This is a genomic window from Rugamonas sp. FW305-51, from assembly GCF_058786935.1.
This window is the reverse complement of record NZ_JBYSZG010000043.1, coordinates 1-52,222: the sequence shown is the minus strand read 5'-3', so window position 1 is coordinate 52,222 and position 52,222 is coordinate 1. Positions and strand designations below refer to the sequence as shown.

At 59.7% G+C, this 52,222-nt stretch carries 37 protein-coding genes and 1 pseudogene; 24 read left to right on the top strand and 14 right to left on the bottom strand.

Features of this window, described 5'->3' with window-relative positions:
• The first annotated feature begins 34 nt into the window (after positions 1 to 34).
• The 6 genes from AC3WOS_RS23015 (at position 35) to AC3WOS_RS22990 (ending at position 5,245) form a co-directional block, all read left to right on the top strand.
• Positions 35 to 658 carry an ABC-type transport auxiliary lipoprotein family protein gene (locus tag AC3WOS_RS23015; protein ID WP_492718891.1) on the top strand — a complete coding sequence of 208 codons (624 nt, stop codon included), beginning with the start codon at positions 35 to 37 and terminating at the stop codon, positions 656 to 658.
• On the top strand, positions 655 to 1,860 hold the full coding sequence (locus AC3WOS_RS23010) for a VanZ family protein (RefSeq protein ID WP_492718889.1): 1,206 nt from the start codon (positions 655 to 657) through the stop codon (positions 1,858 to 1,860). Before AC3WOS_RS23015 ends, AC3WOS_RS23010 begins: the two co-directional genes overlap by 4 nt.
• A 64-nt stretch (positions 1,861 to 1,924) precedes the next feature.
• Entirely contained in the window at positions 1,925 to 2,242 is a 318-nt protein-coding gene (locus AC3WOS_RS23005; protein WP_492718888.1) for a (2Fe-2S) ferredoxin domain-containing protein, read from the top strand.
• Between the two features lie 14 nt (positions 2,243 to 2,256).
• Positions 2,257 to 2,910 (top strand): alpha/beta hydrolase, encoded by a 654-nt coding sequence (locus AC3WOS_RS23000; protein ID WP_492718886.1) that lies wholly within the window; start codon positions 2,257 to 2,259, stop codon positions 2,908 to 2,910.
• A 75-nt stretch (positions 2,911 to 2,985) separates the two neighbouring features.
• Complete coding sequence (locus AC3WOS_RS22995; RefSeq protein ID WP_492718885.1) at positions 2,986 to 4,131, top strand: D-alanyl-D-alanine carboxypeptidase family protein; 1,146 nt, start codon at positions 2,986 to 2,988, stop codon at positions 4,129 to 4,131.
• A 187-nt stretch (positions 4,132 to 4,318) separates the two neighbouring features.
• On the top strand, positions 4,319 to 5,245 hold the full coding sequence (locus AC3WOS_RS22990) for an aldo/keto reductase (protein ID WP_492718883.1): 927 nt from the start codon (positions 4,319 to 4,321) through the stop codon (positions 5,243 to 5,245).
• Between the two features lie 57 nt (positions 5,246 to 5,302).
• Here the strand turns inward: AC3WOS_RS22990 and pssA are convergent, their stop codons facing one another.
• Entirely contained in the window at positions 5,303 to 6,058 is a 756-nt protein-coding gene (pssA, locus tag AC3WOS_RS22985; RefSeq protein WP_492718893.1) for a CDP-diacylglycerol--serine O-phosphatidyltransferase, read from the bottom strand.
• Between the two features lie 230 nt (positions 6,059 to 6,288).
• Between pssA and AC3WOS_RS22980 the strand changes: the two genes are divergently transcribed.
• Both AC3WOS_RS22980 and AC3WOS_RS22975 read left to right on the top strand, forming a co-directional pair.
• Complete coding sequence (locus AC3WOS_RS22980) at positions 6,289 to 7,236, top strand: CAP domain-containing protein (protein WP_492718881.1); 948 nt, start codon at positions 6,289 to 6,291, stop codon at positions 7,234 to 7,236.
• A gap of 57 nt (positions 7,237 to 7,293) precedes the next feature.
• Positions 7,294 to 7,902, top strand: a complete 609-nt coding sequence (locus AC3WOS_RS22975) for an Hpt domain-containing protein (RefSeq protein ID WP_492718880.1) — start codon at positions 7,294 to 7,296, stop codon at positions 7,900 to 7,902.
• 67 nt (positions 7,903 to 7,969) lie between these two features.
• On the opposite strand, the gene AC3WOS_RS22970 is transcribed toward AC3WOS_RS22975, so the two are convergent.
• From AC3WOS_RS22970 to AC3WOS_RS22960, 3 genes are all read right to left on the bottom strand, one after another.
• Positions 7,970 to 8,170, bottom strand: coding sequence for a hypothetical protein (locus AC3WOS_RS22970; RefSeq protein ID WP_492718878.1), 201 nt, complete (start codon positions 8,168 to 8,170; stop codon positions 7,970 to 7,972).
• A gap of 254 nt (positions 8,171 to 8,424) precedes the next feature.
• A complete protein-coding gene (locus tag AC3WOS_RS22965; protein WP_492718876.1) occupies positions 8,425 to 10,152 on the bottom strand; it encodes a sensor domain-containing diguanylate cyclase in 1,728 nt (575 codons plus the stop codon).
• Between the two features lie 21 nt (positions 10,153 to 10,173).
• Complete coding sequence (locus AC3WOS_RS22960; RefSeq protein ID WP_492718875.1) at positions 10,174 to 11,496, bottom strand: ABC transporter substrate-binding protein; 1,323 nt, start codon at positions 11,494 to 11,496, stop codon at positions 10,174 to 10,176.
• A 396-nt stretch (positions 11,497 to 11,892) separates the two neighbouring features.
• Here AC3WOS_RS22960 and AC3WOS_RS22955 point away from each other — a divergent pair, with 396 nt between their 5' ends.
• Positions 11,893 to 12,312 (top strand): hypothetical protein, encoded by a 420-nt coding sequence (locus AC3WOS_RS22955; protein ID WP_492718873.1) that lies wholly within the window; start codon positions 11,893 to 11,895, stop codon positions 12,310 to 12,312.
• Positions 12,312 to 12,542, top strand: a complete 231-nt coding sequence (locus tag AC3WOS_RS22950; RefSeq protein ID WP_492718871.1) for a hypothetical protein — start codon at positions 12,312 to 12,314, stop codon at positions 12,540 to 12,542. Before AC3WOS_RS22955 ends, AC3WOS_RS22950 begins: the two co-directional genes overlap by 1 nt.
• A gap of 36 nt (positions 12,543 to 12,578) precedes the next feature.
• Here AC3WOS_RS22950 and mnmE read toward each other — a convergent pair whose 3' ends face one another.
• The 5 genes and pseudogenes from mnmE to rpmH form a co-directional block, all read right to left on the bottom strand.
• Complete coding sequence (gene mnmE, locus AC3WOS_RS22945; RefSeq protein ID WP_492718869.1) at positions 12,579 to 13,958, bottom strand: tRNA uridine-5-carboxymethylaminomethyl(34) synthesis GTPase MnmE; 1,380 nt, start codon at positions 13,956 to 13,958, stop codon at positions 12,579 to 12,581.
• Between the two features lie 227 nt (positions 13,959 to 14,185).
• A complete protein-coding gene (yidC, locus tag AC3WOS_RS22940; protein WP_492718867.1) occupies positions 14,186 to 15,874 on the bottom strand; it encodes a membrane protein insertase YidC in 1,689 nt (562 codons plus the stop codon).
• 11 nt (positions 15,875 to 15,885) lie between these two features.
• Positions 15,886 to 16,152, bottom strand: a complete 267-nt coding sequence (gene yidD / locus AC3WOS_RS22935; protein ID WP_492718865.1) for a membrane protein insertion efficiency factor YidD — start codon at positions 16,150 to 16,152, stop codon at positions 15,886 to 15,888.
• A 140-nt stretch (positions 16,153 to 16,292) separates the two neighbouring features.
• Positions 16,293 to 16,670: pseudogene (gene rnpA / locus AC3WOS_RS22930) on the bottom strand (ribonuclease P protein component); the annotation flags it as partial.
• Between the two features lie 35 nt (positions 16,671 to 16,705).
• Positions 16,706 to 16,840: a 50S ribosomal protein L34 gene (gene rpmH / locus AC3WOS_RS22925; RefSeq protein ID WP_010401996.1), complete on the bottom strand. Its 135-nt coding sequence runs from the start codon at positions 16,838 to 16,840 to the stop codon at positions 16,706 to 16,708.
• A 423-nt stretch (positions 16,841 to 17,263) separates the two neighbouring features.
• Between rpmH and dnaA the strand changes: the two genes are divergently transcribed.
• From dnaA to avs1c, 6 genes are all read left to right on the top strand, one after another.
• Positions 17,264 to 18,661, top strand: a complete 1,398-nt coding sequence (gene dnaA, locus AC3WOS_RS22920) for a chromosomal replication initiator protein DnaA (protein WP_182151885.1) — start codon at positions 17,264 to 17,266, stop codon at positions 18,659 to 18,661.
• 138 nt (positions 18,662 to 18,799) lie between these two features.
• Positions 18,800 to 19,906 carry a DNA polymerase III subunit beta gene (dnaN, locus tag AC3WOS_RS22915; RefSeq protein ID WP_492718863.1) on the top strand — a complete coding sequence of 369 codons (1,107 nt, stop codon included), beginning with the start codon at positions 18,800 to 18,802 and terminating at the stop codon, positions 19,904 to 19,906.
• Positions 19,907 to 19,993: 87 nt separating this feature from the next.
• Positions 19,994 to 22,492 (top strand): DNA topoisomerase (ATP-hydrolyzing) subunit B, encoded by a 2,499-nt coding sequence (gene gyrB, locus AC3WOS_RS22910; protein ID WP_492718861.1) that lies wholly within the window; start codon positions 19,994 to 19,996, stop codon positions 22,490 to 22,492.
• A gap of 86 nt (positions 22,493 to 22,578) precedes the next feature.
• On the top strand, positions 22,579 to 23,874 hold the full coding sequence (gene avs1a / locus AC3WOS_RS22905; protein ID WP_492718860.1) for an AVAST type 1 anti-phage system MBL fold metallo-hydrolase Avs1a: 1,296 nt from the start codon (positions 22,579 to 22,581) through the stop codon (positions 23,872 to 23,874).
• Positions 23,867 to 29,698: an AVAST type 1 anti-phage system protease Avs1b gene (gene avs1b, locus AC3WOS_RS22900; RefSeq protein ID WP_492718859.1), complete on the top strand. Its 5,832-nt coding sequence runs from the start codon at positions 23,867 to 23,869 to the stop codon at positions 29,696 to 29,698. Before avs1a ends, avs1b begins: the two co-directional genes overlap by 8 nt.
• Positions 29,699 to 29,712: 14 nt before the next feature.
• On the top strand, positions 29,713 to 29,976 hold the full coding sequence (avs1c, locus tag AC3WOS_RS22895; RefSeq protein ID WP_492718857.1) for an AVAST type 1 anti-phage system protein Avs1c: 264 nt from the start codon (positions 29,713 to 29,715) through the stop codon (positions 29,974 to 29,976).
• A gap of 156 nt (positions 29,977 to 30,132) precedes the next feature.
• Here the strand turns inward: avs1c and AC3WOS_RS22890 are convergent, their stop codons facing one another.
• From AC3WOS_RS22890 to AC3WOS_RS22880, 3 genes are all read right to left on the bottom strand, one after another.
• Positions 30,133 to 32,454 (bottom strand): AAA family ATPase, encoded by a 2,322-nt coding sequence (locus AC3WOS_RS22890; RefSeq protein WP_492718855.1) that lies wholly within the window; start codon positions 32,452 to 32,454, stop codon positions 30,133 to 30,135.
• Between the two features lie 147 nt (positions 32,455 to 32,601).
• A complete protein-coding gene (gene proA, locus AC3WOS_RS22885) occupies positions 32,602 to 38,532 on the bottom strand; it encodes an anti-phage protein ProA (protein WP_492718853.1) in 5,931 nt (1,976 codons plus the stop codon).
• A 478-nt stretch (positions 38,533 to 39,010) separates the two neighbouring features.
• Positions 39,011 to 39,268: a DUF6471 domain-containing protein gene (locus AC3WOS_RS22880; protein ID WP_492718852.1), complete on the bottom strand. Its 258-nt coding sequence runs from the start codon at positions 39,266 to 39,268 to the stop codon at positions 39,011 to 39,013.
• A gap of 197 nt (positions 39,269 to 39,465) precedes the next feature.
• On the opposite strand from AC3WOS_RS22880, the gene AC3WOS_RS22875 reads away from it, so the two are divergent.
• From AC3WOS_RS22875 to AC3WOS_RS22855, 5 genes are all read left to right on the top strand, one after another.
• A complete protein-coding gene (locus AC3WOS_RS22875; RefSeq protein WP_492718850.1) occupies positions 39,466 to 40,236 on the top strand; it encodes a hypothetical protein in 771 nt (256 codons plus the stop codon).
• Positions 40,233 to 42,263 carry a TnsB C-terminal domain-containing protein gene (locus tag AC3WOS_RS22870; protein ID WP_492718849.1) on the top strand — a complete coding sequence of 677 codons (2,031 nt, stop codon included), beginning with the start codon at positions 40,233 to 40,235 and terminating at the stop codon, positions 42,261 to 42,263. The genes AC3WOS_RS22875 and AC3WOS_RS22870 overlap by 4 nt, the downstream gene beginning before the upstream one ends.
• Positions 42,260 to 43,246 (top strand): TniB family NTP-binding protein, encoded by a 987-nt coding sequence (locus tag AC3WOS_RS22865; protein WP_492718847.1) that lies wholly within the window; start codon positions 42,260 to 42,262, stop codon positions 43,244 to 43,246. The genes AC3WOS_RS22870 and AC3WOS_RS22865 overlap by 4 nt, the downstream gene beginning before the upstream one ends.
• Entirely contained in the window at positions 43,243 to 45,084 is a 1,842-nt protein-coding gene (locus tag AC3WOS_RS22860) for a TniQ family protein (RefSeq protein WP_492718846.1), read from the top strand. The genes AC3WOS_RS22865 and AC3WOS_RS22860 overlap by 4 nt, the downstream gene beginning before the upstream one ends.
• A gap of 205 nt (positions 45,085 to 45,289) precedes the next feature.
• Positions 45,290 to 45,622 carry a hypothetical protein gene (locus AC3WOS_RS22855; RefSeq protein WP_492718845.1) on the top strand — a complete coding sequence of 111 codons (333 nt, stop codon included), beginning with the start codon at positions 45,290 to 45,292 and terminating at the stop codon, positions 45,620 to 45,622.
• A 538-nt stretch (positions 45,623 to 46,160) separates the two neighbouring features.
• Here AC3WOS_RS22855 and AC3WOS_RS22850 read toward each other — a convergent pair.
• On the bottom strand, positions 46,161 to 47,015 hold the full coding sequence (locus AC3WOS_RS22850) for a GIY-YIG nuclease family protein (RefSeq protein ID WP_492718843.1): 855 nt from the start codon (positions 47,013 to 47,015) through the stop codon (positions 46,161 to 46,163).
• Positions 47,016 to 47,477: 462 nt separating this feature from the next.
• Between AC3WOS_RS22850 and AC3WOS_RS22845 the strand changes: the two genes are divergently transcribed.
• Complete coding sequence (locus AC3WOS_RS22845; protein ID WP_492718841.1) at positions 47,478 to 47,741, top strand: helix-turn-helix domain-containing protein; 264 nt, start codon at positions 47,478 to 47,480, stop codon at positions 47,739 to 47,741.
• Positions 47,742 to 47,946: 205 nt separating this feature from the next.
• Here AC3WOS_RS22845 and AC3WOS_RS22840 read toward each other — a convergent pair whose 3' ends face one another.
• A complete protein-coding gene (locus AC3WOS_RS22840) occupies positions 47,947 to 48,375 on the bottom strand; it encodes a hypothetical protein (RefSeq protein WP_492718840.1) in 429 nt (142 codons plus the stop codon).
• 264 nt (positions 48,376 to 48,639) lie between these two features.
• Between AC3WOS_RS22840 and AC3WOS_RS22835 the strand changes: the two genes are divergently transcribed.
• Together AC3WOS_RS22835 and AC3WOS_RS22830 are read left to right on the top strand one after the other, a co-directional pair.
• Positions 48,640 to 48,936 (top strand): helix-turn-helix domain-containing protein, encoded by a 297-nt coding sequence (locus AC3WOS_RS22835; RefSeq protein ID WP_492718838.1) that lies wholly within the window; start codon positions 48,640 to 48,642, stop codon positions 48,934 to 48,936.
• 330 nt (positions 48,937 to 49,266) lie between these two features.
• On the top strand, positions 49,267 to 52,222 hold a 2,956-nt coding region (locus AC3WOS_RS22830; protein WP_492718837.1), incomplete at its 3' end, for a DEAD/DEAH box helicase family protein.

Here is a 52,222-nt window from a genome sequence, read left to right as displayed (position 1 = left end):
GCTTTGCCGCACCGGCCAAATGAGGAGCCCCGCGATGACCCACCTACCCCGCCTGGCCGCCCTGGCGGCCGCCCTGCTGCTGAGCGCGTGCGCCGGCAGCGGCAGCCGCAACACCACCGCCCTGTACGATTTCGGCCCCTTGCTACAGATGCAGATGCCGGCGCCGCCCGCCAGCGCCGGCGCCGCAGCGCCGCTGCCGGCCCTGATCGTGGCCGACGTCGACGGTCCGCCGGCGCTCGACTCGGAGCGCATGCAATACCGCCTGCTGTACGCGGACGCGCGCCAGGCCCGCCCCTACGCCTACAACCAGTGGACCAGCACCCCGCCCCAGCTGCTGACCCAGCGCATCAAGGCGCGGCTGGCGCAGGCCGGCGTCAAGGTGCTGACGTCGACCGACGTGGGCAGCGGCGCGCCCATGCTGCGCCTCGAACTCGATGACTTTGCCCAGAACTTCAGCAGCGCCACGCTCAGCAGCGGCGACCTCGCCGTGCGCGCCTCGCTGTTCCGCAACCACCGGCTGGTGGACCAGCGCACCTTCCGCCGCAGCAGCCCTGCGCCCAGCGCCGACGCGGCCGGCGGCGCCCGCGCCCTGGCCGACGCCAGCGATGCCCTGGCCGCCGACCTGCTGGCCTGGCTGGCCACGCTGCCGCCGCAATGACGGACCCGGACACCCCGCCGGCAGGCGATCCGGCGCAGCCGCCCGCGCCAGCGCCCTTGCATGAGCCTGCGCGTGAGCATGCCCCCGCGCACGCGCACGGCCGCGGCTCGCCGCTGGCGCGCGCCGCGCTGCTGGCCTACGTGCTGCTGATCGTGTACGCCAGCTGGTATCCGTTCTCGGGCTGGCAGAACCATGGACTGTCGCCGCTGATCTTCCTGGAACAGGTCGAGCTGCCGCGCTACTGGACCAAGTTCGACGCCGTCACCAACGTGGTGGGCTATGTCCCGCTGGGCACGCTGATCGTGTACGCGCTCTACCCGCGCGTGACGCGGCTGGCCGCCTGGCTGCTGGCCAGCGCCGGCGGCGTGCTGCTGTCGGGCCTGATGGAAGCCGTGCAGACCTACCTGCCCAGCCGGGTGTCGTCCAACCTGGACTTCTACACCAACGCGGCCGGCTGCTGCCTGGGCGCCCTGATCGGCGTGCTGACGGTGCGCCGCCTGCTCGACCAGAGCCAGTTGTACCAGCTGCGCCGGCGCTGGTTCGCGCCCCAGGCCAGCCAGGGCCTGGTGCTGCTGGCCCTGTGGCCGCTGGCGCAGATCTACCCGCAAAGCTTTTTGTTCGGCCACGGCCAGCTGCTGCCCATCCTGTCCGAATGGCTGTCCGAGCTGCTGGACGCGGAGATCGACCTGGGCGCCTGGGTGCGTCCGGTGGCCACGCTGACGGTGGAACAGTACTGGCTGTCGGAAACCATCATCACGGCCTGCGGCATGGTGGGTGCGGCCCTCACGCTGCTGTGCCTGCTGCGCCGGCCGGCGCCGCGCGCCGCGCTGGTGGTGGCCCTGGTGGGCGCGGCCATCGTCGTCAAGGCGCTGGCCACGGCCCTGCTGTTTTCGCCCGAGAACGCCTTCGTCTGGGTCACGCCCGGCGCCGAAGGGGGCTTTTTGATCGGCGCCATCATGCTGGCCGGCCTGGCCTTTGCGCCGCACGCGGCCCAGCGCCGGCTGGCGGCCCTGACCTTGCTGCTGAGCCTGCTCATCGTCAACACCACGCCGGCCAACCCGTATTTCGTGGCCACGCTGCAGACCTGGGTCCAGGGCAAGTTCCTCAACTTCAACGGCGCGGCCCAGTTCCTGTCGCTGCTGTGGCCTTTCTTCACCGTCTGGTACCTGTGGCTGCCCGCCCATGGCCAGCAGCGGACATAACGGGCCGGCGCATGGGGCCGGGATCGCGGGTATCATAGCGGCTGTCAACCAACTCGAGACTGCCATGAGCGACACCCTCTATTACAAGCACCACGTTTTCTTTTGCGTGAACCAGCGCGACGATGGCCGCCCCTGCTGCAGCGACCACAACGCCGTGGCGGCCCAAAAGCACGCTAAGAAACGCTGCAAGGAACTGGACATCAACGGCCAGGGCCAGGTCCGCATCAACCAGGCCGGCTGCCTGGACCGCTGCGACGAAGGCCCCGTGCTGGTGGTCTATCCCGAAGGCACCTGGTACACCTACGTCGACACCAGCGACATCGATGAAATCGTCGACAGCCACCTGGTGGGCGGCAAAGTGGTGGAACGCCTGAAAATCTGAACTCCCTGATCCGTATGAACAAGAACTCTGAACAATTCACACTGCAAGGCGGCGCTGGCCAGATGGAAGGCTTGCTCGACTTTCCCAAGCAAGCCCCGCGCGGCATCGCCCTGGTGGCCCATCCGCACCCGCTGTACGGCGGCACCATGGACAACAAGGTGGCCCAGACCCTGGCCCGCACCTTCGTCGGTCTCGGTTACGTGGCGGCCCGCATCAACTTCCGCGGCGTGGGCGCCTCGGAAGGCGAACACGACCATGGCCTGGGCGAGACGGACGACATGGCCGCGCTGCTGGCCTACATGCAGCAGCGCTATCCCGGCCTGCCGGTGGCCCTGTCCGGCTTTTCCTTCGGCACCTTCGTGCAGGCCCGGCTGGCGCAGCGGCTGGCGGCGGCCGGCACCCCGGCCGAGCGCCTGGTGCTGATCGGCACGGCGGCCGGCAAATGGCAGGTGGAACAGGTGCCGGCCGACAGCATCGTCATCCACGGCGAGCTGGACGAAACCATTCCCCTGAAGGACGTGTTCGACTGGGCCCGGCCCCAGGACCTGCCCGTGATCGTCATTCCCGGCGCCGACCATTTCTTCCACCGCAAGCTGCAGCACATCAAGGGCTGGGTCAGCCAGCTGTGGCGCACACAGCAGGAACAGGACCGCGCAACGGCGGCCTGAAGCCCTATAATGGGCACTGTTTTTTCCGGGCGGCCACGCCGCCCGCCCCCAACTTTAAACACCGAATACGCATCCATGAAAAAACTTATCGCGGCACTGGCTACCAGTGTGTTGATGATGTCGGCCGCCGTCGCGCAGACGCTGCCGCCACCCACCATCGCAGCCAAGTCCTGGCTGCTGCTGGACGCCACCAGCGGCCAGATCATCGCCTCGCAAGACCCCAACGCCCGCATCGAGCCGGCCTCGCTGACCAAGATCATGACGGCCTACCTGACCTTCGCCGCCATCAAGGACAAGAAGCTGGACCTGAACCAGATGATCAACGTCTCCACCCACGCGTGGAAGGTCGATTCGAGCAGCTCGAAAATGTTCATCGACCCGGCCACCCCGGTCAAGGTCAACGACCTGCTGTATGGCTTGATGGTGCAGTCCGGCAACGACGCGGCCGTGGCCCTGGCCGAAGCCGTGGCCGGCGACGAGTCCGCCTTCGTGGTGCTGATGAACCGCGAAGCGCAGCGCATGGGCCTGACCTCGACCCACTTCGCCAATCCCCATGGCCTGCCCAGCCCGGACAACTACTCGACGGCGCAGGACTTGTCGGTGCTGGCCAAGCGCGTGATCCTGGACTACCCCGAGTTCTACAAGATCGATTCCGTCAAGAGCTTTACCTACAACAAGATCACCCAGCCCAACCGCAACCGCCTGCTGTGGCTGGACCCGACCGTGGACGGCATGAAGACGGGCCACACGGAAGCGGCCGGCTTCTGCATGATCGCCTCGGCCCACCGCCCCAACGGCGCGGCCGAACGGCGCCTGATCTCGGTAGTGCTGGGCACCAGCTCCGACAGCGCCCGCACCCAGGAAAGCCAGAAGCTGCTCAACTGGGGCTTCCAGAACTTCGACACGGTCAAGCTGTACTCCAAGGGCCAGGCCATCGCCACCCCGGAAATCTGGAAAGGTTCCAAGGGCAGCGTCAAGATCGGCTTCCAGAACGATGTGCTGGTGACCGTGCCCAAGGGCGTGGCCGGCAAGATGAAGCCGCTGCTCGAGCGCAAGGACCCGCTGGTGGCCCCGCTGGCTGAAAACAGCCGCGTCGGCTCGCTCAAGATGATGGTCGACGGCAAGCCCCTGCTGGAACTGCCCGTGGTGGCGCTGGAGCCAGTGGAGCAGGCCTCCATCTTCGGCCGCGCCTGGGATTCCATGCGCCTGTGGCTGAAATAAGCGGCACCGCGCAAGGCACGCAGCTCAAACAAAAGTCCGCTTCGGCGGACTTTTGTCATATGGGGCCGTTGCAACGGTCGAGGTCGCCTGGGGGCGAAATGTGCCACCGGGCGCATGTAGTCGTGTAACAATACTACTTGCAAAATGGAATCAACCTCCACCCATCCCAACGCCTGAGAGTCCGCCCATGACCTACCACCCGCCCGCTGGCCTGCACTGCCCTTCCATTCTCACCAGCAACGGCGGCCCCACGCTGTCGCGCATCGTGGCCGGCATGTGGCGCATGGATGCCTGGCAACTGACACCGCAGCAGCGCCTGACCCTGGTCAAGCAGTGCATGGCGCTGGGCGTGAGCAGCTTCGACCATGCCGACATCTACGGCAATTACGGCGTCGAAGCCCTGTTCGGGGAAGCGCTGGCCCTGCAGCCGTCGCTGCGGGCGCGCATGCAGCTGGTGAGCAAGTGCGGCATCAAGCTGGTGGCGCCGGCCCGGCCCGGGCACACCATCCAGCACTACGACACCAGCGCAGCCCACATCACGGCCTCGGTCGAGCAATCGTTGCGGGCGCTGGGCACGGACTACCTGGACCTGCTGCTGATCCACCGGCCCGACCCGCTGATGGATTTCGACGAGATCGCCGGCACCTTCAGCCGGCTGCGGCTGGCGGGCAAGGTGCGCCACTTCGGCGTATCCAACTTCAGCCGCCACCAGTTCGAATGCCTGAACCGGCGCGTGCCGCTGGCCACCAACCAGGTCGAATGTTCGCCGCTGCACGTGGCGCCCCTGTTCGACGAAACGTTTGACGGCATGCAGGACCTGGGCGTGCGGCCCATGGTGTGGTCGCCGCTGGCCGGCGGCCGCCTGTTCAGCGGCGGCGATGGGGCCGGCGAGCGCGTGCGCATCGTAGTGCAGCGCATCGCCGACGAGTTGCAGCAACCGTTCGCCAGCGTGGTGTTCGCGTGGCTCATGCAGCTGCCGTCGCGGCCGTTGCCGCTGACGGGCAGCGGCCGCATCGAAGCCATTGCCGACGCCGTGCGGGCCACCAGTTTCCAGCTCAGCCGCAGCCAGTGGTTCGAGATCCTGCGCGCCGCGCGCGGGCACGAAGTGGCCTGACGCCTAAGGGCGCCGGGGACATTGGGGGGGCAGTTTGAGGTACCCCCGGTTTTGCATTCAGTCGTGGTAGACGGCCGGCGGCGCGATGCCGCGCCAGCCCAGCCGCCAACCCAGGTTCAGGGCCAGCGTGGCGCTGATGTAGACGGCGAAGAACAGCACGAAGAAGGTCGTCTGCAGCCAGGCCAGCAGGCCCAAGTTGGCCAGCAGCAGCAACAGGGCGGCGACGCTCATTTTCTGCTTGGTGCTGGGGAAGCGCACGGTCGATACCATCAAGCCACCCACGCCGAACAGCAGCAGCGCCAGCCACACGGCCTGCAACGGGCCGGCCGGCGGATCGGGCCAGGCCACCACCACCGACGCCACGCACGCCGCGCCGGCCGTGATCGGGATGCCGACGAAATAGCGGGGGTCGGTGCGCCCCACGTTGACGTTGAAGCGGGCCAGCCGCAGGGCGCCGCAGGCGACGAAGAAGAAGCTGGCCATGCCGCCCAGGCGCAGCAAGGTGGGCTGGTGCGCACCGAGCTGCACGAAACCGTAGCAGTACAACAGGATGGCCGGCGCGCAGCCGAAGTTCATCACGTCGGCGATGGAATCGAGCTGCATGCCGAAATCGGAACTGGTGCCGGTGGCGCGCGCCACCATGCCGTCGAGCGCGTCGAACACGCCGGCCAGCACCAGCAGCACGGCGGCCAGGCGGTAGTCGTGAGCGTTGCCGATGAAGGCGTTGTCGACGGAAATGACGATGCTGCCGAAGCCGCAGGCGATCGACAGCAGCGTGACGAAACTGGGCAAGGCGAACTTTGCGCGCTGCAGGCGCGGGCGTTGAGAGAATGAAGTCAAATCAGGCGCATTCCGGTAAAAGAAAAAGTGGCTGGCCGCCCCGATGGCGGCGGGCTATTTTAACCTGCCCGGCCACCGCCCGGCATGCAGGCCGCGCACGCCATTGCGCATATCGGGTGCGGTGCGGCCCGAGTTGCCTTAGAATCGACCCATCAACAGGCTGATCCCCGGTAGCGGCCACGATAACGATACAGGAGCCTTCCATGCAAAGCCGTCCACGTTGGCATCTCACTCTCGCGGCACTCAGCCTGGCCGTGGCACTGGCGGCCTGCGGCGGGGGGGGCGGCGGCAGCAGTGCCAGCGTCAGCCCGCCGGCCACCAGCTCCCTGCCCGCGGAACCGGGCGCGCCCGCGTTCACCGGCAACGCCGCGCTCGACGGCTTCAACTGGATCAATTTCCGCCGCGCCCAGCTGGGGGTGTCGGTGCTGACCCGTAACAGCATGCTGGAACAGGCGGCCCAGGGCCATGCCGACTACCAGCGCATCAACAATACCGTCACCCACGTGCAGACGCCGGGCCTGCCCGGCTTTACCGGCGCCACCCTGGCCGACCGGCTGGCCAACGCCGGCTATGTGCTGGTCAAGCCGTATGCCTACGGCGAGATCATTTCCGCCACGGCCAGCACGTCCGGCGTGGCCCTGGCCGAGGAACTGGTGACGGCCATCTACCACCGCTTCGTGATGTTCGAACCGGTGTTCAAGGAAATGGGCACGGGCGCCGCCTTCGGCAGCGGCAACTACTCCTACTTCACTTGCGACATGGCAGCCAACAACGGCTATGGCAGCGGGCTCGGTGGCGGGCGGGCGGCCGGCTATCCCGTCAACGGCCAGACCCAGGTGCCCACCAACTTCCTGAGCGATAACGAGACGCCGGACCCGGTCCCCAACCAGAACGAAGTGGGCTACCCGATCAGCATGCATGCCGACATCATCTCGCACATGACGGTGCAATCGTTCACCGTGCGCCCGCGCGGCGGCGCGCCGCTGACGGTGCGCCTGCTGAGCAACGCGACCGATCCCGAAACGCCCGTCTCGGCCGCGGCCATCGTACCGCTGTCGGTGCTGCAGCACACCACCACCTACGACGTCGCGTTCAGCGGCGCCGTGGACGGCGTGCCGCTGTCGCGCAACTGGTCGTTCACGACGCGCTGACGGCCAACGCGCGCCGGCGCTGCCATCTTGAACCTTACACCTCGCACTGGCGCAGCCATGCCCCTCTCCACCGCTGCCGGATTATCGCCCACCACCGGCAATCCCGCCGTCCTGTCCGTGACCGATGGACTGGAGCGGGTGATGGGCGACCGCGCGCTGTATCAGCAGCTGCTGCAGCGTTTCCGCGACGATTACCGCCCGCTGGGGCGCCAGTTGCGGCTGGCCCTGGCCGACAACAGGTTGTCCACCCTGCAGTGCCGGGTCCACACGGTCAAGGGCGCGGCCGGCATGATAGGCGCGCCCACCGTCTGCCAGCTGGCCACGGCGCTGGAACCGGCCTGCCATCTGCCGGCGGCGGCGTGCGCGGAAACGGTGATGCTGCTGGAGGATGCCCTGCGCGCCCTGCTGGCCGCCATCGATGGCGTGCTGGGCGACCAGCCGGCACTGGCGCCGGTGCTGGAGCCGGCGGCGCCGGCCGACAACGAGCTGCTGGCGCGGCTGGCCGGCCTGCTCGATGTGGGAGATGGCGCGGCCATCGACTTGCTGGAACAGTCAGCCTCGCCGCTGGCGGCCAGGCTGGGGGTGGCGCGCTACCAGCAGGTGGCGGCCGCGGCCCACCAGTTCGACTTCGAAGCGGCGCTGGCGGCGCTGGCGGCGCTGCCGTAGCGGGCTGCCGTAGCGGCGCTGCCGAAGCGGACTGCCGTAGCTGGCTGCCGGACGGCGGCCGCACGGCTCAGCGCGTATATTCCTTTTCCTCGTCGAAGGCGTCGGCGCATTCCTTGCCGCAGAAGCGGCGCACGCTGTCGAGCGGCTTGTCGCAATACCAGCAGGCGCCCTTGGGCGGCAACAGCTGGCGCGCCCGGGCGGCCGGTGTCAGGGTGGGTGGCGGACGGTCGGCCCCGTCATCCGGCACGCTGTCTTGTTTCGGTTCCAAGGCTCCCTCCTTTCCAGGCAATACGCAGGTCTATCAGCAGATTACGTCAGCGGAAGTTGGCGGGCATGATACTGCTCAAATGGTGCCGCGCTGTGGCCTATCATAACAGTTTCGACGCCACCGCCAAGTCCGCCGGATCGGCAAAAATCGGACGAATTGCACAGTGCGCTACCTCTGCACAAAGGGGGCCGCGGCGAAAGATTCCAGCGCGAAAAAATTTTTTAATGGAAATGGCGGCCACGATAGCCCCGGCGTCATTTGCGCCCGGCCAGCACCACCTGGTTGCGGCCCGATTCCTTGGCCCGGTACATGGCCTTGTCGGCCATGCGCAGGAACAGTTCCGGGGTCTGCAGCTCGTCCGGCACCTGGACCGCCACCCCCACGCTGATGCTGACCCAGCCGAACGGCGACTGCACGTGCGGCAGGTGCAGCGCCTCCAGCGCCAACCGCACCGACTCGGCCAGCGCCAGCGCCGCCTCGGCATCGGTCTCGGCCGCCAGTACGACGAATTCCTCGCCGCCGTAGCGGGCCGCCAGGTCGCTGGCGCGGCGCGCGTGCGCCTGCAACAGCGTGGCCACCATGCGCAGGCAGCTGTCGCCCTCCTGATGGCCGTAGTGGTCGTTGTAGCTCTTGAAGTAGTCGACGTCGATCATCAGCAGCGCCAGCGGATGGCCGCAGCGGGCGGCCCGGTTCAGTTCCGTGGCCAGCATGTCGTCGAAGCGGCGCCGGTTGGCGATGCCCGTCAGCGGGTCCGTCATGGTCAGGGCCGACAGCTTGAGGTTGGCCTGCTCCAGGTCGCGCGTGCGCTCGGCCACCCGGCTCTCGAGCTGCTCGCGCGTCTCGTTGATGTTGGCCGCCATCTCGTTGAATTTTTGCGACAGCAGGGCCAGTTCGTCGCGGCCTTCGTACACCACGCGCTGGGCGTAATCGCCGGTGCGGGTGGCGCGCATGGCGGCGGCCAGCCGTTCCAGCGGCATCGAGATGCTGCGCGCCACGGCATAGGCCAGCACCAGGGCGCCAAAGAAGCAGAACAGGCCGATCAGCACGATCTCCTTGCGCACGGCCTGGGCCTCGGCCAGCAGCAGCTGGTTGGGCAGGGTGCTGACCACGAACCAGCTGGTGCCGGGCACCTGGGTGTAGGCGGCGAAATAGCCGGCCGGCGGCAAGCCTTCGGCCACCGTCTGGTGGTAGGCCAGGAAGCCGGTCTGCGCGCCGCTGCGCACGCTGGCGCCCAGCTGTTCGAGCAGGGCCGGCGCGGCCGTCACCCCGGTGGCGCGCTCGCGGCGCTGCGCCAACAGCGTGCCGTCGTGCGCGTCGACGATGAAGATCTCGCTGCCGGCGCCCAGGTTGGCATTGTCGAAGATGCTGGAAAAGCGGGCGGCCCGGATCCCGAGGAACAGGCCGCCGGCCAGCCGGTTATCGTTCTTGGAATAGATCTGGCGCACCATGGCGATGCTCTTCTGGCCGTCCCACAGTTCCAGCGTGCCCCACACCACGCGGCGCTGGCCGGCGCGCGCGGCGGCGCTGAATTCCACCACGCCGCGCCCCAGCTGGGCGAACACTTGCGGGTCGAGTACGCGGTTGTCACGGTCGAGGAAATACTTCTGGCCGAAATCCTGGAACGAGCCATAGCTGTCGAGCAGGATCTTGGTCAGGTCGGCGCGGGCCCGGCCCTTGTCCTCCGGGCTGCCGTCGGCGTAGCGGGCCAGCGCCGACTGCACCGGGTCCGACAGCGCCAACGCCTCGCTGCCCGACTCGATTTCGGCCATGCGCAGCTGGACGTTCTTGGCGATCTGCTTGACCACCTCGGTGGTAAACAAGCGGGTCTTTTGTTCGATGGCCTTGCTCGACTCGACATAGGAGATGTAACCGGACACCAGCAGCGGCGACAGCGAAATGAAGATGAAGGAAGCGAACAGCCGGTGGCGGATGGCGATCCGGCGCAGCAGCGCGGGCAGATATTGGGCAAGCAGGCGGCTCATGCGGCGTTCCCGACGGCGGCGTCAGCGCACGGCGCTGCGCGCCTCGTCGCGCAGCGAACGGTCCAGCAGGCGGGCCGCCGCGCGCGGCGCCGTCTTGCCGGCCAGGACGTCCTGCAGCAGCGGATGGAGCAGCTCGATGGTGGAGGCGGGCAGGAACACATAATAGGGCGGCACCACTTGCGGATAGGCGCTGACCTGACGGATGTAGGCCGTGATCTGGGGATCGGTGACCATGGCGCCCGGCAGCTGCTTCATGGGCGGGATATTGCGGCGCGCGTTCTGCTGGATGGCGAAGCCCTTGCCGACCAAAAAGTCGAGCAGCTGCAGCGCCGCCTCGCGCTGGCGCGTATTGCAGACGGCAAAACCGGTCTCGCTGCCGACCACGGGCACAGCCAGCTTGCCCGCGGCGTTCCAGGGCGGGATGAAGACGCCCACCTCGTCGCGCTTGCCCACCATCAGCCGGCCGGCCGCCCATGTGCCCTCGAACGCCATGGCCGCGCGCCCGGCCGCGAACAGGCGGATGCCCTCGTCGTAACCGGTGTCCAGGTAGTCCGGCTGCACGTAGCCGCGCGCGGCCAGCAGCTTGATGCGGGCGAAGATGTCGGCCGCCTGCGCCGTATCAAGGTCCAGGGTGCCGGCCGCCAGCGCCTGGCGCCAGTCCGGGCGGCCGGCCGCCACCAGGTTGGCGAAGCCGTGGCTGAAGGGGCCGTTGCCCAGCATGTTGGGAAAGCCGCCGTCCAGCACCAGCGGCGTGTAGCCGGCCTTTTTCAGCTGGGCGCACACGGCCAGGAATTCGTCGAAATTCTGCGGCAGGGCCTTGATGCCGGCCTGGCGGAACATGGTCTTGTTGTAGTAGATGAGGGTGGCGGCCACGCCGCCGGCCACGCCGAAATGCTTGCCGCTGGCACTGGTCCAGTCGGGCTTGAGCAAGTCCAGCATATTGTTCCAGGCCGCCGTGCGGCCCACCTCGGCCAGGATGCCCTGCTCGGCCAGGCTGGCCGCGTAGGCATTCGGGTTGACGGAGACCAGGTCGGGCAACTGGTTGGCCGCCACCTTGGGCTTGAGGTTTTCCTCGACCGAATTGCCGATCATGAACTGCACGTCGACCCGGATGTCGGGATGTTCGCGGCTGAAGGCGGCCGCCACGTCGTGCATTTCCTTGGGCCAGTCGGGGGCCCACACCAGGGCCGTGATGGTGGTGGCCGGCGCACGCTCGGCCGGTGGCGCGGCCGGCGCCACCCGTTTGTCGTCGCCGCAGCCGGCCAGGGCCAGCAGCAGCGGAGCGAGCACGAGCAGCGGGGCGAGCAGCCCCGTCCAGCGCGATGGTGTCGATCGTTCCCTCATCCCGGCAACCCCAGTCCTGCAAACTGCCGGCAACGGCCAACCCGTCCGGCGCGGCAATGTCATTTCGATCAGGTTATATTAATTTCCACCCAGACACACCCCATGCTGTTGAGGTTACTACAAAGCCGGAAGTGTGCGAGTTGCCATGCTATCAAAAAATGCCAAGAAACAACGTATTGCAAAATTGAAATTTCAAGAAGACACAAGTTGCCGGGCGGCGGACGCTGGGTGACGGGGTTTATGCGGGCGCAAACCGGGCAATCGTCGCACTTGCTACCTTACGAGACATGCCCAAGTACGCAGTTCCACAAGTGGAGTTGCCACCGTTGAACTGCAGCGGAAGCAACCTCATTCCACTACCTGCGCGTGCCCCTTCGCTAAAATTGCCGAGGTTTCATGAACATCTGGTATCGCATCTGGGTCTATTTGCTGCCCGTTCCCATGTGGCTCGCTGAATATTTCATGCGAACGATCATGCACAACCCCGAGGTCAACGACTTTTTCCCGTCCAGCCTGGCGGCGACATCACTTGGCCTGGTCATACCGGTACTCGCGCCCAAGGCGGTTCCCCAGAAATCCGGACTCACCATTCCGGCAGACATGCTGCTCGTAAATAGAAAGGATGAAACGGTACGGCAAATAGGCATGATGACCCTGTTTGCCGGCACGCTGCTTTGGCCTGCCACCGTGTTCTTGAGCATAGGAGGCAAGTGGCCCCAAGGTTGGATAGGAGGGCAAATCGATCAGAAGTTTTGGATCGGCGTTATACTGTATCTCATAGCTTTCGGGCTGAACGAGCGTAAGGAGCGAGTGTGATGGATCTGCAAACGCTAATGATTGTGGCTGCGCTTGCGCCGCTGATGGTTCTCATGCGCATACTGATCAGGCGCATTTTCAAGGCATCAGATGCCATCGACATCTATACTCTTTCAGATGCAAAAGGTCATAAGATTGAAGTTGTGCTGAAAAAGCAGGCGTCCGCTGAAGAGCGTGCATACATCATCAACGAAAAAGTACGTGAGCTGACCCGACAGCAAACTGCTTAGGCACCATAGCCCGGCGGCATGATGCCGCTCGCAACACTATTTGCCAATACAGAAGCGGCTGAAGATCACGCCCAGCAAATCGTCCGACGAAAACGCGCCCGTGATGCTCGACAGCTGCGTCTGGGCCAGCCGCAATTCCTCCGCAAACAGGTCCAGCGACTGGTCGTTCTGGGCCGCGTGTTCGCCGGCGCGTGCCAGGTGGGCGCCAGCATTCTTCAAAGCGATCAAATGCCGCTCGCGCGCCAGGTAAAGCGACTCGCCCGTCTGCTGCCAGCCGGCGATGCGCAGCAACTCGGCCCGCAGCAGCTCGATGCCCAAATGTTCGTGGGCCGACAGGTAGACGTGGGTGGCGTCGTCGCGCGCATCGATGCCCGGCTTGTGGCCCGACAGGTCGATCTTGTTCCACACCCGCAGCACCGGCACCCCGGCCGGGAAGGCGGCCACGATGGCCTCGTCCGCGCGCGAGGGGCCGTGGTCCGCGTCCAGCAAATGCAGGATCACGTCGGCCTTGCCCACTTCCGCCCAGGTACGCTCGATGCCGATGCGCTCCACCAGGTCCACCGCCTCGTCCGTGCTGCGGATGCCGGCCGTGTCGATGATGTTGAGGGGGATGCCTTCGATCTGGATGGTTTCGCTCACCTTGTCGCGAGTGGTGCCGGCGATCGGCGTGACGATGGCCACGTCCGAACCGGCCAGCGCATTGAGCAGCGACGACTTGCCCACGTTGGGCTGGCCCACCAGCACCACGTTCAGTCCTTCGCGCAGCAGCGCCCCTTGCGCCGCCTGGCGGAACACCAGGTCCAGCGCATCGACGATGCCGGCCAGCTGGCCGCGCGCGTCCGACTTTTCCAGGAAATCGATTTCTTCCTCGGGAAAATCGAGGGTAGCCTCTACCAGCATGCGCAAGCCCGTCACCCGGTCCACCAGCGCGTTGACGGTCTTGGAGAAAGTGCCCGACAGCGACTGCGAAGCCGACTTGGCGGCGGCCTCGGTGGACGCGTCGATCAGGTCGGCCACGGCTTCGGCCTGGGCCAGGTCCAGCTTGTCATTGAGGTAGGCGCGGCGCGTGAATTCGCCGGGTTCGGCCAGCCGCAAGCCCAGCTCCGCGCCCGCCCCCAGCACGCGCGCCAGCAGCAGCTGCAGCACGATGGGGCCGCCGTGGCCCTGCAGTTCCAGCACGTCTTCCCCGGTGTAGGAATGGGGCCCCTTGAACCAGATGGCGATACCCTGGTCGATGATGGTGCCGTCGGCCTGCCTGAACGGAATGTAGGTCGCATGGCGCGGCTGCAGCGCCGTGGCGCCGAACAGGGCAGCGATCAGCGGCTGCAAGTTCTTGCCGGAAGCGCGCACGACGCCGATGCCACCGCGGCCCGGAGCGGTGGCGATGGCGGCGATGGGGGAAGAGTCGAGGTTCATGGCGGGAAATTGTAAGGCGTATGAGAGCGGCGCAAGCGCCAACAAAAAAATGGGGACGTACCCCATTTCTAATAATGGGGAAAAAGGGGGACGTTGAAAATGGGGACGTACCCCTTTTTCTTTACCCCTTCAAAAAATGGGGACGTACCCCATTTCTAAAAAAACGGGGACGTAACACGGTTTTGCTGTGTTACGTCCCCTGTTTTACTTCCTGCGGCCGCCGCCGGTTAATTGGCGGCGGCGGGCGCGAACTTCTTGGAGATCACGTACTGCTGACCGATCGACAGCACGTTGTTCACCACCCAGTACAGCACCAGGCCGGACGGGAAGAAGAAGAACATGACCGAGAACGCCAGCGGCATGAACAGCATCATCTTGGCCTGCATCGGATCGGCAGGCGCCGGATTGAGCTTGGTGGTGATGTACATCGAGATCGCGTACAGCACGGGCAGGATGTAGAACGGGTCCGGCGCGGCCAGGTTGTGGATCCAGCCGATCCACGGCGCGCCGCGGATTTCCACCGACGCCTGCAGCACCCAGTACAGGGCGATAAACACGGGCATCTGCACCAGGATAGGCAGGCAGCCGCCCAGCGGGTTGATCTTCTCGGCCTTGTACAGTTCCATGGTGGCCTGGTTCATCTTGGCCGGGTCGTTCTTGTAGCGCTCGCGGATGGCCTGCATCTTCGGCGTGACCAGCTTGACCTTGGCCATGCTGCGATAACCGGCCGCCGACAGCGGGAAGAACGCCAGCTTGATCAGGATGGTGAACACGATGATGGTCCAGCCCCAGTTACCGAGCACCTTGTGCAGCTGTTCCATGACCCAGAAAATAGGCTTGGCGATGATGGTCAGCCAGCCATAGTCCTTGACCAGTTCCAGGCCAGGTGCCACTTTATCGAGCAGCTTCGATTCCTGCGGACCGGAATAGAGCTTGGCGTCGTTCGACACGGTGGCGCCAGGCGCCAGCGTGCCCAGCGGCTGCACGGTGCCGATGGCGTACAGGTTGGTGTCGACCTTCTTGGTGAAGATGTCGCGCGTCAGCTTGTCCTGCGGGACGAAGGCCGAGACGAAGAAGTGCTGCGAGATGGCGACCCAGCCGTTGTCGGCCTTGGTCGGGTGATCCTGCACCATCGGCTTGCCGGTCTTGACCGCTTCCTGGGCTTCCTTCTCCAGCGACTCGAACTTCAGCTTCTTGTACTTGTCGGCGTCCGTGTACAGGGTGGGGCCGGTGTAGCTGCTGTTGAAGTAGGAATCGCCGGCCGGCTTGTTGCCGTCGTGGACCAGCTGCAGATACAGCTCGGGCTTGACGGGCGCCGCGCCGGTGTTGGTGACGTCGTGACGCACGTCGATCACGTAGTCGCCGCGCTTGAAGGTGAAGGTCTTGGTCAGCTTGACGCCGCCCTGCTCCGCTTCCAGCACCAGTTGCACCTGGTTGGCGTCGTTCAGCATGCGCGCGCCGGGGCGGGCCACGAAACCGGTGGTGTGGTTGGGCAGGCCGGCCGCGCCGATCAGGCCCGTTTCGGCCAGATAGGTGTGGGTGGCGTCGGCGTCGAACAGCACCTGGTTCTTGGTCGGATCGATGCCGTCCTTGAACTGCAGCAGTTCCAGGCGTTTGATGGTACCGCCCAGGGTGTCGATGTCGGCGCGGATCACGTCCGTCGTGACGGTGATGCGCTCACTCTTGAACGGCGCGGGTGCGCCCGGCTCGCCCGGCGTGGCGGCAGCGGCGGCCGAAGCGGCGGCGCTGGCCACGGCCGGCAGGTCGGATTTCTTCGCGTCCGTGGCCTTGGCCACCTGGGCCGGCGCGGGAGCGAACATGGATGGTTTGCCTGTCGAGACCATCCAGTTGTTCCAGAGAACTACCAGCGACACGGCAAACACGATCCACAGGATGGTACGTTTATTGATATCCATTAGGGTATTTATCAGGAGTGGTTGCAACCGCAAGCGGTCGTTGAAGAATTGGCCGGTCCGTCGCCCTTGGGCGGGACCGGATCGGCGCCGCCCGCATGCCACGGGTGGCAGCGGCACAGGCGCTTGACGGTAAGCAGGCTGCCGCGCGCGGCGCCATGCACCTGCAGCGCCTCCAGCGCGTAGTTCGAACAGCTGGGATAAAAACGGCAGCGCGGCCCCAGCATGGGGCTGATGGTCAGCTGATAGGCCCGGACCAGCCAGCGCAGCAAGGTGCTCATGGCGCTTTTGGCTCCATGGCCGGCGCCAGCTTCGGCTCCGCGCCGGACGGCACGTCCGGCTGCAAGGCCGGTTGCACGTCCGATGGCAGATCCAACTGCGCCTGCGGCACCGGCGCGGCCGGCGCAGCGTGCGCCAGCCTGGCCTGCGCGGCGAACAGGCGCGCCAATTCCACCCGCAAGGCCGCTTTCAGCTTTGCAGTGGTGGCGGGACCGTCCTTGCTGTTGACCGGCTTGGCCAGGCGCACGACACAGTCGATGGCCGGCAGGCCGGTCTGGCGGAACAGTTCGCGCGTGACGCGCTTGATCGTGTTGCGCGTGACGGCGCGCGGGGCGAAACGCTTGGCCACAACGACGCCCAGCCGCGCATGCGGCAGTTGGTTCAGGCGGGTGTACAGCACGAAGTGCGCCGTTTTTTGCGAGGGGCGCAAACGAAAAACGGATGAAAATTCATCCGTTTTAACGATACGCCGAACGCGCGCGAAGTCGTGGGAACCTTCGCCTGTCGAGCCGCTTGAAATACAGCTTTCCACGCGATCAGCTAACAAGCTTTGGCTTATACAGCCAGACGCTTGCGGCCTTTTGCGCGGCGTGCGTTGAGCACATCACGGCCACCACGGGTAGCCATACGAGCGCGGAAGCCGTGCGTACGCTTGCGGCGAACGACGGAAGGTTGGTAAGTACGTTTCATGTTGGTCTCGCTAAAAAGCAAAAAAAATGCAAAATCGGGTCTGACGTCCCGTCAGTTTTTGGTGCCAATGACATTTCGCGCACCTATGCCAACTGCCACGGCACAAGCTGGGTCCATCTCATCGCCCGCTGATATCCACGCTTACTCCATATTGTCGTTCAAGTGAATAAACACGGAATACGGGCGGGGAACCCTGAATTATCAGCATTTCGATCCCGCGTGTCAACACTTCTCTGGCCCCGGCGGACGCCGGCCGCCGCGCCGCAGCAAGAAAATAAGCGTCGTGCCTGTGGATAACTTTGGCCGGCGAGAGTAGAATAGCGCGTTACGTGTGGCGAGCCCCAACGTATGCGGCCCGTTGCGGGACGCGGCGCCGGGGCAGTATCGATACGCCCTCCCACACCTTTTCACAGTAGACGATTCATGGAAAATTTCTGGCAGACCTGTTCCGCGCAGTTGGAACTGGAGCTGACGCCGCAACAATTCAGCGCGTGGATAAAACCGCTTATCCCCCTCGATTACGAGGCGGGCAAGCTGCGCGTGGCCGCGCCCAATCGCTTCAAGCTCGATTGGGTCAAGACCCAGTTCGCCAGCCGCATCACGGCGCTGGCCTGCCAGTACTGGGAAGCGCCGACGGAAGTGCAGTTCGTGCTCGATCCGCGCCTGTCCGCGCCCAAGAAGGCGGCCACCGTGGCGCCGGTGCCGGACGCCAACGGCGGCGTCCCCAGCGGCAACGCCCGCATGGCCGACCCGGTGCCCAGCGTGCCCGAGCTGCCGGCCAGCGCCGCGCCGCGCCGCGAGCAAAGCCGCATCAACACCGACCTGACCTTCGACAGCTTCGTGACCGGTAAGGCCAACCAGCTGGCGCGTGCCGCCGCGATACAGGTGGCCAACAATCCGGGCGTGTCGTACAACCCGCTGTTCTTCTACGGCGGCGTGGGCCTCGGCAAGACCCACCTGATCCACGCCATCGGCAACCAGGTGATGGCCGACCAGCCGGGCGCCAAGATCCGCTACATCCACGCCGAGCAGTACGTGCGCGACGTGGTGACGGCTTACCAGCGCAAGGGCTTCGACGACTTCAAGCATTACTACCACTCGCTCGACATGCTGCTGATCGACGATATCCAGTTCTTCGGCGGGAAGAGCCGCACGCAGGAAGAGTTCTTCTACGCGTTCGAGGCCCTGATCGCGGCGAAAAAACAGATCATCATCACCAGCGACACCTATCCAAAAGAGATCACAGGCATGGACGACCGCCTGATCTCGCGCTTCGACTCCGGCCTGACGGTGGCCATCGAACCGCCGGAACTGGAAATGCGGGTCGCCATCCTGCTGAAAAAAGCCAAGCAGGAAGGCGTGACCTTCTCGGACGACGTGGCCTTCTTCGTGGCCAAGCACCTGCGCTCGAACGTGCGCGAACTGGAAGGCGCGCTGCGCAAGATCCTGGCGTACTCACGCTTCCACGGCAAGGACATCACGATCGACATCGTCAAGGAAGCGCTGAAGGATTTGCTGTCGGTGCAGAACCGCCAGATCTCGGTGGAGAACATCCAGAAGACGGTGGCCGACTTCTTCAACATCAAGGTGGCGGACATGTACTCCAAGCGCCGGCCGGCCAACATCGCGCGGCCGCGCCAGATCGCCATGTACCTGGCCAAGGAACTGACGCAAAAGAGCCTGCCCGAGATCGGCGAGCTGTTCGGCGGACGCGACCACACCACCGTGCTGCATGCGGTACGCAAGATCGCGCTGGACCGCACCAAGAACCCGGAATGCAACCACGAACTGCATGTTTTAGAGCAGACGCTGAAGGGCTAATCAGGTCCAACGGCAGGGGCTGGCCTGGATGCCGGTTTGCCTTTATGATTTGGCAAATCGCCCGGGCGGCCTGACAGGAAGTCCACCAGGCATCCGTTGTTAAAAGAGTATCGTTAAAACTTACTATTGAGGATAAATATGCAATTGGTCAAAACCACCCGAGATACCCTTCTCCGGCCACTGCAGATCGTGAGCGGTATTGTCGAGCGTCGGCACACTATGCCGATTCTGGCCAATATCCTCATCCGCAAAGAAGGCGAAAGCGTATCGTTCCTGTCGACCGACACTGAAGTGCAGATCACGACCCACGCCGACATCGGCTCCGGCGCCGACGTGACCGGCACCACCGTGGCGGCCCGCAAGCTGCTCGACATCCTGCGCGCCCTGCCCGAAGCGGGCGACGTGACCATGACGCTGGTAAACAAGCGCCTGACGGTGCAGACCGGCAAGTCGCGCTTCGCGCTGCAGACCCTGGCCGCCGAGGAATTCCCCACCGTGCAGCAGGCCGAGAGCTACAACGCCACCGTCACCCTGCCGCAAAAGACGCTCAAGCACCTGTTCAACATGGTGCACTTCTCCATGGCCCAGCAGGACATCCGCTACTACCTGAACGGCCTGCTGCTGGTTTTGGACGGCAACAACGTGATCGCAGTGGCCACCGACGGCCACCGCCTGGCGTTCTGCCAGGTGGAGACGGAGCAGCGCTTCGAGCGCCAGGAAGTGATCATCCCGCGCAAGACCATCATCGAACTGCAGCGCCTGCTGGAAGAGAACGACGAGCCGGTGCAGCTCGACATCGCCGCCAACCAGGTCAAGCTGACCTTCGCCGACATCGAGCTGATCTCCAAGCTGGTGGAAGGCAAGTTCCCCGACTACACGCGCGTGATCCCCAAGGGCTACCACAACGAATTCACCATCGGCCGCGACGAGCTGCTGCGCTCCCTGCAGCGCGCCGCCATCATGACCAGCGATAAGTTCAAGGGCGTGCGCTGCATCATCACCCCCGGCAGCATGAAGATCAGCTCCACCAACGCCGACCAGGAAGAGGCGGTGGAAGAACTGGAAATCGACTACGGCGGCGACAGCGTGGACATCGGCTTCAACGTCACCTATCTGCTCGACGTGCTCAACAACCTGAAGTGCGACTACGTCAACATCGCGCTGGGCGACTCCAACTCGTCGGCCCTGATCTCGATCCCGGACAATGCCGACTTCAAGTACGTCGTCATGCCAATGCGGATTTGATGGTCCGCCCGCGCCGCTCCCGCCAGTGCGGGCGCGGCGCCGTCATTTTAGAAATTCCCAGTAATTCGTTATTTGAGAAAGCAGTCCATGTCCGATAGCACCCAAGAGAACGCAGTCCCGGTCAAAGTCGAAGAATACGGCGCCGCATCGATCCAGATCCTGGAAGGTCTGGAAGCGGTGCGCAAGCGGCCCGGCATGTACATCGGCGACACCTCGGACGGCACCGGCCTGCACCACCTGGTGTTCGAAGTGCTGGACAACTCGATCGACGAATCGCTGGCCGGCCACTGCACGGAAATCCACGTCACCATCCACTCGGACAACTCGATCTCCATCACCGACAACGGCCGCGGCGTGCCGACAGGCCTGAAGATGGACGACAAGCACGACCCGAAACGCAGCGCGGCCGAAATCGTCATGACCGAACTGCACGCCGGCGGCAAGTTCGACCAGAACTCGTACAAAGTGTCGGGCGGCCTGCACGGCGTGGGCGTATCGTGCGTGAACGCGCTGTCCAAGCTGCTCAAGCTCACCATCCGCCGCGACGGCAAGGTGCACTACATGGAGTTCGTCCGTGGCGTGCCGCAGAACCGCGAGATCGACGAGAAGGACGGCTTTGCCGTCTCGCCCATCAAGGTGATCGGCGAGACCGACAAGCGCGGCACCGACGTGCACTTCTGGGCCGACGAGGAAATCTTCACCCACGTCGAATTCCACTACGAGATTTTGGCCAAGCGTATCCGCGAACTGTCGTTCCTCAATAACGGCGTGAACATCAAGCTGACCGACCAGCGCACCGGCAAGGAAGAGATCTTCGCGTTCGAAGGCGGCACCCGCGGCTTTGTGGAATACATCAACAAGGCCAAGACCGTGCTGCACCCGACCGTGTTCCAGGCCACGGGCGAGCGCCTGTCGGACCAGGGCACCAACATCACGGTGGACGTCTCCATGCAGTGGAACGACGCCTACAACGAACAGGTGCTGTGCTTCACCAACAACATCCCGCAGCGCGACGGCGGCACCCACCTGACGGGCCTGCGCGCCGCCATGACGCGCGTGATCAACAAGTACATCGACGAGCAGGAATTCGCCAAGAAGGCCAAGGTCGAAATCTCCGGCGACGACATGCGCGAAGGCCTGACCTGCGTGCTGTCGGTCAAGGTGCCGGAGCCGAAGTTCTCGTCGCAGACCAAGGACAAGCTGGTGTCGTCCGAAGTGCGCGGCCCGGTCGAAGAGATCGTGGCCAAGACGCTGGCCGACTACCTGATGGAAAAGCCGAACGACGCCAAGATCATCTGCGGCAAGATCGTGGAAGCGGCGCGCGCGCGCGAAGCGGCCCGCAAGGCCCGCGACCTGACCCGCCGCAAGGGCGTGATGGACGGCCTGGGCCTGTCGGCCAAGCTGGCCGACTGCCAGGAAAAAGACCCGGCCCTGTGCGAACTGTACGTGGTCGAGGGTGACTCCGCAGGCGGCTCGGCCAAGCAAGGGCGCGACCGCAAGTTCCAGGCCATCCTGCCGCTGCGCGGCAAGGTGCTGAACGTGGAAAAGGCCCGCTTCGAAAAGATGCTGTCGTCCGAGCAGATCACCACCCTGATCGCCACGCTGGGCACCTCGATCGGACCGGACGAATTCAACATCGAAAAGCTGCGCTACCACCGCATCATCATCATGACCGATGCGGACGTCGACGGCGCCCACATCCGCACCCTGCTGCTGACACTGTTCTACCGCCAGATGCCGGAACTGGTGGAACGGGGCCACATCTACATCGCCCAGCCGCCGCTGTACAAGGTCAAGGCCGGCCGCGACGAGCGCTATTTGAAGGACGACGCGGAAGAAGCGACCTACATGATGAACGTGGCGCTCAACACGGCCGTGCTGGTGCCGCGCGAAGGCGCCGACCCGATCGTGGGCGAAGCGCTGGCCGAACTGGTACGCCAGTTCAACCTGGCCAACGTCATCATGAACCGCCTGACGCGCGTGATCGACCGCGCCGCGCTGACCGCCATCATGACGGGCGTGGTGCTGAACCTGGACACGCTGGAACAGGCCGAAGCGTCGGCCCGCGCGCTGGCCGACAACGTGGGCGAGACCAGCGTGAAGGTGACCGTGCGCTCGGACGAGCTGTCGGAGAAGCACATGCTGTGGATCGAGCGTATGCATCACGGTAATATCAAAGTGAGCTCCATCGACGCCGACTTCGTGCAGGGCGCCGACTACCAGGTGCTGGCCAACGCGGCCGCCACGTTCACGGGCCTGATCGGCGAAGGCGCCGTGGTCAGCCGCGGCGAAGGCGAGCGCACCAAGGAATCGGCCGTGGTGGACTTCCACCACGCGATGCAGTGGCTGCGCGACGAGGCGGAGCGCGTGGTGTCCAAGCAGCGCTACAAGGGTCTGGGCGAGATGAATCCGGATCAGCTGTGGGAAACCACGATGGACCCGACCGTGCGGCGCTTGCTGAAGGTGCAGATTGAGGATGCGATTGCGGCGGATCAGATCTTCACTACCTTGATGGGGGATGATGTGGAGCCGCGTAGGGCGTTTATTGAGAATAATGCGCTGCGGGCGGGGAATATTGACGTTTAATCGATAGTGTAGCGGGAACCATAACCTGAGATTTTGGGAAGTATCTATTGAGATTCTTATTGGATGATACGTCTCGATAGTTCGGCATGCAAAACGGCCACCTCATCGAGGTGGCCGTCTGTTTTTGTCGGCTAGCAGAGCTGGCCATGCACAACGGAATAAGTACATTTGACGTAGAAGCAACAACCTGTTCATCCACTTACATGTTTAGACTGAAGATGTACCCCGCCAAGAACGGCGATGCATTCCTTGTTGACGCCGGAGGAACGTACCTCCTCATTGATGCTGGCTTCGCGAGTACCTACCAAGACTTCATTGCGGCGGACTTGGCGCAGCTTGCAAAGGAGGGAGGTCGACTCAACTTGGCCGTCTGCACACACATCGACGCCGACCACGTCGGCGGCCTTCTTGAGTTCTTCTCCGGCAACGGCACTCCTGCCAAACGAGGCATTGAGGTCGACGCTGTTTGGCACAACAGCCTGCGGTCGTTACCTGCCCCGCCCCTAGAGCCTGAGGGCTTTCAAGACCGCATGGTTCTTGAAGCGATTCGGCGGCGTGGATTTCCGAGAGCGCCGACATCCTCGCCAAATCCTATAAGCGCTCAACAAGGAAGTTCGCTCGCCAAGCTCCTTCGACAGCATGGCTACAATTGGAACTCGGGGCACGGCTCGAGCTGCATCAGTGAAGGTGACGAAATTACATTGCCAGGTGATGTGACCGTCCACGTCCTCGGGCCTACGACCGCACGTCTCGAAGAACTGCGCAAGCTGTGGCTGAGAGAGGTCCGAAAACTTGGCTACAAGGGTTCATCTCAGCCCAGTGACCTCATTGACGACGCCTATGAGATGTGGTGCGCCAGGATGCCAGCCCCTTCCATTCCTCGGGCCACGCCCATAGCAGCCAACGGAAGTTTGCGACTCGTAGAAGTCTACGCGCCAGACACCTCCGTTTCGAACGGCAGCTCCATCGCATTCATCATCTCCACGGGAAACAAGCGAGTTCTCTTCCTTGGCGATGCCTGGGCTGAAGATGTCGCAGCAAGGCTGCGGTCGCTTCACACGCCGACTACGCCCATCATTTTTGATGCTATCAAGGTTTCGCACCACGGGAGCTTGCACAACACTAGCGTAGACCTTCTGTCGCTTGCAGATTCGCCCTGCTTTCTCATCTCATCCGATGGGACCCGCCATGGCCATCCGGACTTCGAAGTGCTAGCCGAAATCGTGGACCGGCCGGCGCCATTCAAGAGGCACCTATTTTTCAACTACGAAACCGCTGCGTCCAAGCGGCTTGAATCACACACATCAAAGTCCGGCGCCGCCTTCAGCGTCCATATGGCAAAGGACGATTGGATTCAACTATGGGATAGCAACTATGACTGAAGACGAAATCAAGCAGGCGACGTGCCAAGTCATTGGCAAAGACGAGTCCGGGACTGGATGGCTTATCAAGACGGACCTCGTTCTCACGGCATATCACTGCGTCGAAACCGCAGTACGTGCTGGCGAACCCATCATTGTTCGGTTTGGGGTTGGCTCATCCACATTTGAACATACGGTGGTCGTTGGTCCGCATGATGAAGACCTTGATGTTTGCCTGCTGCAGCTATCTACCTCGCTCAGCGTCGAACCCATACCCATTGACGCCAATGGCCTGCGTCCCGGCGAAAAGTGGTTTGCATTTGGCTACCCGACAGTGAAGTTACAGCTAGGTCATGTCGTCAAAGGCGAGATTCAGCAAGTGTTGCCCGAACGAGTGCATGGTGTAGACCTGGACCTGTCTGTAGAGCCAGGAACGCATCTGTCGGCCTACCAGGGGCTTTCCGGCTCTGCGTTCATGGTCGGTGCGGTCTGCAAAGGCCTACTTCGACTCAACATAGACAGTGCCCTTGGGGCCTTAAGTCTTTCGAGGCTGAAGCCCTTCCTAGGGGCGAACGGCCTGCTACCTGACGAGCAGACTGAAAACGAAGACTCCGGACCAATCGGAGCGCGGCCAGCGTTTGACGCACTCTTCGAGTCTGCCATCGTCAACAAGCGCGGTGGATACATCTTTGTGGATGGCTCGCACGGCGTCGGCAAGTCTACGTTTTGCCAACAATTCAAGCCAGAGTCACCAAAGCTGGATAGGCTCGGGGTGTACCAGTTTACGGAGCGTGCCAGAGGCTCAACGCCAGCGCACCAAGCTCAACCAGAGGTTTTCTTCGACTGGGCAAACTCCCTGCTCTCCATAAGGGCAACGGGCAAGCCAGCCAGATTGATGGAGCTTTCGTACAGTCAGCTCATTGGGAAAACCGACGAGGTACTCCAATCTTTGGCGAGGCGCTGTGCGAAGGCGGGAAAGGTGGGCGTGCTCTTCATCGACGGTATAAATGAGGCTGCCGCTGCAGGCGAAGAAACCCTAAAACGATTCGTCAATCTGCTGCCGCAAAAGGTGCCTGACGGCTTGGTGGTGGTCATCACCGGCGTCGGACTGGATTCAATTGCTAACAGCCTCGGGACAATCCTTCAGGGTGCGGAACGTTTGACGCTCCCCACCCTTGACCGCGACATCCAATACGGAGTTTGTGTCAAATTTCTCGACAGGGACAAGGCCACGACGGAAATCGTAGCGACCCTTTGCGACCGAGCAATGGGACACCCGCTCTACCTTAGATACCTCGCCGACCTGGTTAACAGCGGCGCCACCGAGGTTGATATTGCCGAGTTGCCCGTGTTCAGCGGCTCCATTCAGGACTACTACGAGACCATATGGGCCAAGCTTGTGCCCAACGCCGACGTCGTCAACTTGCTTGGCATCATTGCTCGCCTGCGCTGGGGTATCCCGGCTATCAATTTGGCAAGCTTTCTGACCCCTGCCGAATCGAGCGTATTCCCCTCAACGCTCCTCCGGGTACGGCATCTGCTTGGCAACCCCGAAAACACTGCTATTTATCATCCGTCATTCTCCGAGTTCGTCGTCCACAAGACATCACCCATCGGCGAATGGGTGCACGCGCGTTTGGCAGGCTTTTGCAGCGCGACGGAGAGCGGCGATTATGGAGTTCTGAACAAGGTCTACCACGGGCTGAGGGGCGGTCGAGAGCCTCTGCTGGTGGCCATTCAAGGCTGTCAGCAGGCATGGATTGACGACTCTGTGCTGCTCGGCGCAGAGCCAGACGTCCTGCTTATGGATATTGATGAGACCCTCGCTGCGGCTACCAGTGTCGGGACAGCAACTGACATCGTTCGCTTGCTGCTTCTTTCCCAGCGTCTAACCTTTCGGTACAACACCCTGTTCGTACAGTCAGCTGAGCTCGTGGCTCTGGCACTCATCTCACTCGGGAAAACTAAGAGCGCGCTTCGACACGTCATCCGAAACGGTCGCCTTGTCGTCTCGGCGGATGAAGCTTTCGCCGTGGCAAACGCCTTGACGCAGCAGGGTAGTCCTGAGCAGGCTCTAGTAGTTTTAGAGCTTGTTCAGCGTGAAATAAATGCAGTCTTTGAAAAACTACGCTCCGAGAACGGTGTCAGCACTCGAGAGCTGCTCGGTGCAGTGGACCGTCGGTTGCATGCTTTTTCGCTTGCACAAGTCGCAGGTGACGACCCACCGTTCACCAGATTCCTTCGCGCCATCAACGAAGGCATCCTGCGCCACCCCGATAGCAATTTCTCGCCAGATGAGGGGGACGAAGTGCTTCGGCAGTTGACAGGCGAGCTGACGGGCGCGCGGCTTTGCCTCAAAGGCGACTATCAACCTTTTCTGGAGCTAGGCGTGCCGGGCGAGGTGGACTTGCGCAATCAACTGCTTAGCTTTCTGCAGACCCTGGCGCATGCCGGACTACACTCGGTGCACTACGGAGTCGCGCTTAAGCGCGAGATGGTTGACCTCGTGCTCTCGGACGTCGCGAGAGCTATCGGCGCACCTTTGCGGGCCGAGGACCGACGGTTTGTATTCACAAACGCCTTGATTGAAGCGGGTGCGGCTCCCAGCCTCGTTGAGACGTACTCTGTAGGCGTAGATATGGGCGACGGGACGCTTGCCTTCTACGAGAAGAATCGAGCGGCCCCTGACGAAGCCATCTTTGAGGATGCGATTCTGCGCCTTCGAGCATCCTCGTTCCTTGAGAATGAATATGCCGAGCCTTCCGTTAGATTGCCAACCACCGAGGATTGGGAGGGGGCGCTCGAGGTCATCGCACGAGCCGTTGCATGGTGCGACGGCAAGGGCCGGAGAGCCATGGCGGCAAAAGACCAAGCTGGCCTGGACGCCGTTTGGTCGTTTGTAGCCGATACCCTTCTTCCTTGCTTCGCGTTCAAGCTCGAATCGCGTATCCAATGGGATTCAAGCTATTTCATTCCGGAAACCGTTGTTCCGCCTCTATACCGGCGCGTCGCAAAGCTTGTGCTTGACTGTTTCCCGGCGAAAGCAGCGGTCTTGCTTGACGCTATTGAGCGGGGGTTCGACGTACAGCTTGGCCTCTACAACGAAGGGTTTCGGCAGGCGCTCCAACAGGTGCTGCGCCTCTTCATCGAGCGCGGTCCCGAAGGGCCATACACAGACAAGGTCTTCTCGCTCCTATTGCTCTGGAGGGACTACGTCGCAGAGAACGTGGAGAACAGGTTTGAGCTCGTACCAGAGCTTCTGCAAATTGTCCCGCTGCTGACTAGGCTCAAGGCGCCCGAGGAGGCGCTTAGAACCTATAAATCGGTGCTGTCATTCTCGATGGGGCCGAGCTGGTACAAGGAAGACCAGCTTTCCATGATGACCGGCATCTTGGAGACGCTACCCGCCGCGTCGCCCGTTCAGGATTCGTCACTCGCCGAAATCGCCGGCCTTTTGGAGCGTGCCACGGGGGAGATAACGTTTCAACGATTTGTCCGTGCCGACAAAGGCAATTTCATCGGACAGCTCTGCCGTCGGTCGCTTTTCGCGGATGCAGTCAGATACTTCCAACATCAGAGCTGTGGAACTACCGACGAGTTGTTTGCGCAGGCGACGAGTGGCAACCTCGACCGCGTCTCGCCCCTTGTTGGTATGCGGTTCCCGGGGGCAGCGCTGGAGGAGCAGACCGCCCTGCTCGCGCTGTTGCGCCACACCCGTGAACAGGCGAGCTGGCAGTTGCGTTGGGCACTCCTTGAGGTCTACCAACACGGCGACGAGCGGCACTTGACAGACTGGGGGCGAGAGTACGCCGCCATCATCTCGGAACTTGTCAATAGCCCTGACGACCTAGTGCTGGTAAAGGCCCGGGTCCGCTCGATTGCAGACTCGTTGAACACTGAGCGAGCATGGCTGATGTTAAGGACCCTTGTGTCAAACCTGCCGCAGGACCTTCGCCCCGACTTCGCGAGCCTCTTAGATGAGGTGAGGTCCAACCTCGACGAGCGTCAGATTGAACAGCTGACATCGAGTTTCGGTCTTCGCCATGAGCAAAATGACAGAGACGAGACGTCGAGACTTGAAGCCGGCACCAATAAGCCGACCGATGATGGCGCCGAGGCGGATGCCGAGGATGACCACCTATTCATGCCGGGCACGTTTGGCAAACGTTCAGCAGTAAGGGACGCCCATACTCAAATTGAGAGAGCACGCGCACAGCTGAACCGACGCAATTTTTCGGCGGCGACTCAAGAGTGCATCGGGGCACTTCAGACGCTGCAGGCAGGAGGATGGTCGGTTTGGTCGGACAGTCATGCCGGCCGTGACGCTGACCAACTCATCAACGAACAAGTGCAGAACGCTGATGAGCTCGCCAGACTGTATGGACCACTGGCCCTTGACGAGCGCCATACGCAACGCTGGGCGATTGCATCCCACCTAATATCTCTGGTTGGGAAAAAGGCTGACACATCCCAGCAGACGGCACTCCTAGTGCTAGCCATTGACCACGTCAGACAAATCCTGGGCGAAGCTTCATCAGCGCCGTTCTCCTACATCGGTAACTCTGCGGCTGGTGCTGCATCTGAGCCCCTGCTTGAACTCTTGCTTTGGACGTTAGACCATCCGGCTTGGGAACGCCGTGACAGCGGAGCCGCCATGGTGCTGTGGATTGCCCGTACGAACGGAGATTGGTTCTCAAAACTCGCCCGTCTTGCTGTTTCGATGGACAGACGGAACCGGGCAGATATCGCTTCTGCGACGCTGGACATCCTCTCCCGTGAAGACTCAGTGGGGTTGTGGCAACGCATCGAGCCGCACATTGAGCTTGCACGGGTTCTCGAGCAGTGTCGGCATGTGGGCCGGTTCACGACGTTCATGCGAATTGCTGAGCGTGCGAGCAAGCGTGATATCGACTCGGCAATGACTGCCTTCAAGACGCTGCAAGAGCGATTCCCTGAGGAGGCCCCCATTCCCACTCCTGCTGCAGACATCGAGCTGCCAAGTTTTGTACCGCCGTCTCTGCGCATGCTTTGGCGGGATTTGTCCCGACTAGGTATTCTTACAGACGACTCTCTGAAAGCGTTCAGCGCTCAGATGGTCGACTCCTGTTTGCCGCTGACAGTCGAGATGGCCTGCTCGTTAGAATCGCTTGTCGCGGAGGGCGGGCGAGAAGACCCGAATCTTCCGACCGGCCGTTGGGCATCAACCGTTCGCCATGCGCTCAACACCGCTCTCTTTCTGCCCATGCCTGGCAGTAAGCTCAGAAGGGCCGAATCCTTGCTCAGGGCCTACAATCCAGAGAGTCTCCTGGAACCCGAGAACGGAAGGAACCTGCTGACCAGCCTCGTGGCGTGCGTTGAAAGCGGCAGAGAACGAAACTACCTGCCGACATATGAAGGCTTGGTCTTCCTGGATTTCCAATGCCTCCTTGAAATTGGGCATCGTACCGTTCAAGTGGAGCTTACCTCGCACCTCGCGTCTCCTTGGCAGCCACAGCCGGTACGACCTACTCCACCCACCTTCAAGGCGACCGAGCTGCCCCATCCGGGACCCGATGAGCCCATAGCTGTCTGTGGCAGAGTCCTGCCGACCATTGCTTACTTCGGTTCAGTTAGTCCGGCTATTCCAACGCCTCGATTTCTACAGCTTGTGAGGGCTCAGGCGTCCAAGACCGTTCGGTACCATTGGAGAGATGGAAGCACTGTGACGAGCTTGGCCTCAAGTCGACGGCACGAGACCGCTTTACTTGCAATTCAGCGAGAAGCGCTTACATTGCCGGAAGGCTGGCAAATGCAATGGATTCTGCGAGTCAATGGTAAAGTCCGAGCGGTACTTCACAAATTCTAGAGGACAACGACTGTATGTTTACGCCTATGCACACGCCCTCCACTAGGGCCGAGTTTGAAGAACGCATGAACTATGCGCGGGAACAACTGATAAACGGGAAGATGCATTTCGCCAAGGGCCTTCGAGGCCCAGATAGTCTGCTCAATGTACGCCACCTTCCAAACCGTCGAATTGACCTTCTCAGTATCGACGAGATGGCACGGCTGACCGCAAATCAGGTCTATCAGATGCGCAACATGGATTTCGGCGAAATGCTCTTGGATGACAAAGGGCGGTAAGCAGCGGCTTGTCGCCGTGGTGCCGCTCTCCGTCCAGTTCCGCGCCTACTAATTGTTCGGTGCACTGCGGTAGAAGCTGGTCTAACTCTTCGAGTGCAAATGAGCGAGCGCCAAACCCTCTCATCTGGTTTGGGCTCAACGCACTGACTTTATCAGTCATGTGCACATTGCCATCATTCGCTCGAAATGATGTTTGTCGGACCACTTCAGCATATCTAGTACGTCGCGTAGGACAGATGGCGCCTCTGAAAGCAACGACTCGCTTTCATGGTCTCCAACAATGTTGGATGTATGTGAATATGTGTCCAGGAAACGGGAAATTCGCGTGGTCTTCGGGCCGTCGTATTTGAGCTCATCCAAACGTTGAATCATGGATTCACGACCGGGAACCTTAAACGCCAGAAAGGACTCAACCAAACGTCTGGCAAGATTCGGCAGTTCATAATAATCTTGCATCGGCACGTTATTCGGCAAAGAGCTCGCGTCGACCACCCGCCGGAAGAGATAGTGATATTCCGACTCGAAATTCTTTAGAAGCGGGTCCATCTCCTGAATCGATGAGCTACGGATTCTATCTTGCGTGACGGCTCGTAGCGTGAAAAATCTCGATTCTTTCTTGGGCAAGTGCTGGAACCAATTTTTGACCAGCCGGAGAAAAGTGAAATTGTGCGTCAGCACAAAGAGCTGGCCCGCACCGACGAGCTTACGCTTCATAAATCCGAAGGCACTGTATATTGCATTGGAATCGAGGCTTGAGATTGGGTCATCTACGACAACGATGCCGTTGGCGAGGTTAAATGACCGGTCATCAAGCGATTTCAGAAAATAAAGGAATGCAATCGCAGTTCGTTCCCCTTCGCTCAGATGCATAGCGACGTTGCCGCGGCGGACCACGCGGTAACCGGTTTCCTCTGCCGCAACCTGTATTTCGTCATGTCCAAGGTATGTCACAAGGTCGTGGTTCAGTTCATCAGCTGAGCGCCGATGCTCCAAGATTTCCGATTCCAGCCGTTGAGCCTCTTTATCTACTTTCGTCTTCTCGGCGCTAGCCTCGACCGCGTTCGACTTTGCATCCTCAAACTCGGACTGCTTTTGCTGCCACTCTGCAAGAACGCTAGCGAGCTCGTTTTCGCGCAAACGGTCACGAGCCTTACTAACCTCTTCGGCGAACGAGTTTGTTTTTTTGTTATGCTTCTCGATAACATTTTTCAGATTCTTAAGCGCAGACTTTCCAACGAATTCGCCGATAATTGCGGCCCCACCCGTGCCAAGTATTTCGAAAAATCGCCGCATCGTTGATTTGTTCGCGTCCGGCACGCCGTCACCACCGAGAATCACATCCTCAAGGTCAAGTGCCTCGAAAACATGCTCTTGCTTGAAACGGAGTGCTGATGCAAGTGCCGTCAGCGTGCTGCTGACGTTTTTTAAGTGCAAATCGAGCTGGCCTAATGCTTGCGCATACTCCTCCTGAAGGTCTGGGTACAACCCCGTGGCTTTGGGCAAAGCAGACATTGACACCGACTGGGCTGCACTTTCAGCCCGTTGACTTAACGCCTTCAACGATTCAGTGAAACGACGAAATTCGTCATTGAAGTGGCCTTCGAGCTGCCGCAAACGCGCCGGAGCCAATGGTTGTTGGCAAAATTCGCAATTTGGTGAGTCGCCATTATGTGTATGGAGAGCCAGACCTGCTCTAGCCCAGGTTGCTAACGATGGATTTGATGCAAGGATGTCGATGACCTGCGATGCGACTGTCTGTTGAAGCGCGTTCCGTACCTCCGCATAGAGTTCACTGACATCCGGGAAGGTAATTTCGGAAACTGACACATGAGGTAACGGCATGGCTCCCTTCAGTCCCATGTCTCTCCTGTACTCGGAATCAGAGAGCTGTGGTTTAGGTGACTGCTGGTGCGAACCAATATCTCGGCGAAAATCTCCAGCGTTGTAATTGTTAAACTTGCCACCCTCCGCGACGAGGAGATTCTTAATCGTTCGCGCTGTTGTTGTTGCGAAATCATCAAGAGACTTTGAAGCACGCCGTTCATGCTCGCGTGCCTCCTCTACTCGTCTGGCAAGCTCTGGCAATTTAGCCTTCAAGGCGTTGAGTTGCCCCTGCTTTTCTGCGCTATCCTCCCCGAATACGTATACCGGCGGCAATTGTGAATTGGCACCTCCCAAACTTTCGAACACACTCCTAGCGACGGTCGCGTGATTGAATACACGGACCTGAGGCAGCGCATTTGCTTTGGACAACACACTTCCAGAAACCCGATTCCCACCAAATATGAAGTCTATCTGTCCCTCTGGTATATCGGAATGAACCTGGAGCGCCTTGAACAAGCTAGACAGCGTGGTTTTACCGCTCCCATTCCAACCGTAAAGGAGGTTGTAGCGTCCAAATCCTTCGAGGTCACGAGGCCACGAAAAGTCCTTGAATATTCTGTAGTCCCGAATCTTGTCTAAGCGCTCGAGCCGCATCTTCTCTCCTCATGTGCCTCTTTAGTATTGCTGCCCCCCGGACACAATCCTGAATTTTCTGGCCAACCAGGTGCCGGGATGCTCATCTTTGGCGTCATATTACAGGACTGGCCGCTAGCATTCAGAGCCGCTTACCTAGGCAAATACTCATTTCCGCAAACGAACTGTACCGTCCTCCACCAAAACTATCCCTTGGACACGTCCGTGGGTCAGCGCGCGCGAAATCCGCGCCCCGGCGTCAGTGGTCGTCCGAGCCACTCCCAGCAGCCGACTAACCGCCTTGGCCAGGCCATTTGGTGACGTTGCCCCTTGCTGCATCAGGATGTGCACCGCCGCATTACCCAGTTCTTCCAGGCTAATTTCGTCGATACCACGGCGTGTTTCAGGTTCGATTCCTGGTACTCGGAACCTTTCCCAATTACTCGGACTGGCACACTCCGGCCAATAAAAAGTGATGTCGTTCTCCCTCGTACGGACCAACTGCCTAGGTACCAGTGCACTCAACTGAGCCTCAATGCGGTTACCGACCCTGGACAACCCCCAAGCCCGCGTCACGCGCTTAAACACTAATGTCTGCGATACCGGCCCTTCCGTTTCGATAACTTTAAGCAGCTGACCGGATAAAGTCGACATTGAGCGGCTTTCAAAGAAGAGGTCCGGGTTGCCTTTGTCCAGACAGGTCAGTTCGTATTCGTGCAACTGAGTGGCAGGGGCAACCGCCTCTAAAGTCGACTCGACCTTGGCATATAAAGCGTGCGGCTCTTCCTCGCTCTTCACCTCCTGGGGCGGTTCAACAGGCGGTTCGTCCTCGGTTGGCACGGTCGCGACCAACTCGTCGAGTCGGGCCAAAAGCTTTCGCAAAGGTTCTTCAGGATTCAGCCACCAGTCTGTGGACCAAATTCGATACAGTTCCCACCCTAGGCTCTCGAGAACATGTTGGCGAAGCCGGTCGCGGTCGCGCGCAGTCGCGCCAGAGTGATACATGGCGCCATCGCACTCAACGCCTAACAGATAACGACCTGGCGCACGTGGGTCGACCACGCCAATGTCAATCCGGTATCCGGATACACCGACCTGTGGATGGACGGCCCATCCTTTCTCACGAAGAGCGGAAATAACCTGTTGCTCGAACGGGCTATCAGGTTCCCGTCCCGTAGGCATACTTTGCTCAACCAAGGCTCGTGGACCTCGAATGGCAAACTCCAAGTAATTCTTCAGGTCTCGTACACCGGCAGCCCGGACTCGCGAAAGGTCGATTTGCTCAGGAAGCAGCGTACTAAAAATCACGACGCCGACACGGGCACGCGAGACGGCCACGTTGAGACGCCGATGGCCTCCCTCCAGATTCAACGGCCCAAAGTTGAGGCTGACCTTTCCTGACGCGTCTGGGCCATAAGTAATGGAGAAGAAGATAATGTCCCGCTCGTCACCTTGGACGTTTTCCAGGTTCTTGATGAACAACGGCTCCTGCGAGGTCTGCGCAATGGCCTGGTCCAATTTCGGAGAAGCCCGGCGCCGCTCATCCAGCATCCGCTCAATCAGGCTTTGCTGCGCCTGGTTGAAGGTCACTACGCCAAGTGTCATATGCCGCTTAGCCGAGTCCAGATAGTGCCGCTCAATCGCCTTTACGATGGCATCGGCCTCCGCCCGATTTGTTCGAGAGCCCCCGCGGTCGTAGACGCCTTGGACGCGTTCAAAGCGCACACTCTGGTCGTTAGTGACCGGCGACGGGAATGTGACCAGTTCATTGTCGTAGTAGGTCACATTGCTAAACGTAATCAGGCCCTCATGCTTGCTTCGGTAGTGCCAGTTCAATCGCAGTTCAGGCAGACCGACACTGAGACACTCGTCCAGGATGCTCTCCAGGTCCTGAATATCTTCGCTATCCCCACCATCCTCAGAGTCATCTGCACGGGAGAAGAAGCTCGTCGGGGGGAGCTGCTTCGGGTCGCCGACGCAAACAAGCTGCCTGCCGCGAGCGATAGCGCCGACGGCATCCCATACGGGAATCTGAGAGGCTTCATCGAAGATGACTACATCGAACTGAGCGTGCGATGCATCCAGGTACTGGGCAACCGACAAAGGTGACATCAGCAGACAAGGCTTCAGCCGGGTCATCAGGGTTGGGAGGCTTTGTACCAACTGCCGAATCGGCATATGTTTGCGCTGCTTCTGCAATTCGCGCCGCAACTTCCCCAGTTCAGAATCAGCGCCAGGGACAACCCCGACGCTAGCCGGAATTTGGCCGGCTAGTTTGGCAGCAATATATTGCTGGGTAAGCTTCTGGAACCGCTCGTCGGCCTCCTTGAATTCGCCAACCTTACGGCTATGTTCGGCACTTGAGAAGTTGCAGAGTGCCGGTTCCCGGTCAATCGCTTTCCGCACCCACCAGCTCTGGTAGCTGTATTCGAAGAAAGCTGCCACGGCGGACAACGGCGTCTCGCCGGCCTCCAGTGCGTCCACAATACCCTGCAGCCCTCTGACGATTGCATGGGCCCGGGATTTCTGCCACAGACACCACGGCTGCAGCTGCCGCGCCGCAGATTGCCATCCTTGCAGCAAGCTCAGCAGCCGAGTAATGACGCTGCCGGCAGTCGGGTCAAGTCCGAGGTCTGCATGGCAGTTGCCAAGTGCTGTAACCTGGCGGAACTGGGTCATGAAATCTCGATAGCAATCTCGGTACGACAACAAACTGGAGCCAAGAGGCATGTCTGCCTTCAGCATGCCTCGGTTGTCGGAAACAAATGGCTGCAGCTTTGAGCGGAGTGTGTCAGCCAATTCGATGTCGTGTCCCGCAATTGCCGTCACTGCCTCCGCGAATGACGTCGCCCAACGCTCGGCTGATTCAACAGCGCGCCAGTCCGTCTTTGAAGCGGCAAATGTTTCCTGCAGCAGTTGTGACGCGTCGGAAGACATCGCCTCGAGGACCCTGTCCTCCGCATTAACAGCGGTCAATGCCGAGATGACGGCCGGGATTTCGGACGCTTGTGGACGACGCTGGTCTTTTCGATACAGGCGCAAGCGACCGGTAACCGCGCGCTGGGCGAACAGCCTCTTCGGCCACCAGGAATTCGATGCCGCCGCCCACTGCAATTTCAGCTCGGACGCACTTAAGGTGGCGACATCATCCACATAGTTATTCTTCAGAGGCTCCCACGCCTGATTCCGGGCCAAGCCATGCTGCCGAAGGTTGGCAAGTCGGTTGCGAGCGGATTCGTCATGCGCCGACCGCGTAACCTGGACCGGAACGGTGCGGGCCGCTGAAAGCACGTCAGCCAACACATCGAATTTGCCAAGCCCATTTAGCGAGAATCCCATTTTGGGAAGACCCAGCTGATTTATAAGGTTCGATGCTGCCTCTTCCAGTTTCTTGATTGTTGTTTCTAACGTCGAAACCGCGTCGAAAAACTCTTGCTGCCACGATGGCATCCATTCGGTCTTGCGGATGACCTCCAGAGGATGATTCTGCAAACCCGATAATTGGCCAGCCAAAGCGCCCATCTGCCGGCAGGTCTCACGCAGTGCCTCGAGTTGGTCTCGGTTATGCACATCGGCGTCTGCCCACGGCATCGCCGCTGGCCGCATTTCCGCATACTGCAAGCTGGTTCCGATGGCTTCGTAAATGGTGAGGTCATTTGGATAGCTGCGATGCAGTGCGCGCGCGACCCCATTCAGGTCTGTGCGGAGCGTCAACAGGCGCTCAGACTCTCGCTCCCAGTCCTTCACCGTTCGTGCACCAGCGGCATCAAGCGCGATACCTAACTGTTTCAGCACATCCGCTTTCTTGGCCTTGGATGAATGCAACTCAAGACAGTAAGGACCTAGGCCGAGACTACTGAGCCGACGATGCACGACCTCCAGAGCGGCCATCTTCTCGGAGACAAACAACACTGTCTTCCCGGTGGCCAAAAGATGGGCAATCAGGTTCGAAATGGTCTGGCTTTTACCCGTCCCAGGCGGGCCTTCGATGACAAGATTCTTTCCTTCCGCAGCAACACAAACGGCACGCAACTGCGATGAATCGGACAACATCGGCGTAAAGAGGTCTTGGGGACGGAACTTCTCGTCCAACGTGCTGGGCTCGAAACCCGTTGCACTGTCAGCAAATGCCTTGCCGGGATTGTTGATTAAGTGCGCAACAACGCTGTTTTCCTGGAGTTGCTTCTGTCGGTCCTGGAGGTCCTTCCACATGAGGTACTTCGTGAACGAGAAGATACCCAGGTGGACCTGCTCTTTCACCTCCCATCCCTTCAGCTCGCCCACATTCAGTCGGACGGTCTGCAGAATCCCGTTGACGTCGATACCATGGTCATCCGTCGGCAAAACGTCGAACGACGGCAGCTTCAGACTGAAATCCTGCTGTAGCTTCTGCAACAGCGTCGGATTCACAAGGGCGTCGTCATCGTGACGAGTCAGACGGAAACCACTCCGAACTGACTGTCGGGACAGCGTGACCGGGATAAGAAGAATCGGAGCCAGATGCCTGGATTCGGCGTCCTTGCTTTCCTGCCATTCCAACATCCCGAAAGTCAGGAACAGCGTATTGGCACCACCCTCTTCCATTCCTGTGCTAGCTGCTCTGAATATCTCAAGAAGCCTGCCCTCCAGAGCTTCGTCCTCGATGTCAGTAACAATTTCATTCCTACGAAGCGCGTCGGTCGCCAGGTCATCTATTGCCGCTGTACCGTTTCGGCCGGCGTACACATTGGCATCGCGACCATCCGAGCTGAACATTTTCGGCTTCGCACGAATACGGAATTCGTTTCCATCCGCAAGCCGGTCTTCCAATGCACCAGGGTCAGGACAAATGACGCGCAGGGTGGTTTTGGTCGGCTTGAAATTCAAGAGCTTATTTCGAAGCGTCAAGTCGAGCAGTTTGCTTTTCCATTTCGCCAGGCGTCCTTCTGGCGTTTCGGGCGTCACATGGTCATGCAGCGGTATGACAACCGGGTCCAACGGCGGCAACTGTGGCACGTCCTCGATAACGGGTATCTCCGCCTTGGCAATCGGTACGTGTTGTTCCTCAACCTGCGACGAGCGGGATGGCAGGGGGCGAATCTGGACTTCGCGGGCGCGTCGGACATCTACCGCATACGCGAACTCAGCTTCGTCGTTCAGGTGTTCCTCGCCGCGGGTGCAGGCCCAGCGAAGGGATGGCTTCTGCCCGCCAGCCACTCCGGTGGTCTCGAATACCATGAATTCACCGGATTTCACGCGCTTTCGAACCGCCTGGACATCGTCCACTAATGCGGTGGGGAAGCTGGTTTCTATCAGCCAGACACCAACCCACGCGTGACCTTCCTTGAACAAAACAACGGGGTGCAGACCAGCCTGCTCGAGACAAGATGCGAACAACATGGCGAGGTCCAGACACGTCGCGAGCTTGCCATCCAGGATTCGTTCTGGCGTGCGAATTTTCTGACCGTCGTTCCCGAACGATGCGGGCGGGTTGGAATATTGAATGTCCTCGGCAACTACTGTGCTATAGATAGCCGATACCTGCTTCCATACTTTCTCGCGATTCTTGGACTGGTATCCGTCCATGGATAAGTCAGCGGAAGTTTGGCGTAGCAATCCTGAAGCGCGAGCGAGAAGCTTGTCCACAACCCGCGAGTTAGGCATGCAAAACGCAGCCAGCAGTTCTGGCAACGACCGCGTTCCGGCCCACTGGTCGTAGGCGAGAATATCAATGTTGTGCGTTGCCGTTGCGAGTACAGATTCCTGGACAAGTAACGATACAGTAATGACAGCACGCTCAGATTCGTCGAGCTGACTGAAATACTGGTAGTCGGGACGCAAATCGACGGGGGCGAGACGGCGGTTCTCGCCAGGCGCCAGTTTGTCGAAATGAAACCGCACGCTCTCTGCGAAAGCCGGGACACACTTTACGACCAGCTCTACATTGGAGAGGGGCGTCTCTCCATGGTTTGTGACCTGAATTTCACGGATAACCGGGATGTTGTTCTGTATCGCCGCGTACCCAATCTTTAAATCGGCAATGACCTTAACGCTCGGCAGCTTTATGTCGATGTCAGTCGTCAAATCCTCAGTGTTGTCTGCATGTTCCTGTTCCATCATCCCGTTCCTCATTTTTCTTCTGAGGCGCAACTGAACCGCCCCCAGCATCCCCTGTGTCCGTCGGCACTTCGACAAAACAGCGCGACCAAGCTAAATCAGCACCTGGATGAGGCCGGCTATTTCCCGGAGACATTAAGCGCGGCGAAACGTGCACCTACCGTTGCATTCAGACATGAGCCAATCGACAACATAATTCTAACGGGGAATACTGCCTACTTGACGATTTTTTAAATGGGAACCGTCCAGCTTGAAAATCCAACCACCACGGCTTAATGTGTAAAGGTATATATGCCGGTGCAACGCCGGCGCGTATTAGCAACACGATGAGCCAGTAGTCGCCACCTTGTTGACCGCCTGCACGGTCGTGTCCTCTATTTATGAGAGGGTACCGATGCAGGAGTTATCAATGAAGCAATGCTTGCTAAGCGCTATTCCAGCGGAATGTTTAATATTCCGCCCGTTTCCGGCGATTCTAGGCTTATTTCAACGAAATGGTTTCCACACCCATGGCGTGCAAACACGCGGCCAGAAAAGCTGCGCTGAACCGCTTGCGATTGACCTTGCGATTTATCTGGTCGGGCGACTCGTCGATTCCCAAGTTCCCAAGCATTCGCGAGAGCTCTTTGTAACTGATGCCTCGTCGCCTCATCTCAATTTCAATGAGCTCCTTCGCGGTCTGCTCCCAAGCATCGTAAGGCTGAGCCTTCCGCCCGCCCTTGCGTTCCGGCGTATCCATCACTTTCCCTCAGCCTTCGTGTGGCCTCCGCTTATTTCGTGCCGACATTCTCTCACGACTATTTTCAGTCGTATACGACCGATGCAAAAGGCCGAGCGCTACACGTTCTTACCAAGCTATTTTTTGAGGACAAGAATGCTGAGAGCGACTTCGACCGACCAAGCGAGTATCCAATTGCCGAGCTGGGGAGGTCCCAAATGAGAAGTGCACCTTCCTACGGTATCCGCAGCCATCGGACTGCGGCGAACGCAGGTGTCCGGCTCACGGCCAGGACGTATGGCAAGGCCCGAAACGGCACCTATGCCGAAAAGGCCGACGGACACATCACCGTCGACTCCGACCCGGAACGCCTGGTGGCGCACCTTCTAAGCGTTGACCCGCGCGTGCGCTCCTTCAAGCCCCAACCATTCACCGTCGACCTTGTAGCGGAACGGCTGCTTTTTACACGCGACGAAGTATCGGAAGCACGCAGAATGCGTGGCGGCCGCAGGGGAGATGTTGAGTACACCCCGGACTTCGCCACCGTTCAGGTTGATGGTCTACAACGCGCTTATGAAGTCAAACTCCAGGGCTATGAGGGCGACGACCGGTACTGGGCGAAAATCGACCGCGCCCGCCAAATCATGGAAGCCTACTGCTTTCCACTATCGACGATTATCGTGCCGACCGACGAACGTCACCCAGTAATCGTCAACGCGCAATTACTGAAGCCAGCGATGGCGCGGGCCCATGAATACCTCACGTCAGACATCATCGAACGGGTCGAACGCTATTGCGAATCCAGGTCGGTGCTTCAGCGCGACCTGTGCGCAGACCTCCAAATTTCGTCGGGCCTAATTCCACTCCTCCTGGCGACCGGTGTACTGCAGGCAGACCTAGCACGTCAGCACATCTGCGCCATGTTGGAGCTGTCTGCCGCATATGGCGACCTCGGGCACCTGTGCATGATTGAGGAGCTGTGCTCATGATGTCAGACCTCCGAGCCGGGGACAAATTAACGATACCGGGAAAGCCGGACAGTTACTTGGAGGTGTTAGACGGTCGTATCCATGCCGGTACCATTCATGTTTTCGATGCTGAGAAGCGCGAGTCCCGATATGTCGATGAAACCGACATCCGGGCAAGGATTTCCTCGGGCAGCCTGACGCTGCATCGGAAAGGATTGCCACGCGTCGGCATCGCTGCTCAGTACGACAACACAGTACTGCACGCTAAGGTCCGGTTTTTACTTGACGTTCTCCGGCGCATCGATTCAATCCAGGCCAAACTCGGCAAGTCATTCTCTGCAGCGATACCTCTCGCTCGTGAAAAATATATAAAGGAAAACGCTGGCGAACTAGGAGTGCCTGCATTTCCGTCTCGAGCATCACTGTTCCGGGCTCACAAGAATCAACTGCTCGGCCTACCTGTACTAAAAGGTGACAAGAACAAAGGCAATACGACCGCACGATACTCGCAAGACCTTGTGGAATTCGTTCAAGGCGTCATTCAAGACCAGTTCCTGGTAACGGAATCCAAGTGGACAGTTCTGGACGTGACGAATTACGTCAACCGCGAGGCACGCCATCGTGGTCTGCATCTTGCCGACCACGCTATTAGCCGGAAGTTCGTCGCAGCTACTATTCATGGCCTGACCGTAGATGCCGAATACGACCGGATGGACCCGCTGACTCGTGTCGCAGGCAAGTCGTTCGCAAAGAAACGTATTCGGGCGGCGTTTCCATTTGCCCGCATTGAACAAGATGCCCTGCATCTGCCGTTCGTCGTGCGCACACTCCATGGTGTGGCGCGGACGATGTATCTGGTGCTCGCGATTGATGCATGCACGGGGTATCCGGTGGGATGGAATCTCGTCAACGGCTCGCCACGCGAGATGGATTCGCTGCGGTGCCTCGAGATGTATCTCACTCCTTCGAAGGTCGTTCGCTTCAAGGAGTTGGGCGTCCAACATGAACTGAATATTTATGGCACGCCTAGCCAGCTGATTTTTGATAATGGGCCGGAAACCAAGGGTGGGCGAATCGTTCGCTTGGAATTGCTGGCGATGGACGTCAAGCACTGCAAAGCGAAGGAAGCTCAAGGTAAGCCATTCATCGAGCGCCTTAACAGGTCGCTCAAGGAGGCGTTGCAACGGCTGCCAGGCTGCACTCGCTTTGAAGGAAAGGATGGCGTGCGTGACCCGGAAGCGTTGGGCGATGAGCTAATGACCGTTGAGGAGCTTGAGACGTGGGTTGTCCGGTGGCTTTACGAAGACTGGGTCAACACCCCGCTCGACCGTCTGCGGTGGGACGAGCTACTGGCGGACTCAGTCAAAGGCAAGACGCCCCTGGAGCGTCTGAATTACCTGACCGAAGAGATGGGACGTCCCATCACCATGCCGCCTCCGCCTCAACAATGGATGGCCGCGCTCTTCGAGCACAAGCCTAGTTGCACACTTAGCGCCAAGACTGGCATCTCGCTTGAGCACGGCTTCCGTTACAAGGGCCAAGCCATGTTATATCTGCTGGCGAAATACGGTGACCACGCGCAGCTTCATATCATCTATAACCCCGACGATTTCCGCCAAGTGTACGTGTATGAGGGCGATGACCTTCCGCTGGTCACACTGACGCATGAACACGTCCGCCCCGAAACTCCTGCATGGACATTTGCGGAAGCTAAAGCCCGATTCGATTCGGGCATGGATGGGTACACGGTCCATTACGCCAAGGCGCAATTCCTGCGCGACCTTGACGACGCGGTCGTTGGAAAATCACAGAAAGCCAAACCTCGCGGCAAGCGGGAAGAGAACAAGGAGACTGTACGTCGGGCCAAAGTCCATTCCGCTGTCCAACGCACCATCGACCGGCCGCTTTCATCGGCCACGCCGTTTGGGTCTGCACCCTCGACTAATCCATCCCTTCCCAAAGAAGAATTCCAGCCCGCCGCCGTCTCCTATGACGACGCGCCGATGATGACCATCGTAAACAGAACTACCGGAGAAAAACTGCTGTGACACCAGCCCAACAATTGCGCAAAGATATTGAGACGTGCGAGCTTCCGCACCCAATGTTCGTGGAGCACCTTTCAACGCTCAAACGACGCATCGACGACGCTCTCGCCGGCTTTGCCCCAAAAATCGCTCGCGTACCGGGCCCTAGCGGTGTGGGTAAATCTTCACTCATCGCGACACTGGCCCGCGCCTACCCTGAAACTCGCGTTGATGGGCGGCGCAGTGTTCCCGTGCTCGTCGTCGAGGTGCCTCAATCCGCGACAGCCAAACTGCTTCCTAAAAGTGTGCTGCGCGCGTTGGGCATCCAAGTTCCAGGAAGCATGACGGCTGGAGCGATGTTTGATTTGATGGTTACCCAGCTACGCCTTGCCGGTACGCGGGTGGTGATTTTTGACGAGATTTCACACCTCGTTGACGAAGGGTCGCGAGTACCTCCCCGCGCTGCCAGCGACTGGCTCAAGACGCTGACCGACGCACTTGAGATGACGCTTATTCTCTTCGGCATCCCACGACTCGAACGACTATTTTCAGCTAACGAACAGCTGCGCCGCAGAGCCTGTCCTGCCCGCAATTTCCTGCCGTACGACGCAAGCGATGCTCAGCAGATGGCCGCGTACATCTCATGCGTCACAAATTATGCGCGGTTGTTCGCTGCAGCTGGCTATCCCATCGCCGTGAGCCCACGTGTGCTGACGCAGCAAAGTTATCTACTTACCGGGGGCTTGATTGGGGTGCTCGCCGATTTCATGCGTGAGCTTGCCGCTTCGATGGCGAAACAAGCACCGCGTCCCATCACCTACGTAGATTGCCAGAAAGCGCTTGAATACGTCAGCCACGCAGGGTCACCACACCAACTAGCTTTCATGGATGCGGGCATCACGGACACGGGTGTAGACCCACTAGCCATGAGGCAGGCCTACGTACACGTCCTAACTAGCAATATGGCATCCGTACCGGTGCGCAAAAATTCAGGAGATATGCAATGAGCCTAATCATCACTTACGCACCACGAAACGACGAATCCGGACTGGGTTACTTCCGTCGACTTTCCGCCGACAACTCGCTTTTCGGATGGCGGAACCTGACGGACACCGCACGTGTAGAACGTAGCCGCCACGCATTGCTAACGCGTACGGACGACGTCGCCCGTAACCTCGGACTGGATTCGACATGGACTGAAGCCGCCAAGCAGAAAGAAAGCCTGAGCCACAACTGGGGCCGACTGCGCCGCTCGCAATTTGATGCTGTATGTCCCGCGTGTGTAGCCGAATCGCCACCTTACCTACGACATCAGTGGGAACACGTTTACGTCACCACATGTCCGGAGCACAACATACAGCTCGTTGACCAGTGCAACGCTTGCGGAAAGCACCTGTCGCCGGAACGACTTTATATCGGACTCTGCTCATGCGGCCATGACCTGGGTTGTATACCCCGAGTTCCTGCGCACCCGGTACAGAAGTGGTTATCGACGCTTATTGGGAGCGATGGCCAACAGCCTGGAAGCTTGAAGCCCAATCTGCAAGGCGTGGACGTAAACGTATTAGCGAAGGTTATTCGAATTCTCTGCCTTCACCCAGACCCGAAACAGCCGGCGTTGACGCGCCACTCAGCCTTGCCAAAGACGGTCGCTGAAGCGGTCGAATTTCTCGCACCGCTCGAACTTTTGCTGACCGACTGGCCAACTAGCTTTCAAGCTCATGTTGAGGAACGTATCGCCGTCGGTCGCAAGGATGCCCGCACACTGAACACCTTGCTCGGCGATTGGTACATCAGCTTACGAAAGCTTTGCCAGGGCACCACTCTCGAGCCGCTCTTACAAATCATCATCGACGTCGCGGCCCGAAAATCCGATTGTGTACTGGGCCTAGATTCGGCCAAGAACATGGCTGCGGATGCAACTGGATATGTGCGCGCGTCGGACGCCGCAAGGGCAGTCGGCGTCAGCCTTTCACGCCTGCACGACTCAATTCACGTTGGCGAATGCGAACATCGAACGCGTCGAACGGGGACGCGCGGCCAGGTGTACGAAATTCCTTGCGTTGAGGTTGAACGTATTCAGCAGCAGCGCGCCAAATGGATTTCCGACACCGATGCTTGCGACCTGGCGTGTGTCACACCTGTCGTACTCGAGCGCATGAAGGGTGCCGGCGTTATTCAGTCGGACATCCGCTGGCGCGAGGACCTCATGAAAGGCGGCACCGTTGAGCACCAATCCATTTTAGACTTGTTTGAGCGTGTGGACCGGTTCGCTGAACCCACCACAGTCGGCGACGATGCGACACTCACTTGGGCGGAACTGACAAGTCGTCGGATGGGCGAAAAGCAGGCTATCGAGTCGCTGATGAAGGCAATCGCGAATGGCGATGTGACCGCCGTCGCACGAGCCAGAACGTTGGGGGAAATGGTATTCCGTATGTCAGACGTGTCGACGTATTTTGGCACGCCACTGCTCGAGGCCGGCATGTCGATTCAGCAATTGGCGAGAGCGACCGGCTGGAAGTGGGAATCTATTTCACATTGGATAAACGAAGGACTTTTGGCATCCGAGACAATTCAACGTCGTGGCCAACAGTGCCACGTCGTGTCACCCCAGCAATTGCTGACGTTCCGCCAGAGCTATATCCCGCTCGCGGACCTAGGCCGAGCTATGGATAAAAAAGCCTCAGCATTGTCACGCTTGCTGCCCGGCGTCAAACTCGTTGGCGCTCAACAGTTGCCAGACGGTGCCAGTCGCGGCGCGTTAATTCGAATCGCCGACCTCGGCTGGTTGGCCGTACTCGGAGCGAGGGCTGGCGAAGACCTCTTCGTTCCGGCACCATGAGCACCATGGAGCGTTGGTCTGTCGGTTATCCGGATTTTCGTGTGGAGTCAGTTGCGAACTGCCAAAGGATTCCACTCTGCTGGCAAGCAACATAGATAGGTCGCCATATGGCATAAAGTCTCATCTATGGCTCAATCTCGTGGGCAATGTCGTTCATAGATAGGACGTTATCCCCTATAATGACCTATCTATAACGGAGAAAATGATGCCAAAGAAGCTCTCCAAGCCTGAAGCCTGGCCAACCCTCGTGCAAGAGCGCCTCACTGTATGGGGCCAGTGTATCCATACACAGCGCTTACGACAGCGTATCGCTGTCGCTGATTTGTCTGCCCGAGTGGGCATCTCCCGAACGACGCTATTACGGCTCGAAAAAGGGGACCCTGGTGCATGTGCAGGTGCATATTTGACAGCACTTCTTGCGCTGGGCATCGTCGACCAGGCGGCACCAGCGCTGCCTACCGCGCTTTGGCAAGGTGACTTCGGTCAGCGCGTCAAGTTGAGCCAGCTGGAGAGGGGAGCTGACGATGAGTATTTCTAATACCGATAGCTTTCCACATGTTAATCCGGATAGCCGGTCTTTTAAGTCTGCAAACGTAGGTCCTGTCTAGATTGGATTCAAGGGTCTCAAGCGTCGAAGGGCTCAGCCTTAGAAGCAGGTGAACACCTTCGTAGCCTACCTACGGGTGGTGAGGCTGAGCCCAGCCCTCCCCGAAAATTCGCCAGGGATGCGCCTTCACTCAGCCACCACACATACTACGGTACGGAGCCGGCCTCGCCCGACAGACTTTCGTTCCGCGCCTCTGTCTTCGCCAGCGCGCCGGACTTCTCAGAACTGCCCCCCAGAGTCCGGTATCCCCCGCGCGCTGGTGCTAGTCACCTCGTCCACGCGGGCGGCAATCGCCACATCAGCGAAGCCCATCGAGGTGAGCCGCCTTCTACCGGCCGCATGACAGGCCGTCGGTGGAATGTGGATTCTTGCTTAATAGTATATGCAGACGGAAGCACATCATGCGAATCGCAAAACGTACCCCTGATTTAAAGGGTCTTTGCTCGATACAGTGCAAGTAGGCTTGTCGCTACAGCGAGGCGCTATCCTGCTGCCATAACTTTACCAAGGCTAGGATGTACGAAGCGTTGAACGAAATATCCTGGTAGTCGGACATTCGGAAAGACTGTATTTGTGCCAGTCGCGCTAGCACGGCGTCAATATTGGCTTTAGGTTCGCGGCGAGGGGTTCGCGATGTCCCGGGCGTGATTTCGACATACGGACCAACGATTTCGATGGTGAACGGATTCCCGCGTGCCAGCGTCGTCAGGCGTTCTCCTTTCTTACTCTTACAGAAAGAAAGTAGGGTTTGTGTAGATGGCAGGGCGTTGACTAAGGGAGGGTACACGTTCGCACCTTCGACGTTCGCTGTTCGAGTAGTGGGAGCGGAGTGCGCGCCGGGCCGCAACGTATCTACTCCGAGCCGAGCCTTATCGAGAGGGATGCTTGGCGCGGATACTTTTGCATCCAGTGCTTTCCCATTCCATGGTGGCGACAATGCCTTGATTAAGCTGTCCTCGAGTCCAGCAGAGAGATTTACCGCGAACTCCCCATGTTGTTGATGAGGCAGCGAATGGAGGACGTAAATCTCAACAACGGCGCCGGCAGCGAGCGCAGCGGCGATATTTTGATTGTTCTTGATGTTCGTGGAGCCACCCCGCTCTGCGGTGCTTGCCGGTGAACGGTAGGCCTGCATTCGCTTCAGCAAGCTCTGGGTAGTCTTGCCGACATACATGAGCCGCCCGTCTACAGCAAAGGCATAAAGCAGGTTTTGCTCGTGCATGACGGACGGTTCAAGCGTGAAGCGCAGCACTTCTCCGGCATGCATCCACCGGCCAGCTAACTTGAAACCAATGGCCGCCAGCCTGGTTAATTTCTCGTCCATTTTGTCTCCCAATGTTTTCAATTAACTCTACGGCCACAGATACGAGTTAGCAACAGAAACCGTCGCGCAGGCCTACGTAGGGGCTGACGAACTGGGAACGGCGGCCGCTGAGCGCGCGAAGTGCCTCTAGCGCCGCCGTTCCTCTGTTAGATAAGACTTGCCTATGGCGGCCTGCCACGGACTGTAGGAAGGTGCACGGCGTCGACTCGATACAACTCCGGGACTGACTCGCTTTTCCCAAGGCTCGTCGCCCTGTGACTTTTGGGCCGCATGCGCCGCCGGGCATTCGATAGCGGGCAGCACTTGAGGGAAAGAGTGACGGCTGGACGTCTGCGCTAGTTGCATCTCGGCTAAATGCAAATTATCCGTTTTTCGGCTATATACAAGATAGCCGTTATTCAGCTAAACTGATTTTATCCGTAATACGGCTAAAATAATCTTTGGTAACGATTTGACAACACTATGGACGTGTCAGCAGCCCAGCTCATTTTTTGCACAGCCGTCCAGCTTGGACAGCACCTTAGATATGCACGACGGCGTAAAAAGCTAACTCAGCGCGACGTCGCTAACCAAATGAATCTGAGCCAAAACAGAATTTCATACCTCGAGCTACATCCTGAAGACATCAGCGTACAACAACTACTTAGCTGGTGCGCCATTGTTGGGCTGGAGTTGAGCATCGGGGAACGCAAGCCGTTCGTACACCGAACCGATGTTGAGTGGTAGAACCGGCGATGGAGGGTATTCAATGCACCTACTCTGCCTCGTAATTGGAAGGGGCGACCGCTGACTATGCTGGGGCGGGGAACGACATCTGGAATACGAGCGTTTTTGGAAAGCTTCCTTTCCTGGCAATTTCACTAATCTCACCTGACTCCGTCTTGCCGCCATAACTCTACAACTCCAAGCTCGATGGAACGAAGCGGCTGACTTACGCCTCCCCGGGCTCGTCAGGCGGCAAATCCTCGGCCACATACGGCACGGGCCAATCAAGCATAGCCGCCGCTCGTCGAATGACCCAGCGCGCCTCCGGTTCCGAAGTCCACTTTGTCGCAATCAATCTCGTGAGATACTGGTCAAGTATGTCGATTTGGGACATATGGGCGCGCTTCCCGGCCTTAGATTCCAGCGATTTCTCCGCCAACTGGCGCGCGAGGTCTTCACAAGCGTCCCATCGCAGGTAAAGCTCAGGAGGAGTGCATCCAGAAGAGTACAAGCGACCGTTGTAACTGGTCATCAGGAGTTTGGGGTGAGCACCAGAAATCGCACCGCGGTGTAGCGGACGCGGGAAATCCAAAGGCACCTGTTCGAATTTGGTGTCGTCCTCGCCTGGCGTGAGAGCTTCTATTTTTCCTTTCATTTCACCACCTCCCTGACTTAACATTACGGCCCATATGTAAGGTCGTCAATGCTTTGGATTCTCCAGAGGACGAGCGTGTCCCATTCCCTCACTTCCGAGCATTTACCATTAACCGCGGGTGCGAGCGCGAATACACGGTGTGATGGGTGAGCTCTGCGCACATGACTCCCATGCCAGCAGGTGCCGGTTCGACATGTCCATATAAAATGGGCAAATTCCGATAAATTCGCTAATATATGTGGCATGCCAAAAAGAACTCTCGTCATGTTTCCGACAGCGCTTAAGCAGCTTGCCGACCTCGGCGAGCGACTGCGGTTGGCGCGCCGCCGCCGGTCAATAACCACCGAGTTATTTGCTGAGCGGATGGGAGTCTCTCGCGAAACTCTGCGGCGCTTGGAAAAAGGCGACCCCACCATCTCCATGGGCACGTATGTACGGGCGTTGCGCGTCCTAGGGCTTGATGGGGACATCGACGCAGTCGGCCGCGATAACGTGCTGCGCCAGAAACTGCAAGACCTCAAGTTGGAGAAAGAACCTAGCCATGTCGCTGCTCGAACCTAAACGCCCGCGTCAGTGGTGGGTCACATGAGTTCGGTCGGCACCCGGGCGCGAGATTGCTGCTGCCGTAAACAATGAAATCTCGTCGGACGCTTCGCAAAATCTCATGGGATACGTCCATATAAGCTGTGTCGAGAGAGCGAAAGAGTCTCAAGTTACGAGTCTCGCTACAGATAGTTCAATTTCTTCTAAACGGTCTCTTTTTGAGGCCGTTTTTTTTGCGTAAAAATTTCCATGGGTCGAGAAGAAATGGACAACTAGTTACAAGGCAACAACGTTTCCAGGTAAGATGTTTAAACCATATTCCAAGGTCACGTCGTCTCATCCCACTCTATGCCATCGACCCTCGCCTACTACAACCAGAACGCGACGAACTTCTTCGCCAACACTGTCAACGTCGACATGTCGGCACTGCATGATCGATTTTTGTCTAAGGTGAGTGCAGGTGGCCGGGTGTTGGACGCAGGCTGCGGCTCGGGGCGGGACGCGAAGGCATTTCTCGCCAAAGGCTATCGCGTTACGGCCTTTGACGGCTCGGACGAGCTGGCGCGTCTGGCGGCTGAGCACACGGGCATACAGGTAAGCGTGCAAAGCTTCTTCGACGTTCGGGAGCAAGCCACCTACGACGGCATATGGGCCTGCGCCAGTTTGCTACATCTTCCGCAAGACGGAATACCGCAAGCGCTGGAATGCCTCTGGACTGCGCTCAAACCGAGCGGTACTTTCTACCTCAGCTTTAAACTCGGCGTAGGCGAGCGAGTTCAGGATGGCCGCCACTTCACCGACGTCAACGAGCGCCAGCTAAACGATTGGATCGCCAATCTACCCGCCGTTGAACAAGTCGAATTTTGGTTGTCCAATGATCAGCGGCCTGGCCGGACTGAACAATGGCTTAACGCACTAGTGTCCCGCGCGGCGACGCCAAAGGAACGCCTGATCACAGGTGGCGAAGATCCATTTTTACCGCACCTTAGCAACGCAATCAATCGCGCCTCGGACGTGGATCTGGCAGTCGCGTTCATCAAAACGACAGGCCTGCGCCTGCTGCTTCCAGATCTGCATAGTGCGCTGCAGCGTGATGTTGACTCTCCGCGCCCATCTGCCCGCGTGCGCGTGCTGACCAGCGATTATCTCGATGTCACTGATCCGGAGGCGTTACGACTGCTCATGCTGCTGCAAGAACAGGGCGCCCAGGTTAAGGTGTACGAATCGGCTGGCGGCAGCTTTCACTTGAAGGCCTACCTCTTCGCACAGTTCGATGACAATAGCGATAGCACTGGTACTGCCTTCATCGGGTCAAGCAATATCAGTAGGCAGGCGCTGCAGAACGGCCTAGAGTGGAATTATCGGATTGACTATCCCGGCGACGATGGATTCCTTGAGGCGCGCTCAAGATTCGAAGAACTGTTCGTCCATCCACGTTGCGTTCTGCTATCCGATGCCTGGATAGCTCAGTACGAGGCCCGCCGAGTTCCATTGCCGAGAGCTGTCGCGCCAGGCAGCCTAGAACAAGATCCGCCACCGACGCCGACTACCGTTCAAAACGATGCGTTATTCGCCTTGCGCGAAACGCGAGATGAGGGATACCGTCGAGGACTTGTGGTGCTGGCCACCGGCTTAGGCAAGACTTGGTTAGCTGCCTTCGACGCAGCGCAATTCGGCGCGCGACGTGTGCTGTTCGTCGCGCATCGAGAAGAAATCTTGAATCAGGCGGCGGAGACTTTTCTGAGGATACGACCATCTAACCGCGTTGGCTTTTATGCGGGACGGACGCGCGACGAGGAAGTCGATGTATTGTGCGCCTCGGTCCAAACACTGGGCCAAGAGCAGCATCTGGAACGCTTTTCGCCAGAACACTTCGACTATATCGTCGTCGATGAATTCCACCACGCCGCCGCGCCAACTTACCGCCGCCTGCTCTCGCATTTTTCGCCACGCTTCTTACTCGGGCTAACGGCGACGCCGGATCGATCGGACCAGTCCGACATCCTATCGCTATGCGACGACAATCTCGTGTTCAACCAAGGACTGTTTGACGGCATCATAGCTAAGCTCTTGGTGCCGTTCCATTATTACGGCATTTTTGACAACTCGGTTGACTATACCGAGATACCGTGGCGCAGCGGACGGTTCGACCCGGAACAGCTTTCAAATAAGTTGGCAACGCTCGCGCGAGCGCGACACGCTTTATCGGAATGGCAGGCTCGCAAGCAAGAACGGACACTCGCATTTTGCGTCTCGATCGCGCATGCCGAGTTCATGGCGGCCCAATTCAGCAAAGCAGGTATCACCTGCGCTGCTGTCTACGCCGGTTCGACGTTGAGCCGGGCCGATGCGCTAGAGCGCCTGCGCGACGGTCGTCTAGCGATCATTTTTTCCGTCGACCTGTTCAACGAAGGTGTGGACTTGCCCGCTATCGATACGGTGATGATGCTGCGCCCGACGGAGTCGAAGATTCTGTTCCTGCAGCAGCTCGGGCGAGGCTTGCGCAAATGCGAAGGCAAAGAGAAGTTAGTCATTCTGGATTTCATCGGCAATCACAAGAGTTTCCTGCACAAGCCGCAGGCCCTGTTTGGGATCGATGCCAGCTACAAGCAATTGGCGAATTTCGCGCGCAAAGCCGAGGCAAATACGCTTCAACTTCCAGACGGCTGCTTCGTCAATTACGATCTCAAATTGATCGATTTCCTCAAGTCGTTGGACAGCGATGGCATCAAGAGTGAGTATGCCGCTTTGCGGGACAGTCTAGGTAGACGCCCCGCGCTTGCTGAATTCTATCGAGCCGGCGCCAGCATGCAAGCAATGCGCAACGATTACGGGGACTGGTTCTCGCTGGTCCACGCGATGGATGATCTCAATGCGGATGAGCAGAAAATTTTGGCCGCACATCGACCCTTTTTGCGCGAGTTGGAAACTACGGTCATGGTGAAGAGCTTCAAGATGGTATTGCTTGAGGCCTTCCAAGAGTTGAACGGCTGGGCGGTTCCACCGACAACCAGCACTCTTGCGGACCGATCCTGGCAAGTGCTGCAGCGCCGCCGCACACTCCTCTCGGACCTACCAGCGACGCAGCGCCAACTACAAGACGGCGCGAATGCCGCCTGGCATCGCTACTGGCTGGACAACCCCATCAATGCTTGGACAGGTGGTAATCGCGCCGCTGGCAAGAGCTCATATTTCCAAATCGTGGCCGGGGCATTTCGGGCATCGTTCAGCCTCGCACCTGAACTGCAAAAAACGTTCGCCTTGATGGTGCAGGACATTATCGACTACCGGCTGGCGGCATACG

What these genes read in the sequence shown, in the direction of transcription:
- yidC (WP_492718867.1), bottom strand. Translation starts at nt 15,874, where the DNA reads ATGGATATCAATAAACGTACCATCCTGTGGATCGTGTTTGCCGTGTCG.
- AC3WOS_RS23015 (WP_492718891.1), top strand. Translation starts at nt 35, where the DNA reads ATGACCCACCTACCCCGCCTGGCCGCCCTGGCGGCCGCCCTGCTGCTG.
- AC3WOS_RS22855 (WP_492718845.1), top strand. Translation starts at nt 45,290, where the DNA reads ATGCCAAAGAAGCTCTCCAAGCCTGAAGCCTGGCCAACCCTCGTGCAA.
- rpmH (WP_010401996.1), bottom strand. Translation starts at nt 16,840, where the DNA reads ATGAAACGTACTTACCAACCTTCCGTCGTTCGCCGCAAGCGTACGCAC.
- avs1b (WP_492718859.1), top strand. Translation starts at nt 23,867, where the DNA reads ATGACTGAAGACGAAATCAAGCAGGCGACGTGCCAAGTCATTGGCAAA.
- AC3WOS_RS22875 (WP_492718850.1), top strand. Translation starts at nt 39,466, where the DNA reads ATGAGAAGTGCACCTTCCTACGGTATCCGCAGCCATCGGACTGCGGCG.
- AC3WOS_RS22990 (WP_492718883.1), top strand. Translation starts at nt 4,319, where the DNA reads ATGACCTACCACCCGCCCGCTGGCCTGCACTGCCCTTCCATTCTCACC.
- AC3WOS_RS22860 (WP_492718846.1), top strand. Translation starts at nt 43,243, where the DNA reads ATGAGCCTAATCATCACTTACGCACCACGAAACGACGAATCCGGACTG.
- AC3WOS_RS22950 (WP_492718871.1), top strand. Translation starts at nt 12,312, where the DNA reads ATGGATCTGCAAACGCTAATGATTGTGGCTGCGCTTGCGCCGCTGATG.
- dnaN (WP_492718863.1), top strand. Translation starts at nt 18,800, where the DNA reads ATGCAATTGGTCAAAACCACCCGAGATACCCTTCTCCGGCCACTGCAG.
- avs1c (WP_492718857.1), top strand. Translation starts at nt 29,713, where the DNA reads ATGTTTACGCCTATGCACACGCCCTCCACTAGGGCCGAGTTTGAAGAA.
- AC3WOS_RS22845 (WP_492718841.1), top strand. Translation starts at nt 47,478, where the DNA reads ATGGACGTGTCAGCAGCCCAGCTCATTTTTTGCACAGCCGTCCAGCTT.
- AC3WOS_RS22965 (WP_492718876.1), bottom strand. Translation starts at nt 10,152, where the DNA reads ATGAGCCGCCTGCTTGCCCAATATCTGCCCGCGCTGCTGCGCCGGATC.
- avs1a (WP_492718860.1), top strand. Translation starts at nt 22,579, where the DNA reads ATGCAAAACGGCCACCTCATCGAGGTGGCCGTCTGTTTTTGTCGGCTA.
- AC3WOS_RS22890 (WP_492718855.1), bottom strand. Translation starts at nt 32,454, where the DNA reads ATGCGGCTCGAGCGCTTAGACAAGATTCGGGACTACAGAATATTCAAG.
- AC3WOS_RS22960 (WP_492718875.1), bottom strand. Translation starts at nt 11,496, where the DNA reads ATGAGGGAACGATCGACACCATCGCGCTGGACGGGGCTGCTCGCCCCG.
- AC3WOS_RS22835 (WP_492718838.1), top strand. Translation starts at nt 48,640, where the DNA reads ATGTTTCCGACAGCGCTTAAGCAGCTTGCCGACCTCGGCGAGCGACTG.
- AC3WOS_RS23005 (WP_492718888.1), top strand. Translation starts at nt 1,925, where the DNA reads ATGAGCGACACCCTCTATTACAAGCACCACGTTTTCTTTTGCGTGAAC.
- dnaA (WP_182151885.1), top strand. Translation starts at nt 17,264, where the DNA reads ATGGAAAATTTCTGGCAGACCTGTTCCGCGCAGTTGGAACTGGAGCTG.
- AC3WOS_RS22880 (WP_492718852.1), bottom strand. Translation starts at nt 39,268, where the DNA reads ATGGATACGCCGGAACGCAAGGGCGGGCGGAAGGCTCAGCCTTACGAT.
- AC3WOS_RS22995 (WP_492718885.1), top strand. Translation starts at nt 2,986, where the DNA reads ATGAAAAAACTTATCGCGGCACTGGCTACCAGTGTGTTGATGATGTCG.
- AC3WOS_RS22980 (WP_492718881.1), top strand. Translation starts at nt 6,289, where the DNA reads ATGCAAAGCCGTCCACGTTGGCATCTCACTCTCGCGGCACTCAGCCTG.
- AC3WOS_RS22850 (WP_492718843.1), bottom strand. Translation starts at nt 47,015, where the DNA reads ATGGACGAGAAATTAACCAGGCTGGCGGCCATTGGTTTCAAGTTAGCT.
- proA (WP_492718853.1), bottom strand. Translation starts at nt 38,532, where the DNA reads ATGATGGAACAGGAACATGCAGACAACACTGAGGATTTGACGACTGAC.
- AC3WOS_RS22975 (WP_492718880.1), top strand. Translation starts at nt 7,294, where the DNA reads ATGCCCCTCTCCACCGCTGCCGGATTATCGCCCACCACCGGCAATCCC.
- mnmE (WP_492718869.1), bottom strand. Translation starts at nt 13,958, where the DNA reads ATGAACCTCGACTCTTCCCCCATCGCCGCCATCGCCACCGCTCCGGGC.
- AC3WOS_RS22955 (WP_492718873.1), top strand. Translation starts at nt 11,893, where the DNA reads ATGAACATCTGGTATCGCATCTGGGTCTATTTGCTGCCCGTTCCCATG.
- AC3WOS_RS22870 (WP_492718849.1), top strand. Translation starts at nt 40,233, where the DNA reads ATGATGTCAGACCTCCGAGCCGGGGACAAATTAACGATACCGGGAAAG.
- gyrB (WP_492718861.1), top strand. Translation starts at nt 19,994, where the DNA reads ATGTCCGATAGCACCCAAGAGAACGCAGTCCCGGTCAAAGTCGAAGAA.
- yidD (WP_492718865.1), bottom strand. Translation starts at nt 16,152, where the DNA reads ATGAGCACCTTGCTGCGCTGGCTGGTCCGGGCCTATCAGCTGACCATC.
- AC3WOS_RS23010 (WP_492718889.1), top strand. Translation starts at nt 655, where the DNA reads ATGACGGACCCGGACACCCCGCCGGCAGGCGATCCGGCGCAGCCGCCC.
- AC3WOS_RS22840 (WP_492718840.1), bottom strand. Translation starts at nt 48,375, where the DNA reads ATGAAAGGAAAAATAGAAGCTCTCACGCCAGGCGAGGACGACACCAAA.
- AC3WOS_RS23000 (WP_492718886.1), top strand. Translation starts at nt 2,257, where the DNA reads ATGAACAAGAACTCTGAACAATTCACACTGCAAGGCGGCGCTGGCCAG.